This is a genomic window from Acidobacteriota bacterium (assembly GCA_012517875.1).
GTDB lineage: Bacteria > Acidobacteriota > JAAYUB01 > JAAYUB01 > JAAYUB01 > JAAYUB01.
The window spans coordinates 1-57,671 of sequence record JAAYUB010000095.1; the positions used below are offsets into that span (position 1 = coordinate 1).

Here is a 57,671-nt window from a genome sequence, read left to right on the forward strand (position 1 = left end):
CCTGCAGCGCTTCGCCTACGTGCTGCGGGAGGGAGAGGCGGCGCCGCCGCCGGAGATCCGGCGCTACTGGGAGCGAGCGGTCCAGGGCCACCGGCGCGTGCTGGCCGCCCTCAAACCCGACGTGCGCGGCTTCGAGGTGGACCGCGTCCAGCGCGAATGGATGGCCGGCGGCGGCTCGCTGCCTGTCCCGTGGGGCACCGGCCACCCGGTGGGCTACTGGGCCCACGACGCCGGTCCGATGCTCACCGGCGGCCAGCCGGATCGGACTCCCGCAGGCGACGCCCTCCGTGTCATCGCTCCCGGCATGGTGTTCGCTTACGACGGCTTTTTCTGCTGGCCCGTCGAATATCAGGGCCGACCGGCGACAAAGACCATTTCCGTCGAGGAGATGGCGGTGGTCACCGCAACCGGCGCCGAGTATCTCATTCCGCCTCAGGCGGCGCTGATCCTGATTCCGCCCCGCCGGTGATCTGACCCGCCTTGACTAAACCGACACGCTTTGTAAAAATATAGACACAATTCCGCTGATCTGACGACAATTACTCTGTCAGCACCGAACGGACCGCCGTCAGACGCGGGTGGATCGTGCAGCAACGGCCGCCGTTCAAAACGGCGGCTCGTGCAAGATCGACCGCGGGGCGTTTCCGGATACCGGTCCCGCAGCCGGATCCATAAGGAGGGGTCATGCATCGCATCGCAAGTATCGTGGTCCTGTTGGCGGCACTGGCTCTGACGGCCTCGGCCGGGTTGAACCGCTGGAGCACTGCCGGTCCGTACGGCGGCCAGATGAAGTTCATCTCCGTCGATCCCCAGACGCCCAACGTCCTGTTCGCCGGCATCTCGGAAGGCAGTTTCTTCCGCAGCCGCAACTGGGGCCAGAGCTGGGAGGTGATCGGCGGCTTCAATTCACCCATGGCGGCCGGCGCCGTGCATCCACTGAATCACCGGGTTGTGCTCGCCGCCAACTCGGACGGAATCCACCGGAGCACGGACGGCGGTGACGGGTGGACCCGGGTGTCCACCATCGCGGACGTCCGCTGTTTCGCCTTCCATCCCACCGATGCCGCCATCATCTACGCGTCCTCCTATAACCGGATCTATCGGTCCAACGACGGCGGCGGCAGTTGGGATGCCATCGCCACCCTGCCTGGCAGTCCGCAGATCGACCAGATCAAGCAGGCCCCACTGGCCCCGCTGACGCTCTACATCGCCACCTGGAATTCGGGGGTGCAGAAAAGCGTCAACGGCGGTTTGAACTGGACGGACGTCTCGCCCGGTGCGGGCAGCGGTTGGCGCGTGGCCTGCCATCCCACCCTGCCCGGCGTGGTGTATGCCTCCTCGTATCAGCCCATGGCGTTTTACACCAGTACGAACAGCGGCGCATCCTGGACGAAGCATCCGACGGCTGTTTCCTTCCTGGATCTGGTTGGTGATCCGGGTAATCCCAACCGGTTCTTCTTCATCAACCTGCACACCGTTTACCGAAGTTCCGACGGCGGCGTCACGTTCGAGAACGTCCTGCAGCCGGGCGGCCGGTGCATCGCCATCGAGCCCGTCGATCCGAACGGGGCGCTTTACGCCGGTACCATCTCCGGCGTCCAGCGTTCGATGAACCGGGGAGTGACATGGAAAGCCGCCAGTTCCGGTCTGTTGACCAAAACCAATTGTCTGGCGGTGTCGCCCGACGAACCCGGTGTGGTGTACGCCGGCGACGACACCGGCTATCTGTTCAAAAGCACCGACGGCGGCGAATCATGGGAATACCAGAGCCACGTCGGCAGCAACCTGCCCTTTCAGAACCTGGCGATCAGCCCGGCCACCGATCCGCCGGCCATCATGGGCACCGTCAACGGCGACCTCTGGCGGACCCTGAACGAGGGCGACACCTGGACGAAAGTGATCAGCGGCGGCGGCACGGTCAACAGCAAGGATATCTTCGACCTGGCTGTTCACCCCGCCGATCCGTCGACGGTGTACGCCACCTCGGGGTGGCCGACCTGGGATTACGACTACGACGGCCTGTACGTCTCCACCGACGCCGGCGCCACCTGGGCTCCCACCGGCCAGCTCATCGGCGTCAACATCATCGACCTGATGTTCGATCCGTGGTCACCGTTGAAGATGTACGCCGCCGGGGACGACGGTTTCTACAAGTCCACCGACGGCGGCCTCTCCTGGGACCCGGCGATGACCGGCCTGACCGAACCGCACGTGTACAGCCTGGCATCCAACGAGGACAGTCCGCAGACACTCTTCGCCGGCACGCGCTGGGGCGTGTTCAAGAGCACGAACGAGGGCGGTCTGTGGACGCCCGCCGGCCTGGAGTACAACTGGGTGCAGGCCCTGGTGCGCCAACCCAAGAGCGGGAACATGTTCGCCGGCACGACGGACGGACTGTTCTACACCCGCAATGACGGCGCCAACTGGTACCCCGTTTCCAGGGCCACGACCGAAACGGATGTGCAGGCGCTGGCCACCGACGTCCGCACGCCCACGCGGATCTACGCGGCCACATCGAGCGGTGTGTTCGCCTACACGTCGATGACCTCGCCCACGGTGCCCCTGTTGAGCCGCTCCGGTCAGACCGGCAACGTGAATCAGGCGCTCGCCGCCCAGATTCTGCCGGCTTCGGCGATCACGTTCCTGCTGGCGCCCGACACCTTCCCCACCGCCGGCACCGCCAACCCGGTTATCCTGGAACTCACCCTGCCCGCCGGCGCCCTGCTGAGCCAGACTTTGGCTGATGGCAAACTGTCCCAGCTTGAAGTGTTGCCCGCCGGCGCCACGGTGCATCCGCTGGCTGTCTCCGAATACGCCTTCGACGGCATGTCCGCCACCTACCAACCCGTCGCGAGCACTGCGGCCACCGCCGGGATCGACGACCACGCGATCCAGCTGTTTCGCTGCGTGCAGGGCGAGAACAAGATCTGGTTGCGCCTCACCCGGAGCACCAGCGCCTGGGAACCCGACAACGACGAGAACTATCTTGGTTTCACCATCGGGATCGGCGCCGGTGTCTGGCCCATGAACGGGGCGAGCAACTGGGGCGCCGCGGGCCAGTTCACCCAGGCCAACTCCCAGTTCTTCGGGGATCTGCGGGGCTACGATTTCAACCTGACCGACGACATGTTCCCGGTGACGGTCCGGGCGTTCTACCAGAAGACGGGCGCCGCCACGACCACCACATTCACCCCCGACACGCTGAACCTGTTCCGGCTCGATCACACCATCGCGGAGGATGTCGCCCCCGTCCGCCTCGTGGGCGCCACGATCACCGACCATGCCCAGGGCGACCTCGACGGCGACGGACGCGAGGACATTGCCTCCATCGACGGGGCAGCCAACCGGCTGTACTGGTCGCTGTCCGGGCCCGACGGCACCTACCCGTCGCTGGACTGGCGGGCCTTGGACGGCGCCGCCGCCCGCACGGTGGAAATCGGCGACGTGACCGGCGACGGCCGGCCGGACATCCTCGTCGCCGACGCCGCGGGCACTCTGCGGATCTACGCCTGGGAAACCCTGTTCGAGAAAGCCGGTCGCCCCGGCAACCGGCTGGTACCCGTGCGGACGACGGCGCTGGCCGGTGAACCCAGCGCCTCGCACGTGATCGACATCAACGGCGACAACCAGAAGGATTTCCTGTACACGGTCCCCGCCACCAATACCCTGCAGATCCTGTACGGGCAGCAATTTGCCAGCAGCACGTCGGTTTACCTGAGCGATGGGCCGGTGGCGCTCACCACCGGCGACTTCAACGGCGACGCCCGGCCGGACATCGCGGTGGCCAACCGCGATGGCAACTCGGTGACGGTGGTGCGCAACGACGGCGGTTCGTTCTCCGCCGTCAATTATGCCACCCTGGGCGCGCAACCGGTCGCCGTGGCGGCCGCCGACTTCGGCCGCGACGGCCGGACCGACCTGGCCGTGGCGCAGGCGGCGAACAAGTCCATCAGCATCTGGCACGCCGGCACCGGCGGCACTTTCGCGCCCGGATCCGGCCAGACCATCTATTTCGTCAATCCGCCGTCGGCCCTCCAGGCCGACAACTTCGACGGCCAGCACGGGCCGGACATCCTGGTGGGCTACGCCGATTACTACAAGCTCGGGCTCTGCGTCTCCGACGCCGCCGGCACCATGACCTACGCTTACTCCATCAACACGCTGGGCGACATGGAGCTGGATCCCGTCAACCACGTGACGCTGGTCGAGAACGACATCCTGAGCATCGCCGGCGGCACCACGCTCGGCGGCATCTGCTCCCGGACCGGCGTGGCGGCACTGGCCGACCGGGCGTTCAACCTGGTGCATCTGCCGCGGAGCCAGGACCTGTCGTTTTCCGTCATCAACCTCGGCACGGCGGCGGGCCTGCTCAACCTGGAGCTTTACGACAGCGCGGGCACCCACCGGAAGGCGGTCACCGTGCCGCTGGCGCCCGGCCAGCAGTTCGCCCGCTACCTCACCGATCCGAGCGTGTTCGGCGCCGACGCCGACCAGCCCGGCCGCTGGGTGCGCGGCTTCCTGACCGAGCCGGAGACCTACGGGTTCTGGCTGGCCAACGACGGCGCGACCCTTCACTACATGGACGGGCTGTCCCTGCCCGACGCCCGCGACGCCCACACCCGGCTCTTGTTCCCCGCCGGCACGGATCCGGTGCGCACGCTGCTGGTCATCAATCCCAGCAAGGACCAGTGCCGGCTGGTGCTGGAGCGGCTGAGCAACGGCTCCGTCCTCCAATCCAAGTCCTACACGCTGGCAGGCCGCGGCCGGCTCGAGGTGGATCTGGGGACCGCATTCCCCGCCCTGGCGGCGCCCGATTTCATCGGGCTACGCGCCGACATCCCCGTGGTGGGCTGCCAGTTGTCCGGCAACAGCGAGAAGCTGGCGGCAATCGACGGCCTGTGCCTCCCCGAGGCGGCCGCCATTCTCTACTCGCCGCATTTCGCCTGCGGGAATCTGGGCGTCAATTACGAGACGAAATTGACCGTGCTCAACGCGACCGACACCGGCACGGCCGTGGTGATCCGCAGGTACGGCGACGCCGGCCAGCTTCTGGGCACCAGTCCGACCCTGAGTATCCCGGCGCAGAGCAAGCTCCAGCAGGATGTGGCCACCCTGTTCGGCCTCGTCGGTCCCGCCACGGGTTATTTGACCGTGGAGCCGCAGGGCGCGACGCCGCTGGTGGGCCTGGTGACATTCGGGGAGGCCGGCAACGGGCGGTTCCTGTCAAGCCTGCCCCTGGCCGTGCAGGGACAGGCCCGCAGCCTCGTGGCGCACATGGCCAACGGCAAACTGGGCAACACCTCCTTTTTCACGGGTCTCGCCGTGCTCAATCCGGACGATGTCGCCCAACAGGTCCTGCTGACAGCCCACGACCAGAATGGCATGGAGCTGGCGGCGGACACGCTCAACATCCCCGCCCGCGGCCGGAGCGTCTTCCTGCTGGACCAGCAGATGCCGGAACTGACGAGCATCTTCGGTGGTTTTCTACTTATCGAGAGCCTGAGCGACCCGGCCCGAGACGTGATCGTCTTCGCGCTGTTCGGCGACCAGGCGCTGAACTTCCTGTCCGCCGTCAGCGCCCAGCCGCTGCCTTAGGGGCACCGGCACGGAGTGGACGGGGTGGAATCATGGGAATATGGAGGGGGCCATGAACATCGAGCTGACAGCCGAGGAACTGGCCATCCTGGAGGCGATACTGCACAAGGAGCTGGGCGGGCTGCCTATCGAGATCCACCACACCCGGACCCAGGCGTACAAGGAAATGCTCAAGGAAAAACAGGTCCGGGTGGAACAGCTCCTGGAAAAAATCCGGGCGGTCCCAAACCGCCCGCGCTGAATCGCCTCCTGCAGCGGGTTGTCCCAACGACGGCCCCGTGGCGGGTTTGTTGCCCGCGGGGCATGGCGTGCGTTCCGAAACAATCCGATGAAAATGGATGGAATCCCTGCGGCGGGATGAAGGAAAGCGGGGGGCGACGAACGTCGCCCCCCGCGCGCGTCTACTTGCTTTCGGCGTGGGCGTGGATACGCATCTTGTAGAAGGAGCGCCACACGAAGATCAGGCCGATGATGAACATCGGCGCGGCGATGAACGGCGAGTAATTGATGGACTCGGTGGCCTGAGCGTGGCGGGTGATCTCGATGGCGATCTCGGTGGCCAGCAGGCCGAACAGGGTGGAGAACTTGATGATGGGGTTGAGCGATACCGAGGTGGTGTCCTTGAACGGGTCGCCCACCGTGTCGCCGATGACCGTCGCGGCGTGCAAGGCCGTATACTTCTCGTTCAGGTCCACTTCGACCAGTTTTTTGGCGTTGTCCCAGGCGCCGCCGGTGTTGGCCATGTAGATGGCCTGGAACAGGCCAAAGCAGGCGATGGACACCAGGTAGGCCACGAAGAAGTTGGGATCGACGAACGCGAACGCCAGGGTCATGGCCATCAGCGCAATGAAGATGTTCCACATGCCGTTCTGGGCGTACTCGGTACAGATCTTCACGACCGTTTTGGAGTCTTCGATGTCCGCTTCCTTCTTGTCCAGGTTGAGGTTCTTTTTGATAAACGCCACCGCCCGGTAGGCGCCGGTGGTGACCGCCTGGATGGAGGCGCCGCTGAACCAGAAGATGACCGCGCCGCCGGTGATGAAGCCCAGCAGTACCGGCGCGTCGGTCAGGGACAGCTGCATCATCCCAACCTTCTTGAGCAGCAGGATGATGGAGAAGATCATGGTGGTGGCGCCCACCACCGCCGTGCCGATGAGCACCGGCTTGGCGGTGGCCTTGAAGGTGTTGCCGGCCGAGTCGTTGGCCTCCAGGTAGTGCTTGCCCTGCGCGAAATCGGGATCGAAGCCGAAGTCGCGCCGGATCTCCTCCCGGATGCCGGGAATGGATTCGGTTTGGGCCAGCTCGAAGATGGACTGGGCGTTGTCGGTGACGGGGCCGTAGCTGTCCACAGCGATGGTGACCGGGCCCATGCACAGGAATCCGAACGCCACCAGGCCGAAGGCGAAAATGGAGGGGTACTCAATGGCGATGCCCATTTCGCCGAAAGAGGTGAAATAGGCGATGGTCATGAGCACGACGATCAGGATGCCCTTCCAGAAGGCGCTGAAGTTGCCGGCCACGATGCCGGACAGAATGGTCAGTGACGCGCCGCCTTCGCGTGAGGCGGTGACGATCTCGTTCACGTGTTTCGACTTGGAGCTGGTGAAGACCTTGGTGAATTCGGGGATGAGCACGGCGGCCAGGGTGCCGCAGCTGATGATGAGCGCCAGGTGCCACCAGAGCGACGGCAGGGCGGTCATCACGCCGTCGACGGGTACCTGGATGTCCGAGATCAGGAGGTAACTCATCAGGAACGAGGTGCTGATGCAGAGCACCGCCGCGATCCAGATCAATCGCATGAGCGGCTCTTCGAAATCGAACTCCTTCTTCCCCTTGTACTTGGCCTTGGAGATGCCCTGGTTGGCGAAATAGGCCAGACCGGACATGAAGTCCATCAGGAAACGCATGGCGAAGATCCAGACGATGAGCTTGGCCTGGATCTCCACGTCGGCCACCGCCAGGGTGATGAACGAGATCAGCGCCACGCCGGTCACGCCGTACGTTTCGAAAGCGTCGGCGGTGGGGCCCACGCTGTCACCCGCATTGTCGCCGGTGCAGTCGGCGATGACGCCGGGGTTGCGCGGATCGTCTTCCTTGATCTTGAAGACGATCTTCATCAGGTCGGAGCCGATGTCGGCGATCTTGGTGAAGATGCCGCCGGCGATGCGCAGCGCCGAGGCGCCCAGCGACTCGCCGATGGCGAAGCCGAGGAAGCAGTAACCGACGATCTCGCGGGGCACGAACAGCAGGATGATCACCATCATGATCAGCTCCAGCGAGATGAGGAAGAGCCCGATGCTCATGCCGGCCCGCAGCGGGATATTGACCACATCCCACGGTTTGCCCGCCAGCGAGGCGAACGCCGTCCGGGAATTGGCGTAGGTGTTCACCCGGATGCCGTACCAAGCCACGCTGTAGGAGCCGGCCATGCCCACCACCGAGAACAGCAGCACCATGACGACCACTGCATACGGGTGCAGCAGGATGTTGTGCGTCCGGGCGAACTGTTCGGACAGGGAGCCGTACTGCAATCCCAGGAAGTAGAAGCTCATCGCCGCGGCGATGAACGCGAACAGCATGAGCAGGAATTTGCCCTGCTGAATGAGGTAGGTTCGGCAGGTCTGAAAGATGATCTCGGAGATCTTCAGCATGGAGTCGTGAGCGCGCAGCTTCCGGACCGATGCGCGCAGCCAGAGGCTGATGCTCAAGGTGCCGGCGATGACGCAGGCGCCCCAGAACAGCAACCACCAGGGGTTGATGCCGCCCAGCATCTGGTACGGCTGCCCCTTGTGCAGGTCGGGGATGGCCAGGTCCGCCTCGCTGGCCGTCGCCGCGGTGGCAGCCAGGAGCTGGAATGCCGCCAGCCACGCGATACGTAGGAATTTCCTCATAACCTTATCTCCTCTGAGCCGATGAATCATCCACGTCCAGCAGACCGGCTGTCCGGCGCGTCCCCTCCGATCGTCCGTCGGACCTTGTGCACCAACCGCAGGGGCGCCGCCGGATGAGCGTCCAGAAGCGCCATTTGTCGCCGGCACATCCGGCCAAGGAACCGTCTCTGAAACTGAGCATTATTGTGAGAGAGGGCCGTGAAGTCAAGTCATTTCGGGCAACCGCCGCCGGAGCGGCCCGTCCGCGGCCGCCGGCAAGCCGGTCAGGATTCGGCGGGCGGATCGTCGGACGGCTTGAGCCGGCTGGCATATTCGGGGTAGAGCCGGGCGACGCAGTCGGGGCAGAGGCCGTGGCTGAACTCGGCCTGCGAGCGGGCTTCGATGTACGCCTCCACCTGGTGCCAGAACCCCTGGTCGTCGCGGACCTTCTTGCAGCCGGCGCAGATGGGTATCAGGCCGTGCAGGGTCTCGATGCGCGCCAGCGCCTCCCGCAGCTTCCCGATCAGGCGCTCGCGCTCTTCTTCCGCTTCCCGTAACGGCGTGATGTCGAGTCCGGAACAGATGATGTAGGCCGGTTCCCCGCCCTCACCCGGGCAGGCCGTGACCGTCCACTGGGTGCAGCGCCGCCGGCCCATCCGGTCCGTCCAACAGATCCGGTCGTCCACCGGGGATTCGCCGGAACGAATCCGCTCCAGCAGCGGCCGCATGCCGGCGCCGGGTTCGACGGGCGGAAAGCATTCGTCGGGGGACCGGCCGATGCCATCCGGGAAGGGGCGGCCGGCCGCCCGCTCGGCGGCGCGGTTGAAGCGCAGGACGCGGCCATCCAGATCCAGCACCACCAGCAGGGCGTTGCTGCTGTCGAGGACCGCGGTGACGAAGTTCCGCTCCGTCCGGAGCAGCCGTTCGGTCTGCTCCAGGTCGTCGCTGCTGCGGGTGTCGGGTCGCGTCTCGTCCATCGGTGCGTCCATCCGCGCCATTATACTCCCGTTCACGGCGAAACCGGCAAGCCGGACATCTCGGACGATCTGCTGGACTCCGTGTACGCGCCAATCACCGGACCAGAACCCCCCGCCGCACCAGATCGTTCAGCAGCCGGTGCAGCGACCGGTTCACTTCCGCCCGCGGGGTGTCGGGATAATGCGCCGCGGCCGCCGCCTCCAGCGTCGCCACGGAGGCGCCCGGTCCGATCCACTCGAGCACCCGGGCGACTTCCGGACCCACCGTCGCCATCTCCACCCGGTCTCCTGTCAGATACATCACCAGCCGGCGCGGCGTGTGATCCACCGCCGCAAGCGGGGCCAGTGTCTCAATGAGGGCCAGCGCGTCCGAATCGAGGTTCAGGATACTGGCGGTCCCCGCAAGACGGATTGCGCCCGCGGGCACCGGCGGGGATGGCGGCGCGGAGCAGCCCGCCAGGATCCGCAGGCGGCCCCAGTGGTGCTGCAGCCGCAGGAGATCGTCCAGCGGGCGGAGCAAGACCGGCCGACGGGCGGCCCGGGACGCGGCGGCCAGGAACAGCCTCAGGGCGGGCAGCGCGCCAGGCTGCCCGACGGGCGACGCCAGGCGGGCCAGCTCGGAGTCGTTCAGGGGAGCGCCCCGCCAACGGCCGGCAAGGAAATCCTCCAGCACCTCCGCCGGCCGACGCTCCAGCTCGCGCGCCATCAGCCCGACGATTTCGGTCCGATAGGTGAACTGGTGGAAAATTGTGAGCGCCCGGGCCAGGCGCTCCGCCCGGGCCATGTCGCCGGCGGAAAATGTGGGGCAGCTTTCCAGGTAATACGGCGGCTCCGGCTGGTGGCGCAGGCCCAGGCGTTCCGCATCGTGGGCGAAGCGGCTCCCCGGCAGCACCTGGAGCCGGAAGCAGTTGATGAAATTCGGCTCCATGGCGAAAGCGGCGTCAAGGGTCCTGCTGAAGGCGGCGTAGTCGTCGCCGGGCAGGCCGTAGATGACATCCAGGCTGAAGGGAAGGCCGGCTTGCCGGAGCTGGCGCGTCCTGTCACCGAACGCCTCCAGCCGCGCCGTCCGCCCGGCTTGCCGCAAGGCGCGCGGCGAGCTGGACTGGAGGCCGAAGATCAGGAAATCGCCCACCCGGCCCGCCAGTGGCGCCAGGTCCGGGGGATGCAGCGTGGCCAGGTTCAGCTCCGCCCCGACGAGCGTCAGGTTGTCCGCGGCGGCCAGGTGACGGACCAGCGCCCGGAACCGCCGCGGCTCCTGGTTCAGGCCGGGATCGAGCAGCCAGACTTTCCCGCCCCCGGACGCGGCGAACGCGCGCAGGGCGCGGACGACACCGCCGAGCGGCCGAAGCCGTCGGCCGGGTGACTGGACGCCATATGTGCAGTAGGCGCAGCGGTGGCGGCAGCCGCGAGCCGTCTCCAGGACCAGCAGGCCGGGGTGGCGGCGGCGGAAATCGGGATCGTCCAGCGGCGCCGGCACGCGGCTCAGCGCCAGTGGTTCGGGGGGCGGGTGGGCCCGGCAGTCGTCGCCGTCCCGGACCACGAGCCCCGGCGTCTCGGTCCAGGGCGCGGCGTCGAGGTCCGCCAGCCGCCGCAGCAGCAGCCGGAACACCTCCTCCCCCTCGCCTGCGACGACGGCGGCCACCGCCGCCGGGTGCCGCGCCAGCAGCGCCCCGGCCCGGAAGGTCGCGTCGGGCCCGCCCAACAGCACAATCGCCGCCGGATCGAGCGTCCGGATCCCTTCCGCCAGGCGCAGCATCGCCGCGCTGTTCCAGGAATAGCACGACAGGCCCACCACGTTGGGACGGTCGGCGGCCACCGCCGCCAGCACCCGGTCCTCCGGCTCGGTGACCGGCAGATCGTGAACCGTCACCGCGACGCGCTTCGCCAGCTCGGGATCGCTGCACGCGTAGGCCCGCAGGTTGTACACCGCCAGGTTCGGCGCTGCGGCGCCCATCACCTCCATGGCCAGCCCCACGAGACTGACGCGCAGCGGCGGCGAACATCGACCGTCGTCGCGGCCGGGGCCGCTCCCTTCGGCAGGCGTTGTCTTCGATGGTGGCCTCATGGCCGGGTTGCGGAAGCGGAAGACGGCTCTGACTCGATCGGCTGATCCGGGCACTCCAACGCCTGGTTGAGGCAGTCGTATTCCTGCCGCATCAGCGCCAGCCCGCCCAGGCCGAACGAGGCGACAGCCACCCCCTGAAACTCATCCCCCAGGACGACGAGCAGAACCAGCCCGAGCAGCACCGCGAAGGAAAACAGCAGGATGGAGCCTGTGACCACCCATTGGAACAGACTGACGCGGCGGGTCAGCTGCTTCCGCCGGAGGTCCACGATCCGACTGTTATCCCGCAGTCCCTCCAGGGCCATGGCGAATCCGTACAGGAGCAGGGCGAAGCACAAGTCTTTCGTGAATTCCTCCCGGCGCCCGAACACCATGGCCTGGAGCTGATAGTACACTCCCCCCACATAGAAGGCGAATTTCAGATGGCTCAATCCGTGAAACACGCGGTTGAAACGATTCCAGCCGGCAGATTTTTCCATGAGTTCCTTCCGTTGAATCCGCCTGCCACCCGGACCCCGGTCTGAGGGCGTCGCCACGTCGGGCAGGATCCAGCGATCGGCAGGAGATGGCTCTGGCACAGTATCATAGCACCTGACACCCTCGTTTTCATCAAACGGTCTTGATCGCCGCTGGGGACGGTGCGACATCCAACAAGCAGACAAAAAAATGCTGCCGTGGATCGGCAGCATTGCATCTGCATCATTCCTGTCGATGCGCGGGCGGAGCCCGCGCGCTTATTGCGTCCGTTGGACCCGGCGGGCGATCGCGGTGGGCTCGTCCATCCACTCGAAGAACTTGTCGGGGTCCAGGCGGACGTGGAGCACGGCCGCGTCGCCGTCGTCCACCGAGACGATCATGAGCCGCACCTCGTTCTTCGCAGACTGCACCCAGATGAGCTGGGCCTCGTTGCGGGCGGGGCAGCGCTGGCAGACCATCCGGGCCCAGCCGGGCCCGAGGCACGCGCGGGCACCCGCCTCCAGCTCGCCGAACCCGGCCGCGGCTTCGCCGGGCACATCTTCAAAGACGGCGAACTGAAGCCCCTTGACTCCCTCCGGCTTGGCGAAGCGCACGGCGAGCCCCACCAGCCAGCCGCAGGGGATATCGGCCTTCGCGGTGCCGAGCTGCTGTTCCACGTGGCGGACCAGCCGGTCGAACTCCTTGCCGCCGGCCTGAACAGGCGCCGCCGCAAACAGCGCCAACCCGAGCAGCAGGAAGGTCGGCAGGAGACGTCCAACCGCGGAGCGCATGTCAGTGGCTCCCGGACCGGTGGTCGTCCTTTTCCAGCTCCAGGTCGGGGATGCCGATGTGTCCCTCGAGATCCATCAGCATCTCCATGTCGATGGGACCCACGATGTTGATCACCGCCAGCTCCCTGTCCTCGAAAGCGATGATGGCCAGCCCCTCGATGGCGTCACCTTTGAGCAACATGAAGATGTCGACGTTCTCGCTCCCTTTGCGGCTGCGCACGCCCACGAGCCGGCTCCATTCCGGCGCGCGGAGCTGGCTGCGGACCGCCTCGATGTCGGCGTCGGTGAACTGGCCGTCCGCGCCGAAGGTGTAGGCCTTCACGTAGATCCCCTTGAGCGAGTGGACCAGCTTGCGGACTGCGACTTCTTCCGGGTCCTTCTTGGACAGGAACGCGCCGGCGAACCGCAGGCTGTCGCCGTCGAGGGTGACGTCCACCACCTCGTCCGCCTTGGCCTCGAGGTGCCTGAGGGCGTCGAAATTGATCTGGGCCCCCTGGCCGGCTGCGGCGGGTGAAAGGGCCGCGAGTAGGAACAGGGCGAATGCCAGAACCGACAAACGGAACAGGTATGGTTTCATGGTCTTCCTCCGTGTCATTTCAGATCAAACCGTCAGATCCGGATCTCCGATGCATCACCGAAGCTATGTGCGGGCGCGCTCCACGGCCCGCTCCCGGGCGGCGTTCATCTTGCGGCTGGCCAACCGCAGCGCCCGGATCAGTTCCTCTTTCAGTCGCGCTCCGTCCTCCCGTGACATCCCCGGGGGCAACCCGGTCAGCTCCGGCACCCCGGCCGCCGGGACGACAGGCGCCGCAGGCGGCTCCCCGGCCGGCTGGCTCGGCCACAGCCCGAACCGCCACTGGGCCCAGCTCCCCGCGGCCAGCAGCAGGGCGGCCGCCGCCAGTCCGCGGACCAGGCGGCCTCGCGATGCCAGCCGGCGCGACGTGCGCCGGTCGGCGTCAAGCCGGGCCACCCGGGCCATCACCCGGCGGGTGAACTCGGGTCCCGGATCCTCGGGCGCCAGCGCCCGGCGCAGCTCGTCGTCCAACGGGGTCATGAGAGCACCTCCGGCGTATCGGCCACCCGGGCTCGGAGCCAGCGCACGGACCGATGGATCCGGCTCTTCACCGTATCGACGGGCACTCTCAGCGTCCGGGCGATCTCCCGGGGCCGGAGGCCCTCCTGGTAGCGGAGTACCATCACCAGCCGCGACGTCGCGGGCAGCCGGCCCACCAGTTCGCGGAGTTGGCCCAGCAGCAGCGCCTCGCCCTGCTCGGGTGCCGAGGCCAGGGTCGGCACCTCGAGCTCCACGAGCTCCGGCTGGCGGCGGCGGACCCGCCACGCGTCCACCACGCACCGCGTGGTCACCTGACGCAGCCAGTGGCGCAGGTGCGCCGCGCTCTGGATGCCTTCCCCGTGCTGGTACAATCGGATGAACACGTCCTGGGCCACCTCTTCGGCCAGTTCCCGGTCCCGCAGGAATCGGAGCGCCAGGCTGAACACCCATGCCTGGTGTTCCCGCACCACCTGTTCGAATTCGGCCGGGCTCCACTCCATCGGTTTGCCTCTCCCGGGCACGTCCTGCATTCTTCATACCTATATACGAATGCCCGGAGGCAAACGGGTTCACGGAGAGGTGACTTTTCAGCGGCCGGCGGATCGGCAGGGAGCCGACTTTGGGCTGGAGAAAATGTTCCGCCGGGATTATCCTGTGGCGTTCGGGGCGGGCCGGCTCCGGCACTCCAATGCATCGAGGACTCGATGAAACTGCGCATCAATCCGTATCTGGACCGTCTGGTCTGTTCCGCGACGGGGCAGACCGTGCCCCACCACGAATACCGGCACCCAGTCGGCCTGTGCCCCTGCTGCCCCCCGCCGGGCAAGCCGGTGCAGGCATTGTATCGGCTCGACGCGCTCCGCGACGACCGGGCCGGCGACTGGCAGGGACCCCGTGTCGCCGAGGGTCTCTGGCGCCACGCCGCGCTGCTGCCCGTGTGGGGCGTCGACGACGCCTATGCTGCTGACGTGGGACGGCCGGTGTTCGTCCGCCACGAGGCGCTGGCGCGCGAGCTGGAGCTCGACCTCCACCTCATGAACGAAGGCGGCCATCCGTCGGGCAGCTTCAAAGACCGCGGGCTGGCGGTGGGGATCGCCTTCGGCGTCGCCTGCGGCGCCCGCCACTTTTGCCTACCCACCCAGGGAAACGCCGGCGTGGCCGCCTGCCTCTTCTCCAGCCGGCTGGGGCTGCCGGGGTGCATCGTCTACATGCCCGAGGCGTGGCGCGGGTCCATCTACCACCGGGAGTGTGAATTCTTCGGCGGCGAGGTGCGCTTCCACGGCGCCAACATCGCCGCCGCCGGCCGGAAGATGCGCGAGGACCTGCGCGATGAGCTCGCGGCGGGCACGCTGGTGGACATCTCCACGTTTTTCGAGCCGGGCCGGCTCGAGGGAAAGAAGACCATGGGGCTGGACATCGCCGCGCACTTCGGCCCCCGCGCCCTGCCCGACGCCGTCATCTATCCCACCGGCGGCGGCACCGGGCTGGTGGGAATCTGGAAGGCGTTCGCGGAGCTGAATGAGTTGGACCGCCTGCCCGGCCGGCCGCCCGCCATGATCGCGGTGCAGTCGGAGCAGTGCGCTCCGGTGGTGGAGGCCTTCCGCCGCGGCCTGGCGGCAGTGGAGCCCGTGGTCTCGCGCGGGACCGTGGCCGACGGCCTGGATGTGCCCGGCGCCATCATGGGCCACCGGATGCTCGGGGTGCTGCGCGAGTCCGGCGGGACCGCCGTGGCGGCGGCCGAAGCGGAGATCGTGGCCGCGTTCCGTCGCTACGGCGCCCTGGGCGTGGCCGCAAGCTACGAGGGCGCGGCGACGCTCGCCGCCGCCCGGCGGCTGCGCGCCGAGGGGTTCCTCAAACCCGGCATGAAGGTGCTGCTGGTGAACACCGCCAGCCATCTCGTTTCCCTCGCGCGTTCGTCGCCCCCGGCGGCCGGCGCGCGCTGATCGCGGCGCCGGCCGCGCCGCCACCACCGACCGTTAGCGCTCACCAAGGCGCGAAGCCACCACGCGGACCTCCCGATTTGGCAAGGCCGAAACGACTTGAGCTCTCAGCGCCGGGGTCTTGGACCTGGAATCTCGGTTCTGGGGCATTGTTCCCGCATCCCGTGTCCCATTCACAGCATGAACGGACTCCGATCCGACTAGCCAGTCAAATAGAAGCAGGCACTAATAACCGATCATCCGAAATGACCAATGACTGATGATCAGTGAAAAATGATCACTGGAAATGCTCACGAGCAACGGCCCCGCACCCGTTCACCTATCCACCTTCAGTCACTGCCCCTCACAGTCGACCGGCGTCTCCCCCACCACCGCCTGGTCAAACGCATCGCGCTCGGGATAGAACTCGAACGCCTGGTTGAGCATGGGCACGACGTGGGGACCGAGAGCGTAGTCCGTGTAATGCACGCCGAGAAGGAACCGCTGGTCCTCGGTGATGAGCGTGGCGCACCCCTCCCAGAAGAAGCGCCGCACCCGGCCGTCGGCCACCATGGCCTCCACGGCGCGGCGGCTGACGGCGGAGCGCCCGCCGCGGGCGTCGGCCAGCCCGGCGGCGAAGATGGGGATATCCCGGTCAATCCGCAATTCCAGCATGTCCCGCAGGTGCCCCTTGAGCATGCCGCCCGACACGATCTCGTCGAGATATAGGAGCGCGTCGAATCCGACCAGCAACGGCCGCAGGCGCGCCAGCTCCAACCGGTTGGCGTGGCGCCCCGACGCCGGTCGGCCCTGCCGGTTGCGGATGCCGAATGCCTCCGGGTAGAAGACGAAGCTGGACGTGACCGGGAAGTAGGGGGTGAGCGTCAGGCCGGGCAGGCGGCGCCGCAGCGCGCGCCAGATGGGGAACGCGCCGCGCAGCGGCGCATACGCCAGCACCCGGGCACCGGCCAGCTCCCGGGCCAGGCGCACGGCCAGCCGGTCGCACGCGGCGGCGTAGTCGGCGTTGACCGCCGGGTCGTCCCGGTAGCCGCGCTCGTGGGGGTGAGACTTCCGCAGGTAGTCGGGCCCCTCGGGCCGAAAGCGCGGCGTCTCCGGCCAGAGCACCGAACTCACCAGCGCGGGATCGGTCACCGCCTCCCGCCACTCCGCCGGCGTGGCGACGGACACCGCGGCGTCGAACGCCAGCTCCCGGGCCTCGCGGCGGCGAATCCAGAGGCGCATCCGGTCGTGCCTCCTACAGCACGGCGCGGTAAAAGACACCGCCCGGCCCCAGAATGAAGATGCGGTCCTGAATCCCCGCGTCGTCCTGCCCCCCCGACGACTCCGTGGGCTGCTGCACCTCCAGGACCATCAGCCGCCGGATCGCCGCCTCCTGCGCCATCGCCTCGATGGCGTGCGACTCGTAGAGCGGATAGAACTCGTCGGAGAAGGTGTCGTACCCCACCAGGTGCCAACGCGCCGGGTCCAGCTCGTCCAGCCACGGCACCAGCCGCAGCAATTCCTCTCGGGGGACTGTCCTGGGATCTTCGGTCCCCATGCCGCCACCTTCGCCCTCGACCATCTTTCGAATACCCCTACTGCTGCATGCGTTTGCTTTTCATTATAGTATTGAGACCGTGATCAGGCCAAGTCCATCCGCTGACATGCGATCACCGCTGGCTGTCACCCTCAACGAAAAGGAATCCACAGCCGGCGGGGGCGCATCCGGGGTTGTGCGGACGCCTGCGTTCTGCTAGACTGCCGCTTCGACGCGTCCCCACCGGTGAGGAGCATGCTGAGACGGATCCGGACCCGCTGCCGACTGCTCGCCCCCGCTGCCGCCCTGGCGGCGATGCTCCTGTCCGCCTGGCCCACCGGGCTGGCCCTCTGCCTGCAGGCCGACGGCTGCCTCGACGTGGAGCTGGCGCCCCTGGCCGCCCGCTCTGCCGGCGGGCTGGATTCCGCCGGCTGCGTCAGCGACTACTGCCACGCCGAGGAACACCAAGCCGGCCAGGCCGACCACGCGGCAGCAACCATGGGCGACGACCACGCCGCCGGATGCCGCGACTTCACCGTGCCCTCAGTGCCGGCGTTCGTCACCCAGTCGGCCCCGGTGCGAGACACCATGCCGACGGGCTTTTCCGCCGCCGCATCTCCGACCGGCCCGGGCGTACCGGTTGCAAGCATGCTCCCTGACTCCGCCGGCCATCTGTTACCCGGCGCATCCGGGCCGCCGCCCGGCCTCCTGCCCGCCCTGACCACCGTCCGCAGCACCGTCCGGCTCTGCTGATCCCCTGAGTTCCGCCGCCTGAACCGCGCCGTGAGCCGTGGGCGGAGGGAACCTCCGCCCCCACTCCCCCCGGCGGGCCGGCGCCGTCCGTGCCTGCCGCCGCCTGCTGCAGGAGCTGCCATGTTAAATTGCATTCTTCGAACACACCCCGGTGATGGTCCGCGCCGCCGGACGGTCCGCTTTGCGGCGCTGGCGCTCGGCCTGGCCGCAGCCGTCGGCCTCGCCGCCGCAGTGGATGCTTCCGCCGCCCCCACCCGCCTCACCCTTCGCGAGGTGTTCGAGCTGGCCGTCGCGGCGAATCCCAACCAGGCTGTCCTGGCGGCCCGCCGCGCCGAAGCTGAAGCCGAGCGGCGCCGGGCCGCCGCCTACCCTAATCCCGAGGTGGAAATCACGGCCGGGTGGGCCGACGGACGGGATACCGGCGCCGGTTCGCGCGCTACCATGGGTGCGGAGTTCGCCCAGCCCATCGAATGGCCGGCGGTGCGTCGGGCCCGCGCAGCCGCTGCCGCTGCAGGCGTCGACGCCGCGGCATGGTACGCCGCCTTGGACCGGGCGGTGCTCGCCGCCGAGGTTCGGCGGGCGTTCGGCACGGTCCTGTTCCGCCAGCGGATGCTGGCGCTGGCTCGCGAGGACGCGGCCAACGCCGCCGAAATCGAAGCCATCGTCGACCTCCGCGTCGCAGGCGGAGAAGCGGCGGAACTCGACCGGATCAAGGTCCGCCTGGAGCGGCTCCGGGCGGACCGGGCCGTCGGGGCGGAGGCCGGCCGGCTCGCCTCCGCCCGGACCGGGCTGGCTGCGCTGTGCGGCGACACTCTCCCTGCGGATTTCGAGGTGGCGGACGCCTGGCCGGACAATCCGGAACCCGCCGTCGTAAATCCGGCTGCGGCCTGGACGGACCATCCCGCCCTGCGCCTGCAGGAGGCGGTCCGCGCCCGCCACGAGCAGGAACTGCGGTTGGCCGAGGCCGCCGGCCGGCCTGCGCTCGCACTGGGGCTGGCCGCGGCGCGGGAATATGACGCCAACAGCCTGGGCGGCTTCCTCCGGCTGGAGTTGCCCGCCTGGGACCGGAATGCCGGCGGTATCGCCGCCGCCGCGGCCCGCTGCGATGAGGCGGACGCGCAGCTGGTCAGGCTGCGGCGGGATATCCGCCGCGACGTGGCGCTGGCCGTCCAGGGCCTGGAACAGGCCCTGACGCGACGGGCCGCGTTCGAGGGCGGCCTGCGCCAGGCGGCCGCCGAGGCGTACCGCATCGAAACCCTGCGCTACCGCGAGGGGGAGGTGGATTTCCTCCACCTGCTGGATACCTGCCGCACCGCCCGGCAGGTCGAAGTGGAGTACCTCCTCAGCCAATTCGACGTCCAGATGGCCCGGGCCGAACTCGACCGGGCCCTGGGCAAAGGAGACGTGGAGCCATGATCCGACATACTGGATTCCGATTCTTCCTGCTCTTGCTCGCCGCAGCCGCCGGCCTGGCCGCCGCCGGCTGTGGGGGCGCACCGCCGGCCGCCACGCCGACCGAGGAGCACCACCACGAGGAGGAGGCGGATGGGCCCCTGCACCTGACCCGGGAGGCGATGCAGGCCAACGGCGTCCGGGTGGAGGCAGCCCGGCCGCAGGCCCTGGACGCGGCCGTCACCTATCCCGGCCGGGTTACCTTCGATACCGAACGGATGGCCCACGTGAGCGTCCCCGTCTCCGGCCGGGTGGCCGAGGTGCGGGCGCGCCTCGGAGACTCCGTCGCCCGCGGCGACGTGCTCTTGGTGGTGGACAGCGTCGCCCTGGGCCAGGCCCAGAGCGACTACCTCCAGCGCCGCACCCAGGTGCAGTCGGCCCGCACCGCCCTGGAGGTGGCCCGCACCGCCGCCGAGCGGGCCGAGCGCCTCCTGGCGGAGAAGGGGATTTCGGTGGGCGAGTACCAGCGCCGTGACGGCGACCGGCGCAAGGCCGAGGCCGACCTCCAGGCAACCGAGGCCGCCGAACGGGCCGCCGCCGACCAGCTCCGCCTGTGGGGCATGGCGCCGGCCGACATCGAGCGGCTCGCCCGCACCGCCCAGATCGAGCCGCAGTACGTGGTCCGGGCGCCCGTCGCCGGAGAGGTGGTGGAGCGCCACGCCACCCTGGGCGAGGTGGTGGGGCCGGAGCGAGAGGCGGTCTTCCTGCTTGCGGACATCCGCACCCTCTGGGTGCTGGCCGACGTCCCCGAATCCGAAATCCAGCATTTCAGAACCGGCCAGGCGGCGTCGATCACCGCCCCGGCGCTCGGCGGCATCACCGTGGCCGGCACGGTGACCTTCATCCCGCCCGCGGTGGATCCGGCCACGCGCACCGTGCCCGTCCGCCTCGAGGTGGGCAGCAGCGGACTCTCTCTCAAGGCCGGCATGTTCGTGGAGGTGCGTTTCACCCCGGCGGGAGGCCCCGCCTCCCGACTGGCCGTGCCCGCCGACGCGATCCAGTCCGTGGACGGCCAACCGGCTGTTTTCCTGGAATTGGCCGATGAAGCGGGTGCGTTTCGGCCCCGGTTCATCCAGCCCGGGCCGGCGACCGGCGGGCTCGTCCCCATCGCCGCCGGCTTGCAGGCCGGCGACCGGGTGGTGGTGACGGGCGCATTCGTCCTCAAGGCCCAGTACGAAAAGGCGCTGATGGAAGGCAAGACTTGTTCAGGTCATTGACGCGGCTACAGCAGAGGCCGGCCCGGCCGGCTTCGGGAGAAGTGCAGCCATGTTGAACCGGATCATCGATTTCAGCATCAGCCACCGCTGGCTGGTGCTGGTGCTCACCGGGCTGGGGGCCGCCTACGGCGTTTTCGCCCTGCTCCGCCTGCCTATCGACGCGGTGCCCGACATCAGCAGCCGGATCGTCCAGATCACCACGGTGTACCCGGCACTGGGTCCCACCGAGATGGAAAAGCAGATCGCCTTCCCCCTGGAGACCGCCCTGTCGGGCATCCCCGGGCTGACGGCCACCCGGTCGCTCTCGCGCAACGGATTCTGTCAGGTGGAGGCGGTCTTCGGCGACGATGTCGACATCTACTTCGCCCGCCAGCAGGTGCTGGAGCGGCTGGCGGAAGCCCGCCGGCGGATCCCCGCCGAGGCCGAGCCCCGCCTCGGCCCAGTCACCACCGGCTTGGGGGAGATCTACGTCTACATCATCGAATATGACCGCTCCGCCACGCCGACGGAATCCGGCGGACCGGCCGGCTCGGGCTGGCAGTCCGACGGCACATACCTGACTCCCGAGGGGGAGCGGCTGGCGGACGAGCGGGACCAGCTCGCCTATCTCCGCACCGTCCAGGAGTGGGTGGTGAGCCCGCAGCTGCGCACCGTGCCCGGCGTGGCGGGCGTGGACACCATCGGCGGCTTCGAGCGGCAGTTCCTGGTGCAGCCGGACCCGGCGCGCCTCGTCGCCTACGGCGTCACTCTCCCCGAGATCCTGGCCGCCCTCGAGCGGAACAATGCCAGCGTGGGCGCCGGCACCATCGACCAGGGGGGCGAGTCGTACGTTGTGCGCTCCGAGGGACGGGTCACCCGGCCGGAGGAGATCGGCCACATCGTCGTCGCCGCACGCGGCGGCACCCCGGTCCACCTGCACGACGTGGCCGCCATCGGGGCGGGCCGCGAGCTCCGTCTTGGTGCGGCCAGCGAGAACGGCGGCGAGGTCGTCGTGGGCACGGTGCTCATGCTGCTGGGCGCCAACCCCCGGACGGTCACCGAGGCGGTCACCGCCCGTGTGGCGGAGATCCGGGACAGCCTGCCGCCGGGCATCCGTCTGCGGGCGGTGCTGGTACGCACCGAGCTCGTGGACAAGACCATCACCACCGTGCGGGAGAACCTGTTCCTGGGCGCGGTGCTGGTGATCGCCGTGCTCCTTCTGCTGCTCGGCAACCTGCGTGCGGCCCTCCTCACCGCCATGGCCATTCCCATTTCCATGCTGTTCACCGCCATCGGTATGGAGCGCGCCGGGCTGAGCGCCAACCTCATGAGTTTGGGCGCCATCGATTTCGGCCTCATTGTGGACGGCGCCGTGATCATCGTGGAGAACTGCCTGCGCCGTCTCGGCGAGCGGCAGCGCAAACTGGGGCGGCCGCTGACAACGCCGGAGCGGCTGGCGGTGACGGGCGCCGCCTGCCGCGAGGTGCGCGCGGCCACCGCCTTCGGCGAGGCGATCATCATTCTGGTCTACGTCCCCATTCTGGCCCTGGCCGGCGTCGAAGGAAAAATGTTCCACCCCATGGCCCTGACGGTGATCTTCGCCCTCACCGCGGCGTTCGTCCTGTCGCTCACCGCCGTGCCGGCCCTCGTGGCCCTGGTGGTGCGCGGTCCCGTGCGGGAAACGGAGAATCGTTTGATGGCCGTCCTCAAGCGCGCCTACGCGCCGCTGCTGGACCTGGCGGTGCGCGGACGCTGGGTCGTGGTGGGCGCCGCCGCGGTCGTGTTCGCCGCCGCGGGGCTGCTGTTTGCCTCGCTGGGGCAGGAGTTCGTCCCCCAGCTCGACGAGGGGAATCTGAGCCTCCAGTCCATCCGGGTCCCCAGCATCGCCCTGAATCAATCGATGGCGCTGCAGGCCCAGGTGGAACGGGCGGTCGCCCGCCTGCCCGAGGTGGAGCTCATGTACTCGAAGACGGGCACCGCCGAGGTGGCCTTCGATCCGATGCCGCCGAACTTCTCCGACGGCTACATCATCCTCAAGCCCCGCGCCGCCTGGCCGGACCCCGGCCTCTCGAAGGCCGGCCTGATCGCGAAGATTCAGGCGGCGGTGGAGCCCGTGCCGGGCAACCTGTACGAGTTCAGCCAGCCCATCGAGCTGCGCATGAGCGAGCTGGTGGCCGGCGTGCGCGGTGACCTGGCGGTGAAGGTGTTCGGGGACGACTTCGAGACGCTGGAGGAGATCGCCCGGCGGATCCTGCAGGTCGTCCAGTCCGTGCCCGGCGCCGCCGATGCCCGGATGTCGCAGCACGAGGGCTCCCCTACCCTGAACATCGCCGTGGACCGGGCGGCGGCCGCCCGGTACGGGTTGAACGTAGCCGACGTCCAGGATCTGGTGGCCACCGCCATCGGCGGCCGCGAGGCGGGCGAACTCTACCAGGGCGATCGGCGGTTCCCCATCGTGGTCCGGCTGCCCGAGGCGCTGCGCGCCGACGTGGCGGCCATCCGCCGGCTGCCGGTGCCCCTGCCATCCGGAGAGGGAGGCGGAGCGGGCGAGGCGGCGGCTCTCCGGGGTTCAGTTCCGCTGGAGGCGGTGGCCCGGATCGAAGCCGCCTCGGGTCCCGGCCAAGTGAACCGGGAGAACGGCAAACGCCGGACGACGGTCCAAGCCAACGTCCGCGGCCGCGACCTCGGATCGTTTGTGGCCGAGGTCCGCGACCGGGTCCACCGCGAGGTGCGCCCGGCGCCCGGCACCTGGATCGAGTGGGGCGGGCAGTACCAGAATCTGCTGGCGGCGCGGGACCGCCTGCTCGTGGTGGTGCCGGCCTGCTTCCTGCTGATCTTCCTGATGCTCTTCGCCACGTTCGGGTCCGCGCGCGACGCGGCCATGGTCTTCACGGGCGTGCCGCTGGCGCTCACCGGCGGCGTGCTGGCTCTGTGGCTCCGGGGCATCCCGTTCTCCATCTCGGCGGCCGTGGGCTTTATCGCCCTGTCGGGCGTGGCGGTGCTCAACGGCCTGGTGATGGTGACCCACATCAACCAGCTGCGCCGGAAGGGGATGGATCTCGCGGCGGCGATCCGCGAGGGTGCGCTCGCGCGGCTGCGGCCGGTGCTCATGACCGCGCTTGTGGCCGCCCTGGGCTTCGTGCCCATGGCGGTGGCCACGGGAACCGGCGCCGAGGTCCAGCGGCCGCTGGCCACGGTGGTGATCGGCGGAATATTGTCGTCCACCGCACTCACCCTGCTCGTGCTGCCGGCGCTGTACCGGTTGTGGCACCGGGACACGAGGCTGGAGGCTCGTTCCCGGTCCAGTGGTTCGTGCTCGTAATTCGTAATCGTCATCGTAATCTTGATCGTAATCGAGATTCGTTCCCGCCATACGGACATCGGACTTCGGACCGCCGTAGGCCGCGCCCGCCGGGCGCGGCCCGCTCTCCCGGCACGGTTGAGCGATTCGCCCATGGCGCCGACTCGCGTCACGGTGACGACCTATCGAAACCCGCCATCTCCTGCCGAGTTTCACGGCGCCCGTCCGGCGGACGGGCGCTACGGCGCAGCGACAGGAGCTACTTGACCGCGGCCGAACCCCGGGTTGTACACGGGGCTACCCGTACTGGACCTGCTGCGCAGGTCCTCCGTACGGCTGCGTAATTGAAGAGCGGGACCGGAGCACGAGTGGGACCGGCAATCCGTCACAGGATCCCAAACAGCCAATCACGATGAAACCAGGGTCAATAACCAGAAAATGAATACTGACGAATGGAAAACGACCAATTACAGATGAAACGAACCCTTTATGATCTTTGTGGCTTTGTGGTGAACACCCCCGTCCGGGACGTCTGACGGCCGGCCCCGAGCGCGGGCGGCATCCCTATTCGTTTTTCCGGCGCTTCACCAAGGTCACCCGGTTGCCGTCCACGGTATCGGGCTCGTAGCGGACCTCGTCCATCACCTCGCGGACGAGGAACAGGCCGATGCCCCCCACCGGCTGGTCCGGCGTGGCTTGGCCGTCGTACTTGCGGCTGGCCGCCTCGAAATCGAACGGTTGGCCGTAGTCGGCAATGACGATCCGCAGCACGTCGCCGGCGGTGCAGAGACGCAGCTCGAACGTCTCCGCGCTCGCCGGTCCGTAGGCGTGTTCGATCACGTTGGAGACCACCTCGTCCACGGCCAGGACGATCCGCTCTGCCTCGCTGCGGGTGAAGCCCGCCTCCCTGGCCACCGACTCGGTCATCATGGCCACCCGCTCCAGCACGCCGGTGCGGGCGGGGAGCGCCATCTGGATCACCTCCTCGGGCCGACCGGCCGGAACGGCGGCTGCGGTCGCCCCGTCCCGCCGGATGAGGGTCACCAGGGTGATGTCATCGGGCTGGGGCTGGTCGCCGGCGAACGCCGACACCGCCGCCACGACAGCGTCCGCCATCTCCCGGGCCGCCGCCGCCGGCGCGGCACCGACCGCGTCGCGGAGACGAGCCATGCCGTATTCTTCCTCCCGTGCGTTCTGGGCGTCGGTCACGCCGTCGGTGTATATGACCAAGGCGTCGCCCGGCGTCAGTGCCAGCTCCATGACCTCGTAGTGCGCGCCCGGCATCACGCCCAGCGGGATCCCCGGGTTGGGCCGGATCTCCTCGGTCCGGCCGTCGGCGCGGCGGAGCACCGGCGGATTGTGCCCGGCGCTGACCAGCCGCGTCCGGCCGGTGTCCGGATGGTACTCGGCGAAGAGAAGGGTCACGAACAGGCCCGCCTCGTTGTCTTCGAACAGCAGATGGTTGGCCCGCCGCGCGATCTCCGCCGGCGAGTAGCCGCGCCCGGCCATGGCGCGCACGAGCAGCCGGGCCATGGCCATGAAGAAGGCCGCCGGGGCCCCCTTGCCGGACACATCGGCCACGACGATGCCCACCGCGCCGCCGGGAAGGCGGAGGAAGTCGAAGTAGTCGCCGCCCACCTCCCGGGCCGGCCGGTAGTAGCCGTACACGTCGAGGCGGTCCTGAAGCTCCGGGAACGGCGGAAACTGCCGGGGCAGGATGCTGCGCTGGATGTCGGCGGCGATCATCAGCTCCTGGCGGTACCGCTCCTTCTGGGCGGTGCTGGTCTTGACGTTCTCGATCTGGTCCAGGATGGCCTGGCCGAGGCGGTTGAAGGAGCCCGCCAGGCGGCGGATCTCCAGGGGGCCCTTGTCTTCGGCCAATCGCTCGGCATAGTTGCCCTGGGAGTAGCTGTCAGTCTGACCGAGGAACCGGGCCAGCGGTTTGGTGACCGAGTCAGACACCGCCAGCAGCAGCACCACGATCAACCCTACGATGACGATGGCGATGGGGATCACAGTGTTTTTCAGCTGGATCAGGGGCTGCAGCAAGACGTCGCGCGGCGCGATGATGGCCAGGGTCCAGCCGATGGATTCGATCCGGGCGTCGATGACCAGCGACGGCTTGCGCGTGTACGGGTCGGTCATGTCCACGAAGTTGGGCGCCGGATCCTTCAGCAGCCGGGCCAGATCCTTGAGGTGCGGGTCGGGAGACCGCTCGGCGATGTCCCAGAAGCTCTCGTTGGACATCAGCTGGCCGGAGACCTGGCGGCTTCGGCCGATGAGTCGGCCCGCCTCCGTCACCATGAAAGCCTGGCCGCCGCGCCGCGCGGCGAACCGTTCCAGCCGATCCACCAGCTCGGCCAGGGCGATATCCACCGTGGCCACGCCCACCAGTTCGCCCTTGCGCCAAACGGGGTAGGCGTAGGTGGTCATTAGGATGTCGCCGCCGCCGGTGTCCAGGTACGGCTCGGTCCAGTGCCCCCGCCCGTCGGCCAGCGGCTGCCGGAACCAGTCCCAGACCGTGTAGTCGTAGGCGGGATCGGCCAGTGACTGGAATTTCAGGTCGCCGCCGGGGGCGCGGCAGTAATAGGGGGCGTAGCGTCCCAGCGGCGTCTTGTCCGGAACGAAGGAGATTGTGCTGCCGTAGACGCCCGGATTCCGCGAGAACGTGCCTTGAAGCAGAAGGTCAACGGCCTCGGGGGTCAGCGTCTCCATGCTGCCCACCGAGGTGGCGATCCCTTCGGCCACCTGCCGGGACGATTCGAACAGGATATCGAACTCCCGCGCGTGGGCATGGGCCAGCTCGTACGATTCCCGGTTGATCTGGGTCAGGACGGTGTGCTCGCTCTGGCGGAAGCTCAGCAGCAGCAGGGCGCCGAACAGGACCAGGATGGCGGGGATCAGGACCAGCAGCAGGCGGGCCTTGATGCTCATGTCAGCTCAGTCCGGCGGTATTGGCGACGATGGTGAACATCTTCAGGAAGCCGGAGATCTCGAGGATCTCCAGAACCTGCGGCTGGGGCCGCGCCAGCACCACGCCACCGTCGAGCGGCCGGACGGCCTTGAGCGCGATGAGCAGCACACGCAGCCCGGCGCTGTTCATATACGGGACGTCGGACAGGTCCATGGCCAGCCACCGCGCGCCCCCCGCCAGTTCCTTCCGGACGGCGGCTTCGAAGTCGTCGACGGTATGGGCGTCTACGCGGCCCTGCGGCGCGAGGACTGTCCACTTGTCACCAACGCTGGAGACTTCCACCTGCATGGCCCCACCTCGGAATACCGGGATAGTCCAATCATAGGGATTTTGCCGCTGGAAGGCAAACTGAATCGGGATCAGCCGGCCGCCAGGATCGCCTTCAGTTTGTCGGCGTACCGCCGGCTCTCGGCGTCGCCGGTGACGAACTCGACGGCCTCGGGCCGGCTCACGCCCAGGCCCAGTTCCACCGCCCGGGCGATCTGCTCCTGCCGGAAGACGGGCGTTCCCATGATCGCGTCGTTGGCGCCCACTTCGCGCAGCACCGCCAGTCCCACGGCGTCGACGGCCACCCGGTCGATGCCGGCCAAAATCACGCCGGCCTCGGCCTTCTTCCCTTCCATGGGACCACCGTCGACGAAGCACTCCACGCCGTCGAGCACGACGAGCTTCGGGGTGTAGGCCAGGTTGATCTCGGCGATCATGCGGCGCATGTGTTCGGTGTTGCCGTGGAGCTGCCGCATCAGGCTGCGCGGGGTTATGCCCACCGCCAGTTTCAGCGACATGGTGAACACGCCGCCGTACTGGTGGGTTTTGAGGCAGGGCGTGATCACGATGTATTCGGCCTCCCGGACCGGCCGCGGGATGGTGAAGCCGTTCTCCCAGTGCAGACCCGGCGCGCTGAACGGCAGCCAGTCGGTGTCGGGGAGCGCCCCGAAGTCGATCACATCGAACCGCTCCTCTTTCGCCATCTCCGGGATGCCCTTCCGGGCGAGCACCTCGGGCATCTTGGCCGGGCCGCACCGGTCGCCCACGGCGATGGCGCCCGCGTCGCGGCGGCGCAGCTCCCGCACGATGGCGAGCAGGGTGTCGTTGTGGGTGGAGCCGGGGGCCGGGTCGGCGGTGTTGAAGTTCGGCTTGACGAGCACCCGCCGACCATGTGGCGGCTCGAACTCGAGCAGCTTCATCACCTGCTCCACGCCCGCCCGGCGGTCGGTGGTCTTGCACAGGGCGACCCGGGCGGCACGGGGGGCGTCAGCCCGGACCGTTCCCGTCAGCGAGCCGAGCAGCGGCCAGCCCGCCAGCCCCACCACGGTTCCTTTCATGAAATCCCGCCGATTGATCCCGTCCTTCGTCCACCGCATCCGGCACCTCCTCGGTCTGGGGTTTCACAGACCGCTCGGCCCATTGTATTCTCCGGCGCCCGCCCTGCGCAACCACCTCGGGACAACACCGAGACGCCGGCCGCCGGTTGCCGGATTCAACCCATCGCCCCGGATTTCATGTACAATACCGCCTGAGCATGTCCCATCCACACTTCAGGAGGCGATCATGAAATTTGCCGCTGCCGCGCTGGCCGTCCTGCTGCTGGCCGCCATCGCGTCCGGCGACGGGGGAAGCCCCGCCGTCGCTATCACCAAACCCGGGATGTACACGTCCGGCAAATGGACCTACACGCTGGAGGTCCGCAAGGGCGGCTATCAGACCGAGAACCGCACGGGCACGCTGACTTACGACGGCAAGCGGCTGGACCTCGACCCGGAGATCAACGACCACGTCCGCACCCCGTGGGGAACGATGTACTGGGTGGGGAAGCGGCGGATCACCTGGGGGTCCAACGGCTGGATGCCCCAACGCCACCCCAAGGAAAGGCGCAGCGGCAAGGAATTGCAGGTGCCGGGTCTGCCGCCGGACGAGTACGACCAGTTAAAGTCAAATGAGACGGCCGCGCCCGTGCCGTCGACGGCGACCCCCGCTTCAATCCCGCCGGCCGCGCCGCCGCAGCCCCTGCCGCCGGCCGCTCCGGCCCAACCCATGGTGCCGGGAACGGATATTGTTCTTGGGCGCGAGGCCACCGGTCACTACATCGAGGCGGTGGTGGGGCAGACGATCACCGTCCGGCTGGCCGGCAATCCCACCACCGGCTTCGGATGGGCCGCCCTACCCCCCGACGACCCGGCGGTGGCGGCCATGGGCAACAGCGAGTACCAGCAGAACCCCGCGGACGCCGGCCGCGTGGGCGCCGGCGGAACCTACATTTTCCGCTTCCGCGCCGAACGTCCGGGCGCGGCTAAGCTCGTCATCCAGTACCGCCGCCCCTGGGAACCGGGGCCCACCGAGGTCTTCCACGTCCTGGTCCGGGTGGCCCGGCCGGCGCAGCCGTAGGGTGGTCGGCTGCATCCAATCCGTCCGTCGTACGGATGCCCGGTCCCCACGGAGGTGAACATGTCTGCTGTCTGGTTGAAACGCTATGGCTTGGCCCTGACCGTTTTCCTGGTGCTGGATGCCGTCTGGCTGGGCGTCGTCGCCCGCACATTCTACCGGCAGCAGATCGGCTTTCTCCTGGCGGAGTCCCCGAACTGGTACGCCGCCGGGGTGTTCTACCTGCTGTTCATCGCCGGTCTGGTCCACTTCGTCGTGTCGCCGGCGGCGCGAGAAGGCGCGCCCGGACGCGGGACGCTTCGCGGCGCGTTCTTCGGGTTGGTCACGTACGCCACCTACGACCTGACCAATATGGCCACGGTGGCCCGCTGGCCGCTGGCGGTGACGCTGGTGGACCTGGCGTGGGGCGCCGCGGTGGCGGCAGCCACGGCGTACCTCTGCATCCGCCTCGGCCCCCGGGACGGATAACACTGTCCTGGCCCCTTTCCTGAAAAGCATGAACCGGCTGAATCCGTTTCAATGTGCCGACGGCTCCGGCAATGTGTCGAGGATCGCGGGGCGCGCGCCGAACGGCGCGGTGATCACCCGGGCCGGTCGCAGCATCCCGGTGTGGCGGGTGATCATCTGCTCCGTCCGCCGGGCGATCTCGGCAAGCTGGCCGACGGGGAAATCCCGCAGCCGGCAGACCGGCCGGGTGATGGAGAACTCATTGTAGTACCGATAGTCGCGGTGCAGGATCTCGAGGCCGAACGCCGCCGGATCCTTCCACGGCCGCGTGCCGGGCAGCGGCACGAAGACGCCGAAATCGGCGCTGGTGATCAGGTCGTCCCGGAACAGGCCGTCCAGCTTGGTCAGCGCGTCCGCCGCCTCAACCGGGTCGTCCCCCGGATGGCCGATCATCCACTCTGCCTTGATCATGAAATCGTGGTCCCGCAGGGCCCGGCACATGGCGATGGTCCGCGACCAGGGGCGCTTTTTGCCCATGGCCGCCAGCACCTTCTCGGACGAGTTCTCGATGCCGAGCCAGATGGTGCCGACGCCCGCCTGGCGCAGCGCCGCCAGAGTCTCCCGCTTCGCCGCGTCCAGGGGCTCCACCGTCAGGTTCATGAAGAACGCCGGCGGCAGGCACTGCCGCACGCCCCGCAGGCCGCGGATGAGCCGGGCCAGCTCCGGCGAGGCGAGCCACTGGGAGCTGTCCTCGATGCCCATCATCCGGGCGCTGTAGCGATCGGCCAGACCGGCGATCTCCCCGACGAGCCGCTCCATCGGCAGGCTGCGCTCCCGGCCCCAGAACGCGGCCTCGGCGCAGAACGCGCACCGGTACCGGCAGCCGCGGTGGATCATGCCGTAGACCTGGCACCGCTGGATGAACTCGGCCGGGAACAGCCCGAAGTCCACGGGCGGCAGCGCGGTCAGGTCACCGGGGGGGCGCGGCGACGTGCGGACGGTGGCGCCGTCGCGCCGGAACGTGAGGCCCCGGACGCCCGCCGGGTCCCGCCCCGCCTCGCGGGCGGCCAGCCATTCGGCCATCGTCCACTCGCCTTCGCCGCGAACCACGCAGTCGACCGCGGGATCGGCGGCGGTCTCGGCGTCGGTGAAGGTGACATGGGGACCGCCGATGACGGTGACGATGTCCTCCCGAAACGCCTTGACCAGACGGAGTATCTCGATGCTGGTGTGGTAGCCGATGGTGTACGGGCAGCCGACGCCCACCACGTCGGGCTTGAATTCGGTCAGCACCGACTCGATGATGGAGCGAATGACCGCCGGCGGCGTCACGTCGGCCACCGCCGCGTACGACAGGGGCAGCACCGCGACCGGCCAGCCGTTGGCCCGCAGGAACGACCCGATCTGGGCCAGCCCGCGGGGGAACACCATCCGGTTCGGCTGGCTGGCCAGTCGGGGCGGTTGGATCAGCAGGATACGCTGTTTCATGGGGCCTCGCCGGCCATTATCCCCCCGCCCCGCAGCGCCGTCAAGGCGCCGTCCACCGTCCCGGAATCATGAGCGTCCGACAAATCCCGCCTCGCGACGCGACCGTGACGCACCGGCCAGCACCGATCCAATTTTCTTGCCAGCTCAAGAATAGACCGTATAATGCTGCTCTGATTGTCAGGAGGAGCAGGCCGCGCGCATGAGCATCACCGCCTGGATCGCCGAGCATGTCACCCGGTTCATCGACTCGACGGGCTACATCACCATTTTCATTGCCATGGTGTTGGAAAGCATGGTGTTCCCCCTGCCCAGCGAGGCGGTGATGCCGTTCGCCGGTTTCCTCATCGCCGAGGGGCGGTTCTCCTTCTTCGGTGTGATCGCGGTGAGTACTCTGGCCAGCTTCGTCGGTTCGCTGCTGTCCTACTGGATGGGGCAATACGGCGGCCGCCCTTTCATCACCCGCTACGGCAAGTACTTCCTGCTGGATCCCCACGACCTGGCAATCACCGAGCGGTTCTTCGCGCGGCGGGGCGAGCTCGCGATCCTGATCTCCCGCTTCATCCCGGTGGTCCGCCACCTGATCTCCATCCCGGCGGGCATCGCCCGGATGAACCTCGTCAAGTTCTCCATCTACACCGCGATCGGCGCCGGTCTCTGGAACGCCTTTCTCACGGTCGTGGGCTATTACCTGAAGCAGAACTGGCACCTGGTCATGGAGTACAGCCACGTCGTGGACATCGTGGTGGTGCTGATCCTTGTCACCTTGGCGGGTTTGTTCGTGTATCGCCACCTTGCGCGCAGGAAACCCACCGCAGCGACCCGGTAGCCCGAATCGAACGGGGTGGCTCCCCGGCAACGTCGTCGCGGCGAGCTACCGGATCAAGCCCGCCTTACGTATTTTCTTGCCGGCCGCGTCGGCGATTTCTCTGACCGGCTTTTGGATATCATTCGGATCGGTCGTCTTGCACAATCCTGCCCAGACCAGGGAATCCTGCTCGATGGAGTAAACCAGCGTCTCCAGCGATACGACGGTATTGGAATTCTGTAGCCCGGCGAGTAGACGTGGACCAGCTGTAATCCCAGTAACCCCAAAAGCCGGCACAGTAAGGCCCGGCGTACCAGGCAGTGCCCGGCATATCACGGAGTTCCTCCTCCTTCCCCGCCACGCAATCCACGCCCCGGCCACACAGCTCCGCGGCCAGCGTCTCTTCGGGACCCAGCCGCATGGATTCGTCCGCGCTGATCACGAAGGTCGCCACCTTCTTGCCCGTCCGGTCCAGTGGATCGGCGATCGGGTTCTTCCACGTCGACACGTAACTCACGGAACCCGCCAGGGTCAGGACGGCTAGACCCAGGAAGGCGATTGTAGAACAGACCAGGTTCTTCATTGTGCACCCACTCCACTCCGACTCAGGCGCCCGTATTCGGCACGGCCTCAGATGTCAAGGGACAACCAGTCGCTGGCAACCGTTTCAGCTTGGCATGGGTGACAAAGGATCGGAATGCTGGAACATGGACAATAGGCTCAGCGCGTGGCAAAACGTCGCCTCGGCCCGGGAGTCCGCGCCCCCGCACCTCAACTCGGCCGTGCCCGGACGCACGCGTCTGCACCGGACGCCGAAAGCCCGGCACCCGGCGGAAACGCCGGGTGCCGGATCGTGCCCAAATTGTGACGGTAATCGCGTTCAGGAACAGTCGCTGATCTTGGCGACGGGGCCGTTCTTCTTCACCGATGCAATGCCCTTCTCCATGGACGCGGCGGATTTGTAGAGCTCGCTCTTGCCGATGACCTGGAGGTTCGCCGCCTTCAGGACGAAGAAATGCTGCCCGTCCTTGGCCACCTTCCGCTCGTAGCGGTCGTCGTACGCCGCGTTCTTCTGGACCGAGGCGATCCCGTTCTCCGCGGCGGGCTTGGTGTTGTACAGCTCGCTGGTCAGGATGACCTGTCCGTTGGCGGCCTTCAGGTTGAATGTGAACTGTCCGCTCTTGCTCTTCTTCAGCTCAAACTTTGCAGCCATGTCAATCTCCTCCTCTTGGGTGGAATGAATAAACCGTTCGAAGCGAGTGGTCGCTGCGGTGTCCGCCGCACTTCCCGGGGAGTGGAAGTCCGGCGGTCCGGAGCGCGGATCGCACCGGGCGGGCGGAGCCGCCCGGCGGATGACCGCGTGGTGTTCAGCGCTTGGGGATCACCAGCTTTTGGCCCACCTTGATCAGGTTCGGGTCCTTCAGGATGTCCTTGTTGGCGTTGAAAATTTCCATGTACCGCTTGGCGTCGTCCAGGTGGGTTTTGGCGATCTTGGACAGCGTGTCGCCCGGCTGGACGGTGTGAATGCCGTGGATGTCCGACCGGTCGGCCTTGATGTCCACCGAGAGCTCTTTCTGCCAGTCGGTGTACTGCTTGATCTTGTCCCAGAACAGGTCTTTCTCCAGCTGGTAAGTGGTGGCACCCTTGATGACGAGCTTGCCGCCTTCTTCCTTGACCAGGAAGTCGCGAATTTCCAACCGCGTCGCCAAGGTCATCAATTCCTGGTACTTGTCAATCAAAGCCATAATGCCTCCTTGCGGGTTGTGATGAAATAAATGTCATCGGCCGCACGGGCGGCCGTCCGGATGGTCGCTGATGGATTCGGCGGACTAACCGCCGAAGAGCTTGCCCAGCATGCCCATCAGGCCGCCGGCGGAGCTGTCTTCGCCGCCGCCCAGAATCGAGGCCAGAATGTCCATCCCGCCGCCGGCCTGGCCGAACGGCGACTGTGGCGCGGCCGGCGCGTTGGTCTGGCGACTCAGCGAGCCCATCAACAGGCTGGCCACGATGGGCAGCATCTTTTTCAGAATGTCCGTGCCGATACCGGTCTGCTGCGATGCCTGGGCGGCGACGGCCCGGCTCACGTCCTTGCTGCCCAGGATGTGCCCCAGGATGCCGTTGCCGTCCATGATGTTTTCGGCCGAGCCCAGGATGCCCGGGTTGTCGAGGTACTGCTGGTGGCCGCCGCCGGCCAGCGCCTGGAACAGGCTGTCCATTCCGCCTTCCTGCTTGACGTTCCGGGAGAGCCCCGCCTGCAGCGCCGGCAGCAGGCTGGCCACCGCCGACTGCGCCTGATCCTCCTGCAATCCGAACTGCTGGGCGATCTGGCTGATGGCCCCGCCGCCCCCCGTGTTGAGAAGCAATTCCATTAGGTCCATAGAACCTCTCCTGATTTGATTTGCGACAGTTGTTTTTGCATGTCTATTTTATTGTTGATTCAGCAAAGTCAATAGAAGTTTCAAAAAAGTTACGAGGTGCGAAAAATACTCCGATCCGCTCCACCGACGGCTCATCGTGATGACGGACAAACGCTGTCCTTGCATCATGAGATATTGATCCGCGACCCGGCTGTCAGATTGCGACAGTCGATTCACACGTGAAGGAGTTGTCGGCGCGATCGACCGGAGGCGGGCCGGCTAAAAATCGATTTCGAACTTGCCACGGAACTGCCGGCCCACGCCGTTGTAAAAGGTGCCGAAGGCGGGGCTGTCCACGTTGTTCTGGACGTCGCGGGGATTCCAGTGATTCGTGAGATTGTAGATCTTGATGCCGATCTGGGTGCGGTACACGCGGTTCCGGAACTTGATGTCCACCTTTTTCATCAACGTGAAATCCAGCGAGGCGAACAGCGGGAAGCGGCCGCCGCGGTTGCGGGCGCCGACGAAGCGCTGCTCCTCGTCCACCAGAGAGTACGGGAAGCCGTCGCGGATCTCCAGCAGCGGCGCCAGAATGATTCCGAACGGCAGGTTGGCGATCCCGGTGACCAGGAACCGGTCCGGCACGTCGAACGGCTGCGGCCCCACCTCGTCCGCCCGGATGACGGGATAGTGGTAGTTGCCGAAGTACAGCTCGAAGGCGTTGAGGTTGCCCACCGCCGACGAGCGCACGTAGGAGACGGTGACTTCGTCCGCTTGGCGGAAGCGGTACCGCAGGCTGACGAGCCACTCCTTGTAACTGGAACTGCCCCGGTTGCTCAGCACCAGGGCCGGCGTCTCGCCGGCCACCGGGTCGACCACCAGGTCGTCCCGCTGCTCGCGGTTCTGATAGCCGGCCCGCGCCCAGAGCCCGCGGGTGATCTCGCGGTCCAGCTCCAGGTTCCAGGTCAAGGAGTAGGCGTTGTCCAGCCGCCCGCCCCCCAGGACGTTGATGAACGTGACCGGCCCGCCCACCACCGTTTCACCGTCGGCGGCGTAGTTGGTCACCCGGAACTGCTGGTATTGTGTGAAGGCGCCGGCGTTGAGGGGGATCTTGTCGTAGAAGACGCCGAGGCCGCCCCGGATCACCGTGCGTGGATCCTTCGGAAAGGGCAGCCAAGCGAATCCGGCCCGGGGCGCGATGTGGAACCGATCGCCCAGCGAATCCCAGTCGAGCCGCACCCCGGCGTCCAGCGTGAGCGGCGCCCCGATCTGCCAGCGGTCCTGGGCGAACGCGGTGCACTCGGTCACCCCCCGCGACAGCGCCCCCGCCCCGACAAACTCGAACCGCTGAAACCGCGTCCCATCGGCGCGGCGGATGACCGTCTCCCGGCTCCGGTCGGTGCCGTCGAAGGCGGAGTGCGAGACCACGTAACCGAACTTCGGGTTGTGCAGCCCGTGCCAGCGCGACTGGTTCAGGGTGAGGGTCTGCGCCCACTCGTAGCGGCGGCTGAAGCGGTCCTGGGTGTTGTAGAACCCCCCGCGCCACGTTTCCGGAGTGATGGTCATGGGATCCAGTGATTGGCCCCAGACATGGGCGTCCAGCTGCTTGACCGACAAGGAAGATTCCATCAGCGCATTCAGGTTCAGGATCATCCGGTCGGCGAACGCGAAGAAGTATCCCCGCTGGCGGTAGTTGGGGGTCACCGCGGGCGGATGGAACGTGTCCAGATTGACATACTTCAGGTTCTGGGGATAGATGGACAGCACCGCCGTGACGTCGTGCGTGTCGCCGGGATCCCAGTCGATGCGGGTGAAGGAGTCGAAGGTCTCAAGCCGGGTCACGTTGTTCGGCTCCGGCAGCGAGGGCACGTCGGTCAGGATGAAGCGGTACTCGAGGTGCTGGGTGAACCAGACGCGATTGCGCGCCAGCGGCCCGGCCAGGGCCAGCCGCGGCGTGAACGATTCGAAGCCGCGGGTGCTGCCGTCCACCCAGCGCAGGCGCGGCATGAAGTTCGTCAGGAGGAACTTGAACGTGTCAGTGCCCCGCCGGGTTTCGATGGTGGTGACGGCGCCCGTGAACTTGCCGTATTCGGCCGCGTACGGGTTGGCGTGCACCTTCACGCTTTCGATGGCCTCGATGGGCAGTTCCATGGCGTACTGGCCGGTGACCGGATCGGTCACGTTGACCGAGTTGACCAGCAGGCCGCTCTGGCTCGCCCGCGCCCCCTTCAGGTTCAGCAAACCGTCGGGTCCGCGGACCACCCCGGGCAGCAGCGGCAGCGCGTCCTGAAACTTCTCGTTCACCAGAGGCGCCGTGCGGAGCAGCTCCTCGCGCAGCTCCGCCGGCAGCGTCGGCTGCCGGACCTGCTCCTGCTCGCTCTCGGCCACCACGTCCACGGAGGCGGCGAGCTGTGCCAGCGGCAGCGTCAGCTCCACGTCCAGCGCCTGTTCCCGGAGCACGGTGACCTTGCGGCGCGTGGTCACGAACCCGTCCATCGCCGCCTGGACGACGTACGCACCGGCCGCCACATCGGCGAACTCCACGCGGCCGTCGTCGCCGGTGAAGCTCTGCAGCGGCTGCTCCCGGGCCTCCGGCTGCAGAGTCACGGTGGCCCCGGGCAGCGGCTGCAGCTCCCCCGAGGGGAGCGCGAACCGGACCGTGATCCGCACCGGCCCCGCGGCGCCGGCCCAAACGGGGCAGGCCGCCATCAGGATCACGGCCGCCCATCCCAGCCGCAGGGCTCTGTCATGGGTACGTCGCATCGGTCCGCTCGCCTCGCCGGTTGGAGTGTGTCCGGCCTCCGGGCCGGGTGGGGCGCCGACCGGCGGACCAGCCGGCGCGCTCCGGATCAGACGTCGCCAGGGACATTCAGGCCGTCCCCTCACCCGCCTCCCCGCCGGCCTCGGCGCGGGGGGACGCCAGCGGATCGCCGTGGCGGATCACCTTCTCCACGGCATAGATGGTCCTCTGGCTGGACTCGAAGTAGACGCGGGTGAGCATTTCGCCCAGCAGTCCGAAGCAGACGAGCTGCACGCCCGCCAGCACCAGCAGCACGGCGAACATCAGCAGGGGCGCGTGCTGCGTGAACACGTCACCGCCCAGCAGCAGCTTCTTGGCCACCAGGAACAGCCCGGTGCCGACCCCGCCGACCAGGCACAGGAGACCCGGCCGGCCGAAGAAGTGCAGCGGCCGGGTGATGTACTTGAGCAGGAAGCGGATGGTGATCAGGTCGAACATCACCCGGAACGTGCGCATGATGGTGTAGTGCGAGCGGCCGTGCTGCCGCTTCCGGCTGTTGATGGGCACCTCTCGCACTCGGGCCCCGTACGCCAGCGCCAGTGCCGGGATGAACCGGTGCAGGTCGCCGTAGAGCCGGACCTGCGAGAGGATGTCCCTCCGGTACGCCTTGAACGTGGTCCCGAAGTCGTGGATGTCGAGCCCGGAGAAACGGGCCATGATCCAGTTGGCGATGCGCGACGGCAGCTTGCGGGACAGGAACGGATCGATCCGCTCCTTGCGCCAGCCGCTGGCGATGTCACAGGTGTCCTCCCGGACCGGTTGCAGCAGGGCCGGAATGTCGGCGGGGTCGTGCTGCAGGTCGCCGTCCATGCTGATGACGATCTCCCCGCGAGCATGGTCGAAGCCCGCCGCCAGGGCGCCGGTCTGGCCGTGGTTACGCCGCAGTTTCACGCAGACCACCCGCGGATCGCGGCGGACCAGGGCGAGGATGGCGTCCACGGAGCCGTCGGTGCTCTTGTCATCGACAAAGATCAGCTCGTACGCAGCGGTGATCCCGGCCATGGTCCGGGTGATCTCCTCGTAGAGCAGCGGGATGTTCACCTCCTCGTTATGAAACGGAACGACGATGGAAACCGCTGGGGCTGTCGATTGGTTCATCACACCCATCCTTGTGCCGGCCGCCCCCACAGGCACGGCCGGCTGAAGTCGCGGCGATCAGTCCGCCGTGAGGAAGTACATCTCCAACGGCACCTGGACGCGGGGCGGGGCCGTGTCGCGAGCCGCCACGATCTCCCCGAATTCCGTTCCGTCGAGCCGGAACACCCGCACCATGGGCCGCCCGTCGATCCCGACGCTCAGCAGGTCATCCTCCCGGTTCCACAGCCGGGAGTGGAACGCCACGTTCTCGTAATAGATCCGGCCGGGCTGCAGGAAGACGAAGCGGGGCGCCGTCACCGGCAGGGCGAACCGGGCGTCGGACAAATTGGCCACGCGCAGGTCCCGGCGGCCGGACTGCTTGAGATAATAGCTGAAAACGGCCGGCGTTTCACCCACCAGGACGCTGCCCGGGGGCGCCTGCCGCAGGGTGCCGGCAATCGCCTCGCGCAGCTGCAGGTCGTAGCACTCGTCATGGGGGAAATAATAGGCGGCGCGATCCGCCCCGCCGCCGATCGCGTTGACGTAGAGGGCATAGAACGGGTGGGCCGCGACCAGGGCCGCCAGCGAGGCCAACACCACCAGGGCGGTCAGCGCGGTCTCGGGGATCCACCGATACACCGGGGAAGCGGCACGGAACCAGCGCGCGGCGAGCCACTCCGCCGCGGCGAACGTCCCGTACGCCGCCGCGAGATACACCGCCGGCATGAGGCTCAACTGGTAGCGCAGGAACTTCACGCCGACAATCGAGTAGGGCACCAGCCAGAACACCAGCCAAAGCAGGACGAACATGGGGCCGGCCGCCCGCCATCGCCGCGCGCACAGCGCCGTGCCGCCGACAAACGCCAGCAGCACGAGCGGCGGCAGTTTCACGGCCAGGGCCAGCAGGTAGAAGTACCACGGCGTGCCGCCGAACGGCGTCAGGGTGATGCTGTTGGGGAACAGGCGGTCGAACATGACGTAGCCGTGGTGCGTGACCGTGGCCTGGCCCGTGTAGGAGATGATGTGCGCCAGCACCGTCGGATGCAGGATCATGGGATTGGCCAGCAGGAACACGGCACCCATCACCGCGACGTAGAGCAACAGCTCCCGCTTCCCGTAGCGGTCCGGCGGATACAGACCGGGGTTGCCACGGCGATGGAGGTAGAAAAACAGGAGCGTCACCGCCCAGAAGTGGGGGAAGTATTTGCTCGCCAGCATGAGGCCGAAGCACGCGGCCGACAGCAGGTAGAACATCCGCTTCCGGCGCGCGGCCTCATCCGGAGTCGTCTTCATCCGCCAGTGGAAGTAGATGCCCCACAGCAGGAAAAACACCAGCAGCGTGTCTTCCTTGGCCATCTGGTTGACGAACACCGCGTGGATGCCGACGGCCCACAGGAAGGCCGCCAGCAAACCCACCCGGCGGGAGAAAAACGCGGCGCCCACCAGGAACAGCGGGATGACCGTCAGGGTGCCCGCCAGAGCGTTGGGGAGGCGGACGGCCACCTCCTCGGTGAGCCGGCCGCCGTTCGTCCCGGCGCCCCAGCGGTTCCAGAGGTCGGCCGCGGTGACCGACACAAGGACAAGGCTTTTTAGGAGCATGGGGTGCTCGGCGTTACCGGTGAAATCGCCCTGCTGGTACTGCCGCACGGCCTGGATCTTGTTCACCTCGTCCTCGGCCAGTCCGCGCTCGGCCAGGCCCGAGAACCGGACCACGGCACCCAGCAGGACGGCCGCCAGCAGCAGGCAGACCGTCTCCCGACGGGATCCGCCCGTCGATGTGTCAGAACTTGAAATTGGCATCATCGCTGTCGTTCCACCAGTTGATTCCGCCGGACGCACGGCGCCTTACGGCCCTTCCAGTTCCGGCAGGATGCGCTTTTCCCAATACGGCATCAGCAGGTCGGCGATCTGCCGGAGGTGCGCGCAGAGCCGGCGCTTGTCCTCGGACGAGACGGCCGCGAACACGTCCTGGAGAAACCGGGCGCACTTGGGGAGGAAGTCCTCCATGAGGGCGATTCCCCGGGGCGTGATCTCCGCCAGGCGCTTCCGCCGGTCCTGGGGATCCTCACGCCGTCCCACGAGGCCTTTCCGAACCAACCCCTGAACCAGACCGGTCACGTTGGCCGGGCTGACCAGCAGCAGCTCGCCGATCTCGCCCAGGGCGCACTCCTGGCCCCGCTTCATGTAGAGGAGGGTCAGCACGTCCATGGACTGGGGCGTGATCTTGTACTTGGCGAACGCCCGCTCCATGACGGACGCCAGGATGTGGTAGGTGTTGGACAGCTCCACGACGAGTCGGATGGCCGTGTGGTCATAATCCGGGAACTGCTCGTCGAGCTTGTCGATGATGGCCTGGAGATGCTGATCGCGCATGCCGTTCTCCTCGTCACCCGCCGCCGCGCGAGGGTCAGGGTGCGGACGGACCCGGCTCGACGCCGCCGCCCAGCGCCTTGAAGGTCTCCACCAGATTGGCCCGGCGGGCCAGGCGGACGTTCACCAGCCCCTGCTGGGCATTGTAGAGCGCCCGCTGCGCCACGAGGACGTTCAGGTAGCCGTCAATGCCTGCCTTGTACCTGGCCTCCGCCAGACGGCAGGTCGCCTCCAGGGTGTGGACCAGGGCCTCCTGCGCGGCCTGCTGCTCCACGAGGGTGGCCCGCAGGCTGAGCGCGTCGCTGACTTCGCGGAAAGCCGACTGGATGGCCGATTCGTACGTGGCGACGGCGATGTCCCGGTCCGCCTGCGACACCTGGTAGCTGGCCTGGCGGGTGCCCCAGTCGAAGATGGGCAGCACCGCCTGGGGCACGAAATTCCACGAGCGGGACCCGAATTTGAACAAGTCGGCCAGGTCGCTGCTGGTCAGCCCCACGCCGGCGGTCAGGGTGATCCGCGGGAAGAACGCCGCGCGGGCCGCCTCGATGTTGGCGTAGGCGCCCCGCAGCTGGTGTTCGGCCGCCTGGATGTCGGGCCGGCGAAGCAGCACGTCGGAAGGCAGCCCGGCGGCCACCTCCCGGAAGTCGGCCACCGCATCGAGCTCGGTGGGCAGCTCGTCGGGCGGCACCGGCGCGCCCACCACCAGGTCGAGCGCGTTCCGGTCCAGGGCGATGAGGCCGTTGTAGCGGGCGATGTCCACGCGGGCGGCTTCCACCAGGGACTGCGCCTCGTGCACGTCCAGGTCGGAGGCGATGCCGAAATCCCGGCTGCTGCGGATCAGCTCGTACGCCTTCTGCTGGGCGTCGAGGGTGGCCCTGGCCAGCCGCAGATTCTCCTGGTCCGCCGCCAGCGTCAGGTAGCTGGCGGCCACGGCGGCCACCAGCGAGATCTGGGTGGCCGAGCGGGCCTGTTCCGTGGCCAGGTACTGCTCCAGCGCCTGCTCCTTCAGGCTGCGGATGCGCCCGAAGAAATCGATCTCCCACGCGGTGGCGCCGAGGCTCAGGGTGTACTGGGCGACGGTCTCCGACTCGTCGGCACCCGACAGGTTTTTCGGCACGCGGTAGGCGTCGATGGCGGCGGCCGCGCTCACCGTGGGGTACTGCGCGGCGCGCTGGATCCGGTACAGGGCCTGGACCTTGTCGACGTTCAGCGCTGCGATCCGCAGGTCCCGGTTGTGCTCCAGCGCCCGCCCGATCACGGACTGAAGCTTCGGGTCGGTGAAGAACTCCCGCCAGCCGATCTCGGCGGCGGCGGGCGCGCCGGATCCGGTCGCGGCCGCGCCGGCGGCCGGCTCCGGCCAGGCGGCCGGCACCGGCGGGACCGGCTGTTCGTACGCCTGCCGCTTCGGGCAGCCGCAGAGGAACAGGGCCAGTCCCACCGTGAGAATGAGAATTCGGTTCATGGTGCTATTCCTCCTGCGGCTGGAACTCATCCGGCGCGTGGGACGCGACCCGGCGGCTCGTTTTCCGGCCGAAGACCTGAACCACCACTACATAGAACAGGGGGATGAAGAAGATGGCCAGGAAGGTGGCGGTGATCATGCCGCCCAGCACACTCGTGCCGATGGCTTGCTGGGCGCCGGCACCCGCGCCGGCGGCCATGGCCAGGGGCAGGACCCCGAAGCCGAACGCCAGCGACGTCATCACAATGGGCCGAAGCCGAAGCCGGGCGCCCTCGAGAGTGGCCTCGATGAGACTGATCCCCTGCGCCAACCGCAGTTTGGCGAACTGGACGATCAGAATGGCGTTCTTGGTGGTGAGGCCGAGCACGGTGAGCAGGCCGATCTGGAAGTAAACGTCGTTGGGCAGGCCGCGCCAGGTGGACGCCAGCACACCGCCGATGACCCCCAGCGGCAGAGCGAACAGAATGGAGATGGGGATCGTCCAGCTCTCGTACAGGGCCGCCAGAACCAGGAAGATGGCCAGAATGGAGAACGTGTACAGCAGTCCGGTCTGGGCCTGGCCCATGCGCTCCTGGTACGACAGGCCGGTCCAGTCGTAGCCGAAACCCTGGGGCAGCTTCGCGACGATCTCCTCCATGGCCTGCATGGCCTCGCCGGAGCTCCGGCCGGGCGCCGCCTCGCCGAGGAAGTTCAGCGCCGGGAAGCCGTTGTACCGCTCCAGCCGGGGCGAGTCGTAGATCCACCGCCCCGAGGCCAGCGCGGCGACTGGCACCATCTCGCCCAGGTTGTTGCGGACGTAGAGGCGATCCAGGCCGTTGGGCAACATGCGGAAGGCGGAGTCCGCCTGGGCGTACACCCGCTTGACACGGCCGCCCTGGATGAAGTCGTTGACGTACGCGCTGCCGAAGGCTGTGGCGATGGTGGCCTGGATGGCGGTCACGCTCACCCCGAGGGTGCCGGCCTTCTCCCAGTCCGTGTCCACCTTGTACTGGGGCACGTCGGGCAGGCCGTTGGGTCGGACCGCCGCCAGCCGCGGGTCCTGCATGGCCTGCATCATGAGCAGGCCGCGGGCCTCCATCAGCTTGGCATGGCCGAGCCCGCCGCGGTCCTGCAGCATGAAGTCGAACCCCTTGGCCTGGCCGAGCTCCACCACCGCCGGCGGCGGGAACGCGAACGCCAGGGCGTTCCGGTAGCCGGCGAACACGCCCATGGCGCGGCCGGCCACCGCCTTCACTTTGAGGTCCGGCCGGTCGCGCAGCTCCCAGTCCCGCAGCTTGATGAACGACATGCCCTGGTTCTGGCCGCGGCCGGCCATGCTGAACCCGGAGATGGTCATGCAGGATTCCACGGCCTCCTTCTGCTCCACCAGGAAATGGTGCCGGAGCCTGGTCATCACCTCTTCAGTCTGCTCCAGGGTGGATCCGGGGGGGAGCTGGACCATGGCCATCATCATCCCCTGGTCCTCATCGGGCAGGTACGACGTGGGCATCCGCATGAAGTAGTAACCCATGGCCGCGACGATGAGCACAAAGAGGACGAGGTAGGGCGCCTTGACCCGCAGGATGTGCCCCACCAGCGCCTGGTACCGCTCCCGTAAAAAGTTGAAGCCGCGGTCGAACCAGAGGAAGAACGGCCGGAACAGGCGGAAGCCGGTTTCGGCCGCCTCATGCCCCTTGGCCACGGGCTTGAGGAGCGAGGCGCAGAGCACGGGCGTCAGGATCAACGCCACCACCACCGACAACATCATCGAGGAAATGATGGTGATGGAGAACTGGCGGTAGATAACCCCGGTGGAGCCGGGGAAGAACATCATGGGGCCGAAGACGGCCGAGAGCACCAACCCGATGCCCACCAGCGCGCTGGTGATCTCGCCCATGGACTTGCGGGTGGCTTCGCGCGGCGACAGCCCCTCCTCGCTCATGACGCGCTCCACGTTCTCCACGACGACGATGGCATCGTCCACCAACAGCCCGATGGCCAGCACCATGGCGAACATGGTGAGCATGTTGATGGAGAACCCGAACAGCGCCAGCACGCCGAAGGTGCCCAGCAGCACCACGGGCACGGCGATGGTGGGAATCAGGGTGGCCCGCAGGTTGCCCAGAAACAGGTACATGATGAGGAACACCAGAACGATCGCTTCGATGAGCGTCTTGACCACTTCCCAGATGGCGACCTTCACGAAGGGCGTCGTGTCGTAGGGATAGACCACCTTCATGCCGGCGGGGAAGTACCGCGACAGCTCCGCCATCTTGGCCTTGACCGCGTCGGCGGTGTCCAGAGCGTTGGCGCCCGGCTCCTGGCGGACCGCCAGACCGGCCACCGGCATGCCGTCATGCTTGGAGATGACGTCGTAGAACTCGGTCCCCAGCTCGGTGCGCGCCACGTCCCGGACCCGCACCACCGACCCGTCGGGGTTGATGCGCAGCGGGATGGCGGCGAACTCCTCGGGGGTCTTGAGCAGCGACTGCACGATGATGGACGCGTTGAGGCGCTGGCCGGGAACCGCCGGCATCCCGCCGAACTGGCCGGCGGAAACCTCCACGTTGTACGCCCGCACCGCGAGCACCACGTCGCTCGTGGTCATGTTGTACTTGGTGAGCCGGTCCGGGTTCAGCCAGATCCGCATGGCGTACTGGGATCCGAACGCCTCCACCTCGCCCACGCCCGGCACGCGGGCCAGTGACGGCTGGATCTGGGACGCACAGTAGTCGTTCAGGTCGTGCTGGTCCAGGTCGGCGCTCTCGCTCCGGAGGCCGACGATCATCAGGTAATTGCGGGTCGATTTGCTGACCGTGACGCCCCGGCGCTGCACGTCCTCCGGCAGCATGGGCAGCGCGAGCTGGAGCTTGTTCTGCACCTTCGCCCAGGCCAGGTCCGGATCGGTGCCCGGCGCGAAGGTCAGCGTGAGGGTGCCGGTGCCCGACGAGTCGCTGGTGGCGGACATGTACAGCATCCGGTCGAGGCCCGTCATCTTCTGCTCGATGATCTGGACCACGCTGTCCTCGACGGTCTTGGCCGACGCGCCGGGGAAGACCGCGGAGATGGAGATGGACGGCGGCGCAATGGGCGGATACTGGGAGATGGGCAGGTTGTAGATCGCCAGGGCGCCGCCCAGCATCATGCCGATGGCGATGACCCAGGCGAAGACCGGGCGGTCGAGGAAAAATCTGGAGAGCATGGACTCCCCCTACTGCTTCGGCGCGGCGCCCGGCGGGTTGGCGTCGGCACCCGGCGGGCCCGCCGGCGGCGCACCGAAGGGCAGCGCCTTGACCGCCATGCCGGGCCGCACCTTCTGCAGCCCCTCGACGATTACGCGGTCGCCCGCCGCCAGTCCCGCGGCGACCAGCCACTTGTCGCCGAGCGCGCGGTCCAGCGTCAGGGCCCGCTGCTCCACCTTGCCCGCGGCGTTCACGATCCAGGCGACGGGCTTGCCCTTCGGATCGCGGGTGATTCCTTGCTGGGTCACGCAGAGCGCCTGTTCGCTGACCCCTTCCTCGACGACCGCCCGCACGAACATGCCGGGCAGCAGGATCTGCTTGGGATTGGGGAAGACCATCCGCAGGGTCACTGAACCCGTGGTCGGGTCCACGGTCACGTCGCGGAACTGCAGGGTGCCCTCCTGCGCGTAGGTGGCGCCGTCCTCCAGGATGAGCTTCACCTTGTTCCGGGAGACGCCGTTGGAGAGGCGGCCCTCCTCGAGGTTGCGCCGTAGCCGCAGGAGATCCGCGCTGGCCTGGGTGACATCCACGTAGATAGGATCCAGCTGTTGGATGACCGCCAGGGGAACCGGCTGGTACGCCGTCACCATGGCGCCCACGGTGACGTTGGATTTGCCGATGCGCCCCGAGATGGGCGCCTTGATGGGCGTATAGGCGAGGTTGATCCGGGCGCTCTCGACGGCCGTCCGGCTGATCTCCAGGGCCGCCCGCCGCGCCGCCAGATTGGCTTCGGCCTGACGGAGAGTGGCGCTGGCGTCGTCGTATTCCTGCTGCCCCACGGCGTGAATCGCCACGAGCCCCTGGAGGCGTTCGGCCCGGGAGCGGAGGGCCGGCAGGTTCGCCTCAGCCACGGCCAGTTCCGCCTCCGCCGCGCCGAGGGCGGCCTGGGCCTGGTCGTAGGCCGCCTGATACGGCTCGGGATCGATCTGATACAGCAACTCGCCTTCCTGGACGTAGGCGCCCTCCCGGAAGAGGCGACTCTGGATGAGGCCGTTGACCTGCGGCCGGATCTCGGCCACCAGGTAGGCGGACGTCCGGCCGGGTAGTTCGGTGGTGAGCACCACCCGCTCGGTCTGGACCGTCACGAACGCCACCTCGGGCGGGCCCGCCGGCGGCGGCGCCGGCTGCGATCCGCAGCCCGCCAACAGGAGCCCGGCCATCATGGCCGTCGCGGCGATCACCCGATTCAGCCAGTATCGACTCGGCATACATTATCTCCTCGCTCCGCGTTCGAACGGGGCCCAGAATATCACTGATCAAAAAAATAGTCAAGTACTTAAATGTTTATTTGTGAATAAATATTATTATCAATATAATCAAATATTTAAATAATACCATTGATGCCGTTGATTGGAACATGCTCGAACCGGACGGCTGGTTGCCGCCGTAAGCCGGCCGCGCCGGAACGCATATATTAAGATGAATGGAGCCTGGTGCCTAGCGCTTGACCAGCTCCACGCGGCGGTTCTTCGCACGCCCCTCGTCGGTATCGTTGGACGCCACCGGAGCCAGCGGGCCGCAGCCGAACGCGGACAGCCGCGCCGCCGCAATCCCGTGCGTTCCGGTGAGCGCCGCCACCACCGCCTTCGCCCGCGCCTCGGACAGGGCCATGTTGTGGGGGATATCCCCAGTCGAGTCGGTGTGGCCGACAACCAGCAGGGACAGCTTCGGATCCTGTTTCAGCAGCCGGGCGATCTCCTCAAGTGACTTCTCCGATCCGGGCTTGATCTCGGCCTTGTCGGTATCGAAGTGGATGCCGTAGACGGCGGCGTGGCCCGTGTCGTGGAGGTCGCCCTTCCAGATGTCTGCGCTCGCGACCACATCCTGCTGCATGCCGCCCCGCTCGACGATGACGACGTGGTAGTTGTTCCCGCTGTCGCCGATGGCCACCCGAACCCAGATCTCGTCCGTTCCCCGGACCAGCTTCAGGGTGGTGAGCCCGCCGCCGGCGGCCACGTCCTGGTACAGCACGCCGCCGCCGATCCGGGCGACGGCGTTCTGGTAGTTGCGGGCGATCTGCAGCGGCGACGGTACGCTGACGCCGTCTTTGGGCCGGTAGTCGATGCGCGTGGTGCGTCCCTCCACGGCGACGAGCCGGCCGTCCTTGCCTTCAAACTCGAAGCGGTCGAAATCCTTCTGGTCGTAGTTCTCGATGAAATATCCGGGCATGCGCGACAGCAGCGGATGGTCCTGTCCGCCGGGCGTGTCGTCCTGCGCCCGCAGCGGCGCTACGGCCGCCAGCAACACCAGCGTGCCCATCACCATCAGTCGGATTGCGTTCATGGTTCGTTCTCCTGGATGAGGATCGCGGATCAGCCGCCGATCCGCGAAGAGGAGCAGCATAGATAAGGTTCCACCGGAACACAAGCGGAAAGAATGGCGGGGCTCCCGGTGGCCGGAGCCCACGCACCGCAACACCGGCTACGGTTGAGCCGCCGGTCGGGTGCCGCGTTCGGCATACTTGTCAATCAGCTCCCGCGTGAGCACCTTCATTGCGCTGTCGCATTTCGGTGTGGCGATGTTCGTGAGGATGACCACGGCGAAGTCGGCGGCCGGATCGAACAGGATCCGGGCGATGTTCATGCCGTTGGAGCCGCCGTGGGAGATGAGCGGGTTTGGATAGCCCTCCAGCCGCACCTCGCCCCAGCCGAAGGCGTACCGTCCCGACGGCGGCGTGCCGATGGGGGCGTCCTTGGCCGGCGGCATCTCGGCGACCATGGTGTGGAGCTTCTTCAGGGTCTCCGGCTGCACGAGCGCAGGGCCGCGCTTCCCCTGGCCGGCGTTCCAGCCCGCCCAGCGCGCGAAATCGAGCACCGACATGTGGGCGATCCCCGCGGGGCCGATCACCGCCGGGTTATCCGCCATGGGACCGGCGAGGATCGGCTTGATCTTGCCGCCGATGACGGCGTGCGGCAGGGGAGCGTCCACCCGACCCGGGGTGCACTGCGGTCCGAGACCCGCCGAGCGGAGACCCAGCGGCAGGAAGATCCACTCGAAGATCAGCTCGTCCCAGCTGCGCCCCGCCAGTCGTTCAATCATGGCGCCGACGATGGTGTAGTTCAGGTTGGAGTACTCGAAGCGGACGCCGGGCCGGCCGGACATGGGCAGGGCCGCCCACTGGCCCACCAGCCAGGCCCGGATGTCGTCGAGGTTGCCCGGCGGATAGCCGTCCACGTTGGTGATGAGTGCCAGGTACGGCATGGCGTCTTGCGACAGGTTGTCGCTGGGGAGCCCGCTGGTGTGCGAAAGCATGCGCTCCACCGTCAGCGCTTTGAAAACGGGGTCGGCCCCGCCGCCGAGCTCCGGGAATACCTCACCGATGGTGGAGTCCCAGCGGAGCTTGCCGCGCTCCACCAGGATCGCGGCCATGGTGGCGGTCATAGCCTTGGTGTCCGAGCCCAGGTGGAACCGATCGTCCAGGGTCACCGGGATCGCTTCGCCCCACCGGCGAGTGCCCACGGCCCCGACGGCGACCACCTGCCCGTCCTGCACCACCGCCGCGGCCAGGGCCGGAATCTCGTACGCGGCCAGGTACGGCTGGAGCAGCGGATTCAGCGACTCCTGCGCCGGGGCGAATCCCGCAGGCAGAACCAGCGCCAGAATGACAACTACCATCCGGATCCAACGCGGGGTGTCCATCACCGGTCATCCTCCTCGTCAAAGAGACTGTTCAGGGCTACGGCGAGGCGGCCGGCCAGCCGGGCGTTGTGGCGCAGCAGCGACCGGTTGGCCGCCAGCGACGCGCCGCCCGTGAGCGCCGCCACCCGGGCCAACAGGAAGGGCGTCAGGTCCTTGCCCCGGATCCCCCGGGTTTCCGCTTCCGCCTGGGCGCGCTCGACGGCCGCGGCGATCACGGCGGCGTCCAGCGCGTCCGCCTCCGGGACGGGGTTGACCACCAGCACGCCCCCGCCCAGATCCAGATCCCATTTCGCCTCGATCACCCGGACCACGTCCTCGGGTGTATCCACCCGTCCGTCCACAGCGAGACCGGAGGTGCGACTGTAGAACGCCGGGAACTCGTCGGTGCCGTAGCCCAGCACCGGCACGCCGAGGGTCTCCAGCAGCTCCCGGGTCAGCGGCAGGTCCAGGATGCTCTTGGCGCCCGCGCACACCACCATCACCGGGTAGCGGGCCAGTTCCGCCAGGTCGGCGGAGATGTCGAACGTCTGCGGAGCGCCGCGATGGACGCCGCCGATGCCGCCCGTGGCCATCACCTGGATTCCCGCCGCCCATGCTCCGATGATGGTGGCGGCCACGGTGGTGGCCCCGAGCCCACCCTGAGCTACCGCCACAGCCAGATTGCGGCGCGAGAGCTTGGCCACCGGCTCGCGGCCGCAGCCCAGACGCTCAATCTCGGCTGGCGTCAGGCCGATCCGTAACCGGCCGTCCAGCACCGCCAGGGTGGCCGGCACAGCACCCTGGGCCCGGACCGCCTCTTCCATCTCCAGCGCGGTGGCCACGTTGTCGGGGTACGGCAAGCCGTGGGCGATGACGGTGGACTCCAGCGCCACCACCGGACGGTGCGCCTGCTGCGCCTCAGCCACTTCGGCGGCGATATGGATCAGGTCCTCATTGAATTTCACGGGCGCCCTCCGTCCGTCGTCGGATTCAATCCGGCCGGATCCAGCAGCTCCGGCGTGATGGCGGGGCTCACGGCGGTGGGGCAGGCCACGGTGAGCGCGGCGGCGCGGCGCCCCGCCTCCGCCGCCAGCCGCGGCGGCAGACCCTTCAGGATCGCCGCGAAGGCGACGGCGAACAGCGCGTCCCCGGCGCCGGTGACGTCGACCACCCGGGCGGGGAGCGCGGGGATATGGCTGGAAAACTCCGGGTGCTCCACGTGGAAGCCGTCCGCTCCCAGGCTGACAATGGCCGTGCCGGCGCCCATGGACCGGAGCCGCCGGGCGCAGGCGGCCGCCTCCGCCGGGGTGTCGCAGGGCAAGCCGGTGAGCGTGCGCGCCTCGGCGCGGTCCGGCTTGATGAGGACGCAGCCCGGGATGGCCGGCAGCGCCCGGCGGGCGCGCTCGTGGGCTACCGACTCCACCGCGTAGGGCACCTTCAGACGGCGGCACCGCTCCGCCAGCGCCGCGACGGCGGTCTCCGACAGGTTGGCGTCGATGACCGCGCCATGAAAATCCTGCAGGTCGGGCAGCGCGCCGAGCACCGCGAACGGCGAGATGGCCTCCGTGCCGGTGCCGCAGAAACCCCGGTCCAGGGCGCCATCGGGCTTGAGGAGCGCCAGGTATACACCGGTGCGCGCCCGCGCCGACAACCGCACCTCGATGCCCAGCCCGCGGATGTTCTCCAGGAGGAAACGGCCGGCGAAGTCGTCGGCCAGATCCGTCACCAGGGTGACCCGGCAGCCGAGACGCGCCAGGTTCTCGGCCACGTTGCGCCCCGCCCCGCCGGCTCCGAGCCTGACCTCGCCCTCGTTGGACGTGTCTCCCTCCACCCGCGAGGTGGGCCGGGCGGCCACGTCCAGGATGGAGCTGCCGACGACGACGAGCCTCATCGGCCACGCTCCCGCAACGCGCGCACCCGGTCCATGAACCGGCAGACCCGGTCGACATCCACGGGCCGGTCCCAGCGACCGCCCGCCTTGAAGTGCGAACCGATGATGAGCCCGTGGGCGTGGAGGAGATACCGGTCCATGTTGGCCTCCGTCACGCCCGATCCAACCAGGACGGGGACGCCCACCGCACCGCGCACGGCGGCCAGCTCCCCCGGGTCCGTCTCCCGGGCGGTGGCCACGCCGGTGACGACGACGCCGTCGGCGGCGAAGAATTCCGCCGCGCGGGCGGTCTCCACGATGTCGACGTCGGCGGTCACGGCGTGGGAGCTGTGCTTCTTCTTCACGTCCGCCAGGACGGCCACCGCCTCGGCACCGATGGCGCGGCGGTAGCGGAGCAGCTCGCCGGCGCAGGCATCGATGTAGCCCTCGTCGGCGATGTGGCCGAACACGAAGCCCTCGGCCCGGATGAAGGCGCACCCCGCGGCCAGCGCGGCCGCCAGCGCCTCCCGGTTCGCCCCGGCCAGGATCTGCACGCCCGTGGGCAGCCCGCCGGTGCGGGCCGCCGCCTGGGCCGCCACCGTCATGGCGGCGGTGATCTCCGGGCCCACGGCGCGGTTCAGGTAGGGGACGTCGTGCATGTTCTCCACGAGCAGCGCGTCCACGCCCGCGTCGCGGTAGACGGCCGCCTCGGTCGCGGCCCGCTCGAGGATCGCCGCCAAACTTCCGGCGTACTGCGGCGTGCCGGGCAGGGCCCCGACGTGGATCATGGCCAGGATCCGCCCCGGCCTGTTCATGAAGGCAAGCGCAGGATGCATGGTCGCCCGCTCCTCTCGGACATAATGGCTCGCGGTCGCTCGCAGCGAGGGCGCCGCGGACGGCCGCTCGGAGACCCGGTGCTGATGCCGACAGATTACTGTACTTGGTTTACAGAACCAAGCGCAATTCACCGTCCGAACCGACACCGGCGGGTCACCGTCCACCAGGTCGCCCGATTCCGATTCCGCATCGGCCGCCGCCCGCCTCACGATCCGGTTCAATCCGCTCCGAGAGTGATGTACACTGAGAGTCAAACCATCTTGTTGAACAAGGAGGTTCCGTGGACACGCACTCAGTCGGATCACACAGGCACGCGGCATGCCGTTTCAGTTGCCGCACGCTGCTCGCGGTGTTCGGACTGCTGCTCGGTGTCGGGATGCTGCCGGGCGCGGAGCCGGTTCCGATCCCGCCGCCCGTCCCGCTCGCGCTGACGGTGCCCGCCCCGCCGTTGCCGGTCACCTGGCGGGGAGACGACCTGCTGGCTTACGAGCTGCACATCAGCGATTTCCGGACGCTGGGGCTGGAGCTGCTTCAGGTGGACATTTTCAGCGATGACACCGACGGCAAGCGGCTGGCATCCTTCAAAGGCGACGGTCTGGCCAAATGTCTCCGCCTGCCGGACAGGATCTCGCCCGACTACACGGTGTTCATCTGGATCACCCTGAAAACACTCCACGCGGTGCCTGCGGCGCTGTATCATCGCGTCACCTTCCGGTACGTGGATTCCGACGAGCGCCTGATCCGGGAGGGCGCCCGCACGGTGATCGACCCGGATCGGCATCGCCCGGTGCTGTCACCGCCCCTGCGCGGCAGCGGCTGGTTTGTCGGCAACGGACCCCAGAACCAGGACCACCACCACCGCTGGTCGCTGATGACGTACAACGGCAATCCGTACATCGCCCAGCGGTTCGGCATCGATTGGGTCCAGATCGGCCCCGACGGCTGGGCGTACCGCACCGACGGCAAGACCAACGAGGACTGGTACGGCTATGGGAACGATCTGCTGGCGGTCGCCGACGGGATCGTGGTGGATGCCAAGGACGGCATACCCGACAACCTGCCCAACCAACCCCCGGTGGTCACCATCAACAGCCAGACCGCCGGCGGCAACTTCGTCCTCCTTGACATCGGCGACGGGTACTTCGCGTTCTACGCGCACCTGATCCCCGGCTCGAAGACGGTGCAGATCGGCGACCGCGTGGCGCGGGGGCAGGTCCTGGGCAAGCTGGGCAACACCGGCGCGTCCACGGGGCCTCATCTGCACTTCCACCTCTACACGGGTCGGGATCCGCTGTTTTCAGAGGGTGTCCCCTACGCGTTCACCCGGTACCTGCTCCTGGGATCGGCGGTGATCGACCAGCAGTGGCACCCCTCGGGTTCGCCGGTGCTGCGGGTGGAGGAGATGCCCGCCGACATGCAGGTGCTCGAATTCCTCGACGACGGCGTGCTGGATATCGATTGACGGCTTCCGACTGCGCCGTCCGGCCAGCGGGGAACCGCCGCGCCGGATGGCCGAAGACCGCCTCTGGAGCGAAAACGACACCGGCCGGCGGATTACGCCGTGCAGTCCGCCGGCCGGATTGGTTCAAGGAGTGATCGCACGAACACCGGGCGGAAGATCGTCCCGCCGCCGGTTGTCAGTTCTGTTTCACCAGCTCCACTCGCCGGTTCTTGGCCCGGCCCGCCTCGGTGGCGTTGGTGGCCACGGGGGCGAAGGGGCCGCAGCCGTGCGCCCGGAGCCGGGCGGGATCGATGCCGTGCTGGCTCACCAACGCCTGCAGCACCGCCTGGGCCCGGTCCTGGGACAGCTTCAGGTTCACTTCCACTGTGCTGACGTTGTCGGTGTGCCCCACCACGAACACCTTGAGGGCCGGATCCGACTTCAGCAGACCGGCGATCTCGCCGATGGCCTGCGCCGACTCGGGTTTGATCACCGCCTTGCCGGTGTCGAAATAGATCCCCTCCACCGCCATATGCCCATCGGCGGCCAACCCCTGGGCCAGCGCAGCCGCGTCGGCCACGATGTCCTGTACCATGGCCTGCTTCTGGACGATGGTCAGAAAGTACTTGCCGGTGAATTCGGCCCCGAGGTTCACCCAGACCTCCACGCCGTCCTTGACGAGCAGGTAGGTGTCCCGGCCCTTTTCGGTCCAGACCACCTTGCCGCCCTGCTTCTGAACCGCGTTCTGGAAGTTGCGCTGGATCTGGAGCTCGCTGGGTTTCGGATTGAGGCTGTGCTGGGGGTAGTAGTTGATTTTCCAGAACTGGCCTTCCACATGGCTGACCTTCTTGTTCGGGCCCACAATGAAGTCGAACGCGTCGAACTGCCGTTCGACGCAACTGTGGATCCAGTAGCCGGGCATCCGCGTGAACAGCGGGTGGTCCTTGCATCCCTGGGCGTCGTTCTGCTGGCCCGCGGCGGCGCCGGCAAGCACCAACAGCATCAGCGCGCCCATCCAGACGGTTGACAGTGGCTTCATCGGTCTGCTCCTGCATGCGATTCGAAATCCGAACACCGTAAAAATGATACATCGCAATCCGCAGGGTTTCAAACAGGAACCGCTTCGGGCATGGTAGACTGATCGGGCCACCCGTGATTCGCAGGAGGTCCCGTCCATGGACGTGCTCCAGACCATCGGCCACACTTCGCTGGTCCGGCTGCGCCGGATCGTCCCCGCCAACGGCGCGGCCCTGTTCGCCAAGCTCGAGTGGGAGAACCCCACCGGCAGCATGAAGGATCGGATGGCGCAGGCGGTCATCGCCTGCGCCGAGGCGGACGGCCGCCTCGCGCCCGGCGGCACCGTGGTCGAGTACACGGGCGGCTCCACCGGGACGTCGCTGGCGCTGGTGTGCGCCGCCCGGGGGTACCGCATCCGGATTGTCACCTCCGACGCGTTCAGCGCCGAGAAGCGCGACCACATGGCGGCGCTCGGCGCCGAGCTGACGCTCGTCCCCAGCGAGGGCGGGCTCACCACCAAGCAGTTGATCCTCGATATGATCGAAGCCGCCCGCCAAATCAGCCGGGAGCCCGGCACGTTCTGGACCGACCAGCTCAACAACCACGATGCCATCGCGGGGTACCACCCGCTGGGCGAGGAGATCTGGGTGCAGACCGAGGGCCGGATCGACGCCTTCGTGCACAGCGTGGGCACGGCGGCCTCGCTGCGCGGAGTCGCCGCCGTGTTGAAGCGCCGCCACCCGGGCGTCCGGATCGTCGCCGTGGAGCCGGCCGAATCGTCGGTGCTGCTGGGCGGCGCGCCGGGGCCCCACAAGATCGAGGGGGTCGGGATCGGCTACGTGCCGCCGCTCTGGGAGCCGGCGCTCGTGGACGAGATCATCGCCGTGCCGACCGAGGATGCGAAGGCGATGGCCCGCCGCCTGGCGAAGGAGGAGGCCCTCTTTGCGGGGACGTCGTCCGGCGCCAACGTCATCGCCGCGCTCCAGGTGGCCGAGCGGCTGGGTCCGCAGGCCCGCGTGGCGACGCTCCTGTGCGACTCCGGCCTCAAGTACCTGAGCACCGACGTGTACCGCCGCCGCTAGTCGGTGGCCGCGGCAACGGCCGCCCCGCGCCGGGCAGGGCCCGACCGCGCGCCGGACCGCCGGGGACGGATTGTTCGGCTATTCGGAGTGACGGATGCGAATTCTCTGGCGCTACCTCCGGCCGCACCGCGGGCTCCTTGCGCTGATCCTGCTGCTGGCCGCCATCGCCCAGGTGCTGGCGCTCGTCGATCCGCTGATTTTCGGCCGGATCCTGGACGACTATGTGCTCCATCCCGGCGGGCGTTCGGAAGCGGAACTCGTCCGCGGGGCGCTGGGCTGGCTGGCCCTGGCGGCGGCCATCGCCCTGGCCGCCCGCGCCGCCACCGCCGCCCAGGAGTACCTGCTGCGGCTCGTGGTGGGCCGGGCCGGAACGGAGATGTTCAACGACGGCCTCAAACAGACGCTGCGGCTGTCGTTCGTGGAGCTCGAGGCGCGCAGCAGCGGCGAGACGATGGGCCTGCTGCAGAAGGTGCGCACCGACACCGAGCGCTTCCTGGACGCGGCCGTCACCATCCTCTACTCCGCCGCCGTGGGCATCGGCTTCATCGTCTGGTACGGCGTGACCAGGAACTGGCTGCTGATCCCGGTGTTCGGGATCGGCGTCGCGCTCATGGCCGGGTTCACCGGCCTGCTCAGCCACCGGATCCGGACCGTCCAGCGCACCATCGTCCGCGAGAGCGCGCGCCAGTCCGGCCAGATCACGGAGTCGCTCCGCAACATCGAGCTGGTCAAGAGCCTGGGGCTCACCTGGCCGGAAATCCGCCGCCTGCAGGTCCTCACCCGGCGGATCTTCGACCTCGAGATGGACAAGGTCCGCAAGATCCGCGGCCTGGCCTTCCTGCAGGGCTCGCTCATCAATCTGCTGCGGCAGTCGATCCTGTTCATCCTGCTCTGGCTCATCTTCCGCCGGGCCCTGTCGGCCGGCGAGCTGGTCTCGTTCCAGCTCATCCTCAACACGATCTTCGGACCGCTCCATCAGCTCGGCCGGGTGATCCTGAGCTACCGCGAATCCGAGGCCTCGCTGCAGGCGTTCGACCGGCTCATGCAGACGCCCATCGAAAAACGGCCGGATGATCCCGTCGAGATCGGCGCGATCGAGCGGCTGCGGTTCGACGACGTGGTCTTCCGGTACCGGGGGGCGGCCGACAACGCCATCGACCACATCTCGTTCGAGGCGCGGCTCGGCGACACCATCGCCTTCGCCGGCCCTTCGGGTTGCGGCAAGACCACGCTGGTCAAGCTGCTGCTCGGACTCTACGCCCCGAACGGCGGCGTCGTGTCGGTGGACGGGGTCCCCATCACCGAGCTGCGCTACAACCGCGTCCGCCGCCAGATCGGCTTCGTCGCCCAGGACGCCCAGCTCTTTTCGGGCACCATCCGGGAAAACCTGCAACTGGTGAAGCCGGAGGCCACCGACGCCGAGATGCTCGACGTGCTGCGCCGCGCCTCGGCGGGCCTGTTGCTGGCGCGGTCGGACCAGGGGCTCGACACGCGCCTGGGCGAGGGCGGGCTGCGGGCCTCCGGCGGCGAACGGCAGCGCCTCGCCATCGCCCGCGCGCTGCTGCGCGCGCCCCGGCTGTTCATTTTCGACGAAGCCACCTCGTCGCTGGACTCGCTCACCGAGGGGGAGATCACCGACGCCCTGCGCGAGATCTCGCACAGCCGGCAGCACATGGTGATCCTGATCGCGCACCGGTTGAGCACCATCGCCCACGCCGACGCCATCCACGTGCTGGACTGGGGCCGCATCGTCGAAACCGGCCGCCACAACGAGTTGATCCACGCCGGCGGCCTCTACGCGGCCATGTGGCGCCAGCAGGTTCTCGAGCGTCGGCCGCCATCCGTGCCGCCGGCCTGCGGGCCGTCAGAACCGGTGCCGTGAGGCAGCGCTCGTACTATAATAAGGATCATTGAACCGACATTCCGTCAGGAGGTGCGCGATGCGTCGTTCCATCGTTTGGCGGACCGCCGCCGTGGTCGTGGCGGCCACCCTGGTGATCTGGAGCATGTCCTGCGCGAAGAATCCGGTCACGGGCAAACGGGAGCTGATGCTCATCTCCACCGCCGACGAGATCGCCCTGGGCAAGCAGCTCGATCCCGAGATCCTGCAAACGTACGGCAAGTACAGCAACCCGGAACTCGACGCCTACGTGGCCGCGCTGGGCCACAAGCTCGGCGCGCTGAGCCACCGGCCGGACCTGACCTACACCGTTCAGGTGGTGGACAGCGACGTCGTGAACGCCTTCGCGGTCCCCGGCGGGTACGTGTACCTGACCCGGGGAATGCTCTCCTACCTCAACGACGAGGCGGAGCTGGCCGGCGTCATGTCACACGAGATCGGCCACATCGCGGCGCGCCACAGCGTGCGCCAATACAGCCAGGCGCAACTGGCCATGCTGGGGCTGGGCGTGGGCAGCATGTTCTCCGAAACGTTCCAGAAGTACGCCGGCATAGCCC

At 67.9% G+C, this 57,671-nt stretch carries 46 protein-coding genes (1 of these 46 running past the window's edge); 15 read left to right on the plus strand and 31 right to left on the minus strand.

Annotated elements, in window-relative coordinates; genetic code table 11:
• The 3 genes from GX414_09935 to GX414_09945 all read left to right on the plus strand — a co-directional run.
• On the plus strand, positions 1-469 hold a 469-nt coding region (locus GX414_09935), incomplete at its 5' end, for an aminopeptidase P family protein (GenBank protein NLI47415.1).
• 215 nt (positions 470-684) lie between these two features.
• Positions 685-5,595: a hypothetical protein gene (locus GX414_09940; protein NLI47416.1), complete on the plus strand. Its 4,911-nt coding sequence runs from the start codon at positions 685-687 to the stop codon at positions 5,593-5,595.
• 52 nt (positions 5,596-5,647) lie between these two features.
• On the plus strand, positions 5,648-5,836 hold the full coding sequence (locus GX414_09945) for a hypothetical protein (GenBank protein NLI47417.1): 189 nt from the start codon (positions 5,648-5,650) through the stop codon (positions 5,834-5,836).
• A 160-nt stretch (positions 5,837-5,996) separates the two neighbouring features.
• Here the strand turns inward: GX414_09945 and GX414_09950 are convergent, their stop codons facing one another.
• The 8 genes from GX414_09950 to GX414_09985 form a co-directional block, all read right to left on the minus strand.
• The gene (locus tag GX414_09950; protein NLI47418.1) at positions 5,997-8,486 is read right to left on the minus strand and encodes a sodium-translocating pyrophosphatase; all 2,490 of its coding nucleotides are present in this window, start codon (positions 8,484-8,486) and stop codon (positions 5,997-5,999) included.
• Positions 8,487-8,749: 263 nt separating this feature from the next.
• Positions 8,750-9,442, minus strand: coding sequence for a PAS domain-containing protein (locus tag GX414_09955; GenBank protein NLI47419.1), 693 nt, complete (start codon positions 9,440-9,442; stop codon positions 8,750-8,752).
• Positions 9,443-9,536: 94 nt separating this feature from the next.
• On the minus strand, positions 9,537-11,507 hold the full coding sequence (locus tag GX414_09960) for a radical SAM protein (protein ID NLI47420.1): 1,971 nt from the start codon (positions 11,505-11,507) through the stop codon (positions 9,537-9,539).
• Positions 11,504-11,986 (minus strand): hypothetical protein, encoded by a 483-nt coding sequence (locus GX414_09965; protein ID NLI47421.1) that lies wholly within the window; start codon positions 11,984-11,986, stop codon positions 11,504-11,506. The genes GX414_09960 and GX414_09965 overlap by 4 nt, the downstream gene beginning before the upstream one ends.
• A 255-nt stretch (positions 11,987-12,241) precedes the next feature.
• Positions 12,242-12,754: a hypothetical protein gene (locus GX414_09970; protein NLI47422.1), complete on the minus strand. Its 513-nt coding sequence runs from the start codon at positions 12,752-12,754 to the stop codon at positions 12,242-12,244.
• Between the two features lies 1 nt (position 12,755).
• Entirely contained in the window at positions 12,756-13,331 is a 576-nt protein-coding gene (locus GX414_09975; GenBank protein ID NLI47423.1) for a DUF4252 domain-containing protein, read from the minus strand.
• 63 nt (positions 13,332-13,394) lie between these two features.
• Complete coding sequence (locus GX414_09980) at positions 13,395-13,808, minus strand: hypothetical protein (protein NLI47424.1); 414 nt, start codon at positions 13,806-13,808, stop codon at positions 13,395-13,397.
• Positions 13,805-14,308 (minus strand): sigma-70 family RNA polymerase sigma factor, encoded by a 504-nt coding sequence (locus GX414_09985; GenBank protein ID NLI47425.1) that lies wholly within the window; start codon positions 14,306-14,308, stop codon positions 13,805-13,807. Before GX414_09985 ends, GX414_09980 begins: the two co-directional genes overlap by 4 nt.
• Positions 14,309-14,512: 204 nt before the next feature.
• Here GX414_09985 and GX414_09990 point away from each other — a divergent pair, with 204 nt between their 5' ends.
• Positions 14,513-15,751 carry a pyridoxal-phosphate dependent enzyme gene (locus GX414_09990; protein NLI47426.1) on the plus strand — a complete coding sequence of 413 codons (1,239 nt, stop codon included), beginning with the start codon at positions 14,513-14,515 and terminating at the stop codon, positions 15,749-15,751.
• A 330-nt stretch (positions 15,752-16,081) separates the two neighbouring features.
• Here GX414_09990 and GX414_09995 read toward each other — a convergent pair whose 3' ends face one another.
• The gene (locus GX414_09995) at positions 16,082-16,969 is read right to left on the minus strand and encodes a hypothetical protein (GenBank protein NLI47427.1); all 888 of its coding nucleotides are present in this window, start codon (positions 16,967-16,969) and stop codon (positions 16,082-16,084) included.
• Positions 16,970-16,982: 13 nt separating this feature from the next.
• Positions 16,983-17,285: a hypothetical protein gene (locus tag GX414_10000; GenBank protein ID NLI47428.1), complete on the minus strand. Its 303-nt coding sequence runs from the start codon at positions 17,283-17,285 to the stop codon at positions 16,983-16,985.
• A gap of 234 nt (positions 17,286-17,519) precedes the next feature.
• Between GX414_10000 and GX414_10005 the strand changes: the two genes are divergently transcribed.
• The 4 genes from GX414_10005 to GX414_10020 all read left to right on the plus strand — a co-directional run bounded on the left by GX414_10005 (position 17,520) and on the right by GX414_10020 (position 23,987).
• Positions 17,520-18,017, plus strand: coding sequence for a hypothetical protein (locus GX414_10005; protein ID NLI47429.1), 498 nt, complete (start codon positions 17,520-17,522; stop codon positions 18,015-18,017).
• Between the two features lie 120 nt (positions 18,018-18,137).
• Positions 18,138-19,433, plus strand: a complete 1,296-nt coding sequence (locus GX414_10010; protein NLI47430.1) for a TolC family protein — start codon at positions 18,138-18,140, stop codon at positions 19,431-19,433.
• Positions 19,430-20,686, plus strand: coding sequence for an efflux RND transporter periplasmic adaptor subunit (locus tag GX414_10015; GenBank protein ID NLI47431.1), 1,257 nt, complete (start codon positions 19,430-19,432; stop codon positions 20,684-20,686). The genes GX414_10010 and GX414_10015 overlap by 4 nt, the downstream gene beginning before the upstream one ends.
• A gap of 49 nt (positions 20,687-20,735) precedes the next feature.
• On the plus strand, positions 20,736-23,987 hold the full coding sequence (locus GX414_10020; GenBank protein ID NLI47432.1) for a CusA/CzcA family heavy metal efflux RND transporter: 3,252 nt from the start codon (positions 20,736-20,738) through the stop codon (positions 23,985-23,987).
• Positions 23,988-24,530: 543 nt separating this feature from the next.
• On the opposite strand, the gene GX414_10025 is transcribed toward GX414_10020, so the two are convergent.
• The 3 genes from GX414_10025 to GX414_10035 form a co-directional block, all read right to left on the minus strand.
• Positions 24,531-26,900: a SpoIIE family protein phosphatase gene (locus tag GX414_10025; GenBank protein NLI47433.1), complete on the minus strand. Its 2,370-nt coding sequence runs from the start codon at positions 26,898-26,900 to the stop codon at positions 24,531-24,533.
• Position 26,901: 1 nt separating this feature from the next.
• Entirely contained in the window at positions 26,902-27,228 is a 327-nt protein-coding gene (locus tag GX414_10030; GenBank protein ID NLI47434.1) for an STAS domain-containing protein, read from the minus strand.
• 71 nt (positions 27,229-27,299) lie between these two features.
• Positions 27,300-28,304 carry a DUF362 domain-containing protein gene (locus GX414_10035; protein ID NLI47435.1) on the minus strand — a complete coding sequence of 335 codons (1,005 nt, stop codon included), beginning with the start codon at positions 28,302-28,304 and terminating at the stop codon, positions 27,300-27,302.
• Positions 28,305-28,491: 187 nt separating this feature from the next.
• Between GX414_10035 and GX414_10040 the strand changes: the two genes are divergently transcribed.
• Complete coding sequence (locus GX414_10040) at positions 28,492-29,325, plus strand: protease inhibitor I42 family protein (protein ID NLI47436.1); 834 nt, start codon at positions 28,492-28,494, stop codon at positions 29,323-29,325.
• Positions 29,326-29,385: 60 nt separating this feature from the next.
• Positions 29,386-29,790, plus strand: a complete 405-nt coding sequence (locus GX414_10045; GenBank protein ID NLI47437.1) for a DUF2177 family protein — start codon at positions 29,386-29,388, stop codon at positions 29,788-29,790.
• Positions 29,791-29,838: 48 nt separating this feature from the next.
• Here GX414_10045 and GX414_10050 read toward each other — a convergent pair whose 3' ends face one another.
• Positions 29,839-31,257: a B12-binding domain-containing radical SAM protein gene (locus GX414_10050; GenBank protein ID NLI47438.1), complete on the minus strand. Its 1,419-nt coding sequence runs from the start codon at positions 31,255-31,257 to the stop codon at positions 29,839-29,841.
• A gap of 199 nt (positions 31,258-31,456) precedes the next feature.
• On the opposite strand from GX414_10050, the gene GX414_10055 reads away from it, so the two are divergent.
• Positions 31,457-32,083: a DedA family protein gene (locus GX414_10055; GenBank protein ID NLI47439.1), complete on the plus strand. Its 627-nt coding sequence runs from the start codon at positions 31,457-31,459 to the stop codon at positions 32,081-32,083.
• Between the two features lie 118 nt (positions 32,084-32,201).
• Here GX414_10055 and GX414_10060 read toward each other — a convergent pair whose 3' ends face one another.
• From GX414_10060 to GX414_10135, 16 genes are all read right to left on the minus strand, one after another.
• Positions 32,202-32,645, minus strand: coding sequence for a hypothetical protein (locus GX414_10060; protein ID NLI47440.1), 444 nt, complete (start codon positions 32,643-32,645; stop codon positions 32,202-32,204).
• Between the two features lie 297 nt (positions 32,646-32,942).
• Positions 32,943-33,275, minus strand: coding sequence for a YegP family protein (locus GX414_10065; protein ID NLI47441.1), 333 nt, complete (start codon positions 33,273-33,275; stop codon positions 32,943-32,945).
• A 154-nt stretch (positions 33,276-33,429) separates the two neighbouring features.
• Positions 33,430-33,807 carry a LysM peptidoglycan-binding domain-containing protein gene (locus GX414_10070; protein NLI47442.1) on the minus strand — a complete coding sequence of 126 codons (378 nt, stop codon included), beginning with the start codon at positions 33,805-33,807 and terminating at the stop codon, positions 33,430-33,432.
• Positions 33,808-33,891: 84 nt separating this feature from the next.
• Positions 33,892-34,440, minus strand: a complete 549-nt coding sequence (locus GX414_10075; GenBank protein NLI47443.1) for a DUF937 domain-containing protein — start codon at positions 34,438-34,440, stop codon at positions 33,892-33,894.
• Positions 34,441-34,698: 258 nt separating this feature from the next.
• On the minus strand, positions 34,699-37,182 hold the full coding sequence (locus tag GX414_10080; GenBank protein NLI47444.1) for a TonB-dependent receptor: 2,484 nt from the start codon (positions 37,180-37,182) through the stop codon (positions 34,699-34,701).
• A gap of 106 nt (positions 37,183-37,288) precedes the next feature.
• Complete coding sequence (locus tag GX414_10085; protein NLI47445.1) at positions 37,289-38,317, minus strand: glycosyltransferase family 2 protein; 1,029 nt, start codon at positions 38,315-38,317, stop codon at positions 37,289-37,291.
• Between the two features lie 57 nt (positions 38,318-38,374).
• Entirely contained in the window at positions 38,375-40,099 is a 1,725-nt protein-coding gene (locus tag GX414_10090; GenBank protein NLI47446.1) for a phospholipid carrier-dependent glycosyltransferase, read from the minus strand.
• 42 nt (positions 40,100-40,141) lie between these two features.
• On the minus strand, positions 40,142-40,669 hold the full coding sequence (locus GX414_10095; GenBank protein ID NLI47447.1) for a MarR family transcriptional regulator: 528 nt from the start codon (positions 40,667-40,669) through the stop codon (positions 40,142-40,144).
• A 34-nt stretch (positions 40,670-40,703) separates the two neighbouring features.
• A complete protein-coding gene (locus tag GX414_10100) occupies positions 40,704-42,128 on the minus strand; it encodes an efflux transporter outer membrane subunit (GenBank protein NLI47448.1) in 1,425 nt (474 codons plus the stop codon).
• Positions 42,129-42,132: 4 nt separating this feature from the next.
• Entirely contained in the window at positions 42,133-45,309 is a 3,177-nt protein-coding gene (locus tag GX414_10105) for an efflux RND transporter permease subunit (protein ID NLI47449.1), read from the minus strand.
• A 9-nt stretch (positions 45,310-45,318) separates the two neighbouring features.
• On the minus strand, positions 45,319-46,557 hold the full coding sequence (locus tag GX414_10110; GenBank protein NLI47450.1) for an efflux RND transporter periplasmic adaptor subunit: 1,239 nt from the start codon (positions 46,555-46,557) through the stop codon (positions 45,319-45,321).
• 229 nt (positions 46,558-46,786) lie between these two features.
• Positions 46,787-47,692: an OmpA family protein gene (locus tag GX414_10115; GenBank protein NLI47451.1), complete on the minus strand. Its 906-nt coding sequence runs from the start codon at positions 47,690-47,692 to the stop codon at positions 46,787-46,789.
• Between the two features lie 78 nt (positions 47,693-47,770).
• Positions 47,771-48,988 (minus strand): beta-lactamase family protein, encoded by a 1,218-nt coding sequence (locus tag GX414_10120; GenBank protein NLI47452.1) that lies wholly within the window; start codon positions 48,986-48,988, stop codon positions 47,771-47,773.
• The gene (locus tag GX414_10125; GenBank protein NLI47453.1) at positions 48,988-49,932 is read right to left on the minus strand and encodes a pseudouridine-5'-phosphate glycosidase; all 945 of its coding nucleotides are present in this window, start codon (positions 49,930-49,932) and stop codon (positions 48,988-48,990) included. Before GX414_10125 ends, GX414_10120 begins: the two co-directional genes overlap by 1 nt.
• Positions 49,929-50,858 (minus strand): carbohydrate kinase, encoded by a 930-nt coding sequence (locus GX414_10130; protein NLI47454.1) that lies wholly within the window; start codon positions 50,856-50,858, stop codon positions 49,929-49,931. The genes GX414_10125 and GX414_10130 overlap by 4 nt, the downstream gene beginning before the upstream one ends.
• Entirely contained in the window at positions 50,855-51,673 is an 819-nt protein-coding gene (locus GX414_10135; protein NLI47455.1) for a BtpA/SgcQ family protein, read from the minus strand. Before GX414_10135 ends, GX414_10130 begins: the two co-directional genes overlap by 4 nt.
• A 281-nt stretch (positions 51,674-51,954) precedes the next feature.
• On the opposite strand from GX414_10135, the gene GX414_10140 reads away from it, so the two are divergent.
• Positions 51,955-53,136 (plus strand): M23 family metallopeptidase, encoded by a 1,182-nt coding sequence (locus tag GX414_10140; GenBank protein NLI47456.1) that lies wholly within the window; start codon positions 51,955-51,957, stop codon positions 53,134-53,136.
• Positions 53,137-53,311: 175 nt separating this feature from the next.
• Here the strand turns inward: GX414_10140 and GX414_10145 are convergent, their stop codons facing one another.
• A complete protein-coding gene (locus GX414_10145) occupies positions 53,312-54,154 on the minus strand; it encodes an OmpA family protein (protein NLI47457.1) in 843 nt (280 codons plus the stop codon).
• 136 nt (positions 54,155-54,290) lie between these two features.
• Between GX414_10145 and GX414_10150 the strand changes: the two genes are divergently transcribed.
• From GX414_10150 to GX414_10160, 3 genes are all read left to right on the plus strand, one after another.
• Positions 54,291-55,214: a cysteine synthase family protein gene (locus GX414_10150; GenBank protein ID NLI47458.1), complete on the plus strand. Its 924-nt coding sequence runs from the start codon at positions 54,291-54,293 to the stop codon at positions 55,212-55,214.
• 94 nt (positions 55,215-55,308) lie between these two features.
• A complete protein-coding gene (locus tag GX414_10155) occupies positions 55,309-57,096 on the plus strand; it encodes an ABC transporter ATP-binding protein (GenBank protein NLI47459.1) in 1,788 nt (595 codons plus the stop codon).
• Between the two features lie 58 nt (positions 57,097-57,154).
• On the plus strand, positions 57,155-57,671 hold the beginning of the coding sequence (locus GX414_10160) for a M48 family metalloprotease (GenBank protein NLI47460.1). The gene runs 938 nt beyond the window's last position; the window shows 517 of its 1,455 coding nt (coding positions 1-517); its start codon is at positions 57,155-57,157; its stop codon lies off the right edge, out of view.

What these genes read in the sequence shown, in the direction of transcription:
- GX414_10110 (NLI47450.1), bottom strand. Translation starts at nt 46,557, where the DNA reads ATGCCGAGTCGATACTGGCTGAATCGGGTGATCGCCGCGACGGCCATG.
- GX414_10000 (NLI47428.1), bottom strand. Translation starts at nt 17,285, where the DNA reads ATGGGGACCGAAGATCCCAGGACAGTCCCCCGAGAGGAATTGCTGCGG.
- GX414_10020 (NLI47432.1), top strand. Translation starts at nt 20,736, where the DNA reads ATGTTGAACCGGATCATCGATTTCAGCATCAGCCACCGCTGGCTGGTG.
- GX414_10045 (NLI47437.1), top strand. Translation starts at nt 29,386, where the DNA reads ATGTCTGCTGTCTGGTTGAAACGCTATGGCTTGGCCCTGACCGTTTTC.
- GX414_10130 (NLI47454.1), bottom strand. Translation starts at nt 50,858, where the DNA reads ATGAGGCTCGTCGTCGTCGGCAGCTCCATCCTGGACGTGGCCGCCCGG.
- GX414_09945 (NLI47417.1), top strand. Translation starts at nt 5,648, where the DNA reads ATGAACATCGAGCTGACAGCCGAGGAACTGGCCATCCTGGAGGCGATA.
- GX414_09940 (NLI47416.1), top strand. Translation starts at nt 685, where the DNA reads ATGCATCGCATCGCAAGTATCGTGGTCCTGTTGGCGGCACTGGCTCTG.
- GX414_10105 (NLI47449.1), bottom strand. Translation starts at nt 45,309, where the DNA reads ATGCTCTCCAGATTTTTCCTCGACCGCCCGGTCTTCGCCTGGGTCATC.
- GX414_10015 (NLI47431.1), top strand. Translation starts at nt 19,430, where the DNA reads ATGATCCGACATACTGGATTCCGATTCTTCCTGCTCTTGCTCGCCGCA.
- GX414_09985 (NLI47425.1), bottom strand. Translation starts at nt 14,308, where the DNA reads ATGGAGTGGAGCCCGGCCGAATTCGAACAGGTGGTGCGGGAACACCAG.
- GX414_10075 (NLI47443.1), bottom strand. Translation starts at nt 34,440, where the DNA reads ATGGACCTAATGGAATTGCTTCTCAACACGGGGGGCGGCGGGGCCATC.
- GX414_10155 (NLI47459.1), top strand. Translation starts at nt 55,309, where the DNA reads ATGCGAATTCTCTGGCGCTACCTCCGGCCGCACCGCGGGCTCCTTGCG.
- GX414_10040 (NLI47436.1), top strand. Translation starts at nt 28,492, where the DNA reads ATGAAATTTGCCGCTGCCGCGCTGGCCGTCCTGCTGCTGGCCGCCATC.
- GX414_10135 (NLI47455.1), bottom strand. Translation starts at nt 51,673, where the DNA reads ATGCATCCTGCGCTTGCCTTCATGAACAGGCCGGGGCGGATCCTGGCC.
- GX414_10010 (NLI47430.1), top strand. Translation starts at nt 18,138, where the DNA reads ATGTTAAATTGCATTCTTCGAACACACCCCGGTGATGGTCCGCGCCGC.
- GX414_10090 (NLI47446.1), bottom strand. Translation starts at nt 40,099, where the DNA reads ATGATGCCAATTTCAAGTTCTGACACATCGACGGGCGGATCCCGTCGG.
- GX414_10030 (NLI47434.1), bottom strand. Translation starts at nt 27,228, where the DNA reads ATGCAGGTGGAAGTCTCCAGCGTTGGTGACAAGTGGACAGTCCTCGCG.
- GX414_09995 (NLI47427.1), bottom strand. Translation starts at nt 16,969, where the DNA reads ATGCGCCTCTGGATTCGCCGCCGCGAGGCCCGGGAGCTGGCGTTCGAC.
- GX414_09950 (NLI47418.1), bottom strand. Translation starts at nt 8,486, where the DNA reads ATGAGGAAATTCCTACGTATCGCGTGGCTGGCGGCATTCCAGCTCCTG.
- GX414_09990 (NLI47426.1), top strand. Translation starts at nt 14,513, where the DNA reads ATGAAACTGCGCATCAATCCGTATCTGGACCGTCTGGTCTGTTCCGCG.
- GX414_09980 (NLI47424.1), bottom strand. Translation starts at nt 13,808, where the DNA reads ATGACCCCGTTGGACGACGAGCTGCGCCGGGCGCTGGCGCCCGAGGAT.
- GX414_10095 (NLI47447.1), bottom strand. Translation starts at nt 40,669, where the DNA reads ATGCGCGATCAGCATCTCCAGGCCATCATCGACAAGCTCGACGAGCAG.
- GX414_10065 (NLI47441.1), bottom strand. Translation starts at nt 33,275, where the DNA reads ATGGCTGCAAAGTTTGAGCTGAAGAAGAGCAAGAGCGGACAGTTCACA.
- GX414_09975 (NLI47423.1), bottom strand. Translation starts at nt 13,331, where the DNA reads ATGAAACCATACCTGTTCCGTTTGTCGGTTCTGGCATTCGCCCTGTTC.
- GX414_09960 (NLI47420.1), bottom strand. Translation starts at nt 11,507, where the DNA reads ATGAGGCCACCATCGAAGACAACGCCTGCCGAAGGGAGCGGCCCCGGC.
- GX414_10060 (NLI47440.1), bottom strand. Translation starts at nt 32,645, where the DNA reads ATGAAGAACCTGGTCTGTTCTACAATCGCCTTCCTGGGTCTAGCCGTC.
- GX414_10100 (NLI47448.1), bottom strand. Translation starts at nt 42,128, where the DNA reads ATGAACCGAATTCTCATTCTCACGGTGGGACTGGCCCTGTTCCTCTGC.
- GX414_10035 (NLI47435.1), bottom strand. Translation starts at nt 28,304, where the DNA reads ATGCGGTGGACGAAGGACGGGATCAATCGGCGGGATTTCATGAAAGGA.
- GX414_10080 (NLI47444.1), bottom strand. Translation starts at nt 37,182, where the DNA reads ATGCGACGTACCCATGACAGAGCCCTGCGGCTGGGATGGGCGGCCGTG.
- GX414_09970 (NLI47422.1), bottom strand. Translation starts at nt 12,754, where the DNA reads ATGCGCTCCGCGGTTGGACGTCTCCTGCCGACCTTCCTGCTGCTCGGG.
- GX414_10115 (NLI47451.1), bottom strand. Translation starts at nt 47,692, where the DNA reads ATGCTGCTCCTCTTCGCGGATCGGCGGCTGATCCGCGATCCTCATCCA.
- GX414_10050 (NLI47438.1), bottom strand. Translation starts at nt 31,257, where the DNA reads ATGAAACAGCGTATCCTGCTGATCCAACCGCCCCGACTGGCCAGCCAG.
- GX414_10085 (NLI47445.1), bottom strand. Translation starts at nt 38,317, where the DNA reads ATGAACCAATCGACAGCCCCAGCGGTTTCCATCGTCGTTCCGTTTCAT.
- GX414_10025 (NLI47433.1), bottom strand. Translation starts at nt 26,900, where the DNA reads ATGAGCATCAAGGCCCGCCTGCTGCTGGTCCTGATCCCCGCCATCCTG.
- GX414_09965 (NLI47421.1), bottom strand. Translation starts at nt 11,986, where the DNA reads ATGGAAAAATCTGCCGGCTGGAATCGTTTCAACCGCGTGTTTCACGGA.
- GX414_10150 (NLI47458.1), top strand. Translation starts at nt 54,291, where the DNA reads ATGGACGTGCTCCAGACCATCGGCCACACTTCGCTGGTCCGGCTGCGC.
- GX414_10120 (NLI47452.1), bottom strand. Translation starts at nt 48,988, where the DNA reads ATGGACACCCCGCGTTGGATCCGGATGGTAGTTGTCATTCTGGCGCTG.
- GX414_09955 (NLI47419.1), bottom strand. Translation starts at nt 9,442, where the DNA reads ATGGACGAGACGCGACCCGACACCCGCAGCAGCGACGACCTGGAGCAG.
- GX414_10145 (NLI47457.1), bottom strand. Translation starts at nt 54,154, where the DNA reads ATGAAGCCACTGTCAACCGTCTGGATGGGCGCGCTGATGCTGTTGGTG.
- GX414_10070 (NLI47442.1), bottom strand. Translation starts at nt 33,807, where the DNA reads ATGGCTTTGATTGACAAGTACCAGGAATTGATGACCTTGGCGACGCGG.
- GX414_10055 (NLI47439.1), top strand. Translation starts at nt 31,457, where the DNA reads ATGAGCATCACCGCCTGGATCGCCGAGCATGTCACCCGGTTCATCGAC.
- GX414_10005 (NLI47429.1), top strand. Translation starts at nt 17,520, where the DNA reads ATGCTGAGACGGATCCGGACCCGCTGCCGACTGCTCGCCCCCGCTGCC.